Genomic DNA, 55,681 nt, shown 5'->3' on the forward strand with positions numbered 1-55,681 from the left:
GTCCAGAGCCGGCCGTCCAGACCAGCGTCGCGGGGTCGGTGTCCTTGTAGCCGGAGTACTTCCAGCGGGGTTTGCCGGTGGCGGGGTCGAGGGCCCAGACGACCGCGTCGCGGCCGATCCGGTAGAGGGTGTCGTCGGCGTAGAGCAGGTCGGCGCCGTATCTGCCGGTGCCGGTGCCGGTGCCGTCGGGTGGGAGGGGGGTCTTCCAGCGCGGGGTGCCGCTTTTCAGGTCGAGGGCGCCGATGGAGAAGTCGCCGTCGCTGTCGGTCCATTGGCAGTACAGCAGGCTGTCGTCGGGTCCGTGTGCGAGGGCGCTGCCGTGCAGGCGGGGGATGGTGATGCCGGGGGCGTTCCAGGTGGGTTTGCCGGTGGCGGGGTCGAGGGCGGTGAGGGCGCCGTCCTTGTCGGGGGTGAGGAACCAGCCGCCGCCGGCGGCGATGCCGAAGGATTGGATGCCGGCCTGCCAGGTGACGGTGCCCGAGCCGTCGATGGCCTTGAGGCGGTCGGCGCTGGAGACCAGGATCCGGTCGCTCCCGGGCAGCAGGGCGGCTTCCACCAGCAGTGCGCCCTCGCCGTGGAACCAGGCGGTGCGCCGCCCGGCCAGGTCGATCGCCCACACGTTGCTGCCGTCCTGGCGCTGGCCCTGGCCCAGGCCGATCACGTACGCGGTGCCGCCGCGGATCCCGGCGAAGCGGAGCACCCCGGCCGCGTGCGGCTGGTCGAGCGTCACCTTCCCGTCGGTTTTGCCGTTGGTCGGGTCGATGGCGAGCAGGACGGTCGTCATGCCGCCGGGGACACTCGTGCCGCCCGTGCCGGCCATGCCGCCGATGCCGGCCAGTTGGATGCGGTGGCCGTCGAACCCGGCGACGGGGCTGGACTGGGACGGGTCGAGGGCGAAGGTGACGCCCGTCGTGGCGGCGTCCAGCGTCCACGTGGGCTTGCCGTCGTCGCCGACCGCCCAGGCCTGCCGGGTCGTGATGCCGACCACCGCGCCGTCCAGCGACAGCAGTTGGGCGCACGGCAGGGTGACCTGCCGGTTCTGCCAGAGCGGGACGGCTTCCTGGACGTCCGCGCTCGGCCGCACCGGCGGGGCGGCTTGTTTGCCGGACGCGCCGTCGTCGCGGCCGCGGTCGATCAGCGCGACCGCCGTGCCCGCCGCGCCGGCGAGGAGGACGGCGCCGCCGAGGCCGAGCAGCGTCCGGCGGCCGAGCCTGCGCGACGGCGCGAGGCCGGGCGGCACCTGGTCAACGGGTGCGGGCTCGGGGGCGTGCGGGGGCATCGGCGGTGGTGCGGGCGGCGCGGTGAGCACGGCGCGGACGGCGCGCACCTCGGTGGCGACGGCGGGTGGCAGCCAGCCGTCGGGGTCGGCGGGGTGGCCGGCCTGGGCGACGTGGGCGACGAGTTGGCGGGGTGTCGGCCGGTGCGCGGGGTTCTTGGCGAGGCAGGCGGCGACCAGGGCGCGCAGCTCCGCGGGCAGGTCGCCGAGGTCGGGTTCGGTGTTGACGATCCGGAACAGCACGGCCGCGCCGGCGCCCTCGCCGAACAGGTTCCGGCCGAGGGCGGCGTACGCCAGGGTGGAGCCGAGCGAGAACACGTCGGCGGCGGGGGTGAGCGGATCGCCGAGGGCCTGCTCGGGGGACATGTACGGCGCGGAGCCGATCACCGAGCCGGTGGTGGTCAGTCCGCTCTCGTCGGCGGCCCGGGAGATGCCGAAGTCGATGACGTGCGGCCCGTCGAGGGCGAGCAGGACGTTGCCGGGTTTCAGGTCGCGGTGGATCAGTCCGGCACGGTGCACCTCGCCGAGCGCCTCGGCGAGTCCGGCGGCCAGCGTGCGGACGGTGGCGACGGGCAGCGGGCCGTGCCGTTCGACGGCCTGCCGCAGCGACAGACCGGGGACGAAGGCGGTGGCCATCCACGGCAGGGCGCCCTCGGGGTCGGCGTCCACCACGGGCGCGGTGAACGCGCCGGAGACCCGCCGGGCGGCGGCCACCTCCTGCCGGAAACGCTGCCGGAACCCGGTGTCCTCGGCGAGCTCCGGCCGGACCACCTTGACCGCGACGGCCCGCCCGCCGGCCGACCGCCCCAGGTAGACCGCACCCATGCCGCCGGCGCCGAGCCGGCCCACCAGGGTGTACGGCCCGACCTGGCGCGGATCGGTCGCGTCGAGTGCTTGCACCTGCCTGTCCCTTCCCCGTCGGGTGCGCGGTTCCGAACCCTACGGTCTGTGGCGGGGGCGAGGCAGCCGATCACACCGAATCCTCACCCGGGCAGGTGTTTTGGCGTTGCCTCAGGTCGGTACGGCCCGGTGGACGAAGCGCGCGGCCCGGACACGGTTTCTCCAGCGCGAGGCGGGCGAGGATCGGGCCGACCCGGCTCTTCACATCCACTTCGCCCAGGCCGGGGGCGTCACCGGTCCGGGCGCGGACGGCCAGCACCAGCACCTGGGGTTCCCGCTCGGCGAGCAGCTCGACAGACGGACTTTTTACCAACGCATCGTCAAGTGTTGGCAGAAGGACGGGCCGCAACGCGGCGAGCGTGTCGATCAGACGGCGGGCGACGCCCGGGGCGCGCACCGACTCGGCGTCGGGCGGCGCGGTCGCGTGGCGCGTCTGCTGGATCAGCACGGCGGTGGCTCGCTCGCTCCAGGAGTTCGCGGAGTGCGGCGTCTTCCGGTGACCAACGCCGCCGGCCATCGCACGCGGCCCGGCCCTGCGGGGCTCCCGCACCGCCTGACCGCCCGTCGAACCGTGCGGTCTCGGGCCATTGCCGGGGCGCGCAGCGGACAGGCGGGTGGGAGGGCGCGCGCTAGCCTCGGCGGCTCGACCGGCCGTCGCGGATGGCGGCGGTGTGCGAGGAGCCGAGGGTCTGGTGACGATGAGACGCAGTGCGACCGAGGAGTCCGCCTGGGCGCCGCTCGGGGAGAAGGTGTTCCGGGCGCTCTGGGTGGCTCAGTTCGTGTCGAACGTGGGCGGCTGGATGCAGACCGTCGGCGCGCAGTGGCTGCTGGTCGGGCACGGGGCGGGGCTGGTGTCGCTGGTGCAGGTCGCGGCGGGGCTGCCGGTGCTGCTGCTCGCACTGCCGGCGGGCGCCCTCGCGGACCTGGTGGACCGGCGCCGGCTGCTGCTGGTGGTGCAGGCGGCGATGGCGGCCGTCGCCGCCGTCCTCGCGGTGCTGGCGCTGCTGGGGGTGCTCGGGCCGTGGCTGTTGCTGCTGCTCACCTTCCTGCTCGGCTGCCTGGCTGCGCTGAACGGCCCGGCCTGGCAGGCGGTGCAGCCGAGCCTGGTGCCGCGTGAGCAGTTGCGGCAGGCCTCGGCGCTGGGTGCGGTGAACATGAACGTGGCCCGCGCGGTGGGCCCCGCGCTGGGCGGCCTGCTGGTCGCGGCGGCCGGGGTGGGCTGGACGTTCGCCCTCAACGCGCTGTCGTTCCTGGGCATTCTGCTGGTCCTGCTGCGGCGCTTCCCCGATGGCCCGGCGCCCGTCCGGGAGCGGGAGCGCGAGCAGGTGCTGGCGGCGCTGCGGGCCGGCGGGCGGTACGTCCGCCGGGCGCCGGGGGTGCGGCGGATCCTGTTGCGCTGCGCGCTGTTCGTGCCCGGCGCGGCGGCGCTGTGGGCGTTGCTGCCGGTGGTGGCGGTGCGGCGGCTGGGCCTCGGCTCGTCCGGGTACGGCCTGCTGCTGGCCGCCGTCGGGGTGGGTGCGGTGGCGGGCGCGGGGGCGCTGCCGCGGCTGAGTGCCCGGCTGCGCGGCAACGGTGTGCTGGCGCTGGCGGGGCTGCTGACGGCGGGCGCGCTGCTGGTGGTGGCGCTGGCCGGGAACGCCGCGCTTGTGGGCGTGGCCCTGGTGGGCGCGGGCGCGGCCTGGATCTGGGGGCTGTCCACTCTGAACGCCGCCCTGCAACTGGAGTTGCCGAACTGGGTGCGGGCCCGCGCGGTCGCCTTCTACCTGCTGGTCTTCCAGGGCGGCAACGCGCTGGGCGCCCTGGTCTGGGGCCAGTTGGCGCAGCACGCGGGCCTGGTCCTCGCGCTGACCGTCCCGGCCGCCCTGCTGCTCCTCGGCGTCCTCTCGCTGCGTCAACTCCCTTTGCTGGACGGCCAGGTGGACCCGTCGCTGTCCGACAGCTGGCCGGAGCCGCGGCTGATGGTCGAGCCCGCGGCGGCCGACGGCCCGGTGCTGGTCACCGTCGAGTACCGGGTGACGGAGGACCGCGCGGGCGCCTTCGTGCGGGCGATGGACGAGATCGAGGCGTCCCGGCGGCGGACCGGCGCGGTCAGCTGGGGCCTGTACCGGGACGCGGCCGAACCGGCCCGGTTCGTCGAGACGTTCACGGTGGCCTCCTGGGCCGAGCACCGGGCGCAGCACCACGAACGGTGGACCGGCATCGACCACACCTTCGAGCGCACCGCCCGGGCGCTGGTGACGGGCGAGCCGGTGGTGACCCACGCGGTCACCGCCCGGACGGCGGGGTGAGGCACCGTCGGCCGGTGGCCCCAGCGACCCGACACGGCGTCAACTTCCCTGCCCGGCCGGGCGCCGGTGGGCGCCGAGGTAGGTGAGGACGGCAAGGACACGCCGGTCGCCGTGGCGACGGCCACGCTGCTCGGCACCGTGATCGCCACCGTCCGCCTGTCCACCGGCTCGGTCTGGGCGGCCATCGCGGCGCACCTCTCGCTCAACGAGTTCGCACTGCCGCTGACCCGCGAGGTCTCGGACCGGCTCGTCGATCCGCTGCTCGCCGGCCCCCTGAGCATCTCGACCTGGCCCGCAACGACCCAGGCGGTGCTGGGAGCCTGGCTGACCCACCGCCGCCGCACGGCGAGGGCGGCAGCGGCGTAGGCCGGAGCGCGACGAGACCCCACTGCTCGGACGGGCAGTGGGGTCTCGGGCTCAGACTTCGCCGAAGCGCCCGGCGGCTGCGGCGGTCACGAAGGCGCCCCACGCTTCGCTGGGGAAGCCCAGGACCGGACCGCTCGTGTCCTTGCTGTCTCGGACAAGCAGCACACCGTGCGAATCGGAGTAGCCAATGCTCCACTCCACACAGTCACCGTTACCCGCCGCGTCGCTGTACGACGACTTCCGGAACTCCACCTTCGCGGGGTCTACTCCAACAGGCAGACGATTCGGGGTGGTCATGTTCGGATCTCCTTCATGGCGCATCGAAGCCACTGCCGCGACTCCTCCGGCGGCAGTGCAGCCGCCTGCAAGAGATCGTAGGTGAGGGCGATCTCATGCACCCGGTCCGGGGACTCCAACAGCTGGCCGGAGACGGAACCTTCGACATACGCAGCGCGGGGCGCGTCCAGGAAATCCAGCAACGTCACCGAGCCGCCCATCGCACCGTGACCACCTGCGGAGAACGGCAGTACCTGGACAACCGCGTTGAGGCCGTCACCGAGATTGAGGACGTGCTCGATCTGACGGCGCATGACCGAGCCGTCTCCGATCTGCCGCCGGACCACAGCTTCGTCCAGCACCACCCACACGTGCGGCGGAAGGTCCCTGGCCAGAATGTCCTGCCGCGACTCTCGCGCCGCCCAGACTCGTTCGACCTCCTCCACTCCTGCGCGTGGTCGGCCAAGTCGGAGCGCGGCCTTCCCGTACTCCGCTGTCTGCCACAGGCCTGGGAACAAGCCGGCCGAGTACTTCCGCATGTACGACGCCAGCTGCTCCAACTCCATGAACCGGCGCGACCAGGCCGGGAAGCTCTCCAGATGCACCAGCCGATACAGCCGACCAAAGAGAGCCCACCGGCCCCAAGTGCCGTGTCCAGCTTGGCCGGTAGGTCCGGCGGAATCGCGCGGTCGGCCGTCTCGATGTTGCCCAGGTGGGTCTTGCTGTAGTCGACGACCTTGGCCAGCGCAGCCAGCGACAGACCGAGACGCCTCCGGGCCTCCCGAAGCTCGAACCCGAACAAGTCGGCCACCGACCGGTCGGGTTGGAGCGCACGTTCCTGGAACACCACCGCTGACACCGCCTGTCCTCAGACGCTTTGCGGACGCGCCGCAGCTTCCAAGGGTAGCGCCGGGGCGCCACGCTGGAACTACTCACAGTGAAGACAAGCGGAGCCGAACGTCCGTACGGAGCTTGCGTCATGACGGCACATCGACCCAACGCGGCGCACTCTCTCCACGGGTCGCCACCGGCCAACCCGTACGAGCCGTCGGTATTCGGGGAGCTGGTCACCGACGCCCGAACCGGACAGCCCGTGCGGCGTCCCGAATCGACTTCCGAACCGACTACGAGAGCTTGACGTACAAGGTGTGCGGCGTGCCCGAAGTGGTCGCCGACGGCGTGCGGTCGTTGATGGCCGTGTTCGGACTCCGGTACGCGGCACTGGACTTCCTCGTTGACAACGACGGGACGTGGTACCTCGTGGACCTCAACCCCAACGGTCAATTCGGCTTCGTCCCGGACCTCCGCGAACCGATCACCACCGCTCTTGCGAACCTCCTCGAAGGAGTCCCCCGATGACCCTCCCGACGGCACCGGCCGACCTTCGTCTCCAACTGGCCGACCACCTTCGGAACACCGGTGCCATCAAGTCCGACTGCTGGCACGAGGCGTTCGCCGCCGTTCCGCGCGAGGCATTCGTTCTGGCCTTCGCCGTCGGTACGCCACATGGCCCCGTCCACCTGACACCCGACGACCCCCGGTGGTTGAGCACGGTCTACAGCGACGACTCCCTGTTGACCCAGTTCGACACGGCCGGAGTTCCGACCAGCTCGTCAACGCTGCCAACTCTCATGGCGTTGATGCTCGAAGCCCTGGACGTGGCCGACGGCGACAAGGTGCTCGAAGTGGCCACCGGAACCGGGTACAACGCCGCTCTCCTGAGCCACCGTGTCGGCGACGGGAACGTGACCACGGTCGAAGTTGACCCGGACCTGGCCCGCGACGCCGAACAACGCCTCGGCCGGGCCGGATACCGCCCCACGGTCCTCGCCGGCGACGGACGGATCGGCCACCCCGACGGAGGTCCGTACGACCGGCTGATCGCCACCTGCGGCTTCTCCAGCGTTCCCCCGATTTGGCTCACGCAGCTGCGCCCCGGCGGCGTCATCGTGTGCCCGGTCGGCGGCGGCATTGTGCGGCTCGTGGTCCGGGGCAACGGGACCGCCACGGGGGCGTTTCTCCCGGACGCGGCCTTCTTCATGCCCGTTCGCGGGATCGGCTGCACCGGGACGACGCCCGTTCCGCCGCCCCTGCCGAACAGTTGCAGCTCCCGTCCGTGCTCCGTGAAGCCCGCGGACCTGCTGGACGACGGAATCCACTTTCTTCTGACCCTCGCCGTGCCCCGGGCGATGCACCGCTACACGTGTGACGACGCCGGCGAGATCACCGCTGTGCACATCTGGCAGCCGGACGGGGCGTGGGCCGAGCTGCGAGGTGGCATCGCACGGCAGTCCGGGCCCCGAAGGATTCTGGACACGGTGGAAAGCGCCATCACGGCCCACCAGGCCGCCGGGCGTCCGGCCCGTGACCGGTACCGGCTCACCGTCCACGCGGAGCGGCAGTGGGCATCTGTAGCGGACACCGAAGGCCCCCGGTGGGAACTGGGCTGATCCGAGCGGTGGGGACCTGCCGGGCCACGCCGCCCGCACCCGCGCGAGCGGTCCGCCCCGCCCGAGCCGACGTCTCAGCGGTGCGCCGCGTTGGCCGAACAGGCTTGGTTCACTGGGCTGTTGAGGATCCCTCATGAGCTGGCGGTTGCGCTGCCGGGCAATTCCCGGTGCACGATCGCACCAGTGCGCCGCGTCCCGCCGCTCTAGCGTGAGGAGCAGCCCGGGGCCGCACCGTGCGGCCCCGGCGACTGGCCGGAGATCCGCTTTCGCACGAGGAGAACTGCGTTGACACAGACTGTACTTGACGACGAGGCGCACACCGCGGTCGAGCTGGCCGAGCGGGTGCTGGAGGGCGAGCTGCTCGCCGAGCCGGGCACCCGGCCGTGTGCGGAGCAGCAGCTCATCGCCGTGATGGGCGACGGGCAGTACAACTTCTGCTGATCGCGCCCGGCGGCCCGCCCGTCCCGGTCGACCGGCCGGGGAGGGGCGGGGCGCCGACGGATCCGACCCCCAGGGACGTTCGTCATGAGCCTCACCCGCACCGCCACCGAGACCCCTCCCCCCGAGACGCTGACCGTGCCCGCCGAGTGGTTCGCGACCGTCGAGACCGAGACCGCCTCGATCCTGACGGGCCTGCGCGCCTCCCGTCCGGGGCAGGCGGACGCGGTCGCCGAGCTGCTGGCCGCCGACGGCGGGGCGGGCAGTCCGTTCCGCCTGCTCGCGATGGCCGTCCTCGGGGCCCTGACCGGAGAGCCCAGGCCCGCCGCTGTGGTGTGCGCGATCTCCCGGCTGTGGTGGGCGGCGGCCGAGGCGCTGGACGACCTCGCCGACGCACCGACACCGGAAGGGCCGGGAGCGTCCACGGCGCGCACCACCCTGGCCGCGCTGGCCTGCGGGAGCGTCCTGCCGCACTGGGTGGTCGACCGGCAGCCGGTGGCCCCGGACGTCCGGCTGGACTGGGAGCGTGATCTGCTGCGCGGAGCGCTGGACGCGCTGGACGGTCAACTGGCCGACCTCGCCGCGCCGGTGGACGCCCCGCCGACCTGGCGGCCGGTCATGGCCTGCTACCGGGGCAAGAGCGGCGCGGCCTACGGGCGCGACGCGGTGATGGCGGCGCGGCTGGCCACCGACCGGCCGGACCTGCTGCACTCCTGCCGGGTGTTCGGTGAGCTCTTCGGTGTCCTGCGGCAGGTGGCCAACGACGCCGCGCCGGACTCGGAGGACCTGGCCAACGGCACCCATACGCTGCTGCTGGCCCACGCGTTCGACACCGCCGGGGCCGGCCACCGCCTCCGGCTGACCCGGCTGCGCGCCGAGGCCCGCCACGATCCGGACGCCCGGGCGCGGTTGCGGGCCGCACTGCACGACCCGCAGGTCGCCGCCGGGTACGGGCGGCGGGTCGAGTCGCTGCGCCGGCACTGCTGCGGCCTGCTCGACCGGATCGCCCCGCCCGGCCCGTACCGGGACGTGCTGCACGCCCTCGTGCACACCTCCGCCCGCGCCGCCGTGGCCCGCCCGGACGGAGGCGCGCCGTGGACCGGCTGATCGACCGCCCGGACCTGCTGCGGTCGATGGCCGCCCGGTCGGCGGGCACCGCCCCCGTCACCGCGGGTCTGCTGGTCAGGATGGCCGACGACATCGAGGGCGGCGGGCCGGTGGCCGCGCTGATCGGCCGTCATCCCGAGGCGGGCGCCCCGCTGTTCGCGGTCCGGGCGATGGCCGGGGTCCAGGGCCTGCTGATGGCCGGCCGGCTGCCGGAACTTGCCCTGCACCTTGCGGAGTTGAGCGCCTCGAACGGCTTCGGACCGCAGGACGCCGACCGGTCGTGGGACCTCTTTGTCACCGCGGTCGCCGACCACCCCGCCGAGCTCGCCGACGCGCTGGACACCCCGGTGCAGCAGCACGAACCCGTCCGGGCCGGGATGCTGCTGCACGGGCTCGCCCTGCTGCGGGCCCCACGGATCCGGCTGCTCGAACTCGGCGCCTGCGCCGGGCTCAACCTGCGGCTCGACCGCTACCGGTGGTTCGGGCCCGACTGGGAGTGGGGCGACCCGGCCTCCCCGGTCCGGCTGCCCGCCCGTAGCCCGGCTCCGGGGCCGCTGGAGATCGTCGCCCGGGCCGGCTGCGACCTGCGCCCCCGCGACCCCGCCGACCCGGCCGACGCCCGGGCCGTCCGGAGCTACCTGCCGTTCGAGCACACCTTCCTGCACGCCGCCCTCGACGACGCCCTCGACCTCGCCGCCCGCACCCCGGTCCGGGTGGACCGGGCGGACGCGGTCGCGTGGCTGCGGGACGAGCTGGCGGCGCCGGCCGGCCCTTCGGTCCGTACCGTGGTCTGGCACAGCCTGTTCCTCCCGTTCCTCACGCCCCGTCAGCACCATGCACTGGAACAGGTCCTGACCGAGGCCGCCGCCACCACACCGCTCAGCCGGATCGCCTTCGAGCCGCACGACTGGACGACGCCGCCGCGGCTCCAGCTGACCCAGTACTCCTGATCCCGCCGCCCTGATCCGCCGGGCCGCTCCCGACCCGGGACGGCGCGGCCCCCTTCGACCGGGAGGTCCCCGTGAAACTGCCCCGTCTGTTCCGCAGGCTGGTTCCGCTGGTGGCGGCGCTCGCCGCACTGAGCGCGATTCCCGCCGCCGCCACCACGCCGGACGGCCAACAGGCCGACGCGCGACGGTCGTTCGCCGTCGGCCCGCAGTACGACAGCACGCACGTGTACGTCGCCCTGGGCACGGAGCAGGCGTTCGTGGCGAGCTGGGTGGCCACCTTCGGCGGTTCGACGATCGGACCGGTCGCCACCCAGGTGACGCCGACGCCCAGTCGGACGCTGTCCGAGCTGGTGATCTCGCCGGTCGGCACGCTGTCGGTGTTCGACTACACCACGCCGATCCCGTACCCGTTCGGCGCCGAGCGCACCGGCTGGCTGGTCACCGACCTGGACCGCGCGGTGCGGGCCGCCCGGGCCGACGGCGCGTCGGTGCTGGTGGCGCCGTTCGCCGACCCGATCGGCCGGGACGCGGTGGTCCAGTTCCCCGGCGGGATCAACGCCCAGCTGTACGTGCACACCACCGCGCCGAACTATCCGGCGCCGGCCAGTGTGCCGGAGAACCGGGTGTACCTGTCCCCCGACGCGGCGGACGCGTTCCTGCGCAGCTACCGGTCCTTCACCGGCGGCCGGACCGTCTCCGACGACCGGCACGCCGACGGCGCGGCGATCGGCCTGCCCGGCACCCGGTACCGGCTGGTCCGCCTCACCTCCGGGTTCGGCGACACCGCCGTCGTGGTGACGGACGGCCACCTGCCCCACCCGTTCGGCCGGGAGCTCACCGGCTACGCGGTGCCGGACCTCGGCGCGACCCTGGACCGGGCCCGGTCCGCCGGCGCGACGGTGCTGTGGGGGCCCGTCACGGCCGGCGGCCGGACCAGCGCCATGGTGGAGTTCCCGGGCGGCTACATCGCCGAGCTGCACGCGTCCTGACGCCGCGTCACCGCATTCCGGCCTGCTGCCATTCGCGCGGGGACACCCCGTAGGCGGCCCGGAACGAGCGGCTGAAGTGGCTGGCGCTGACGAAGCCCCAGCGGCCCGCCACCGCCGCCACGGTGGTCCGGGCCGCGGCCGGGCCGGCCAGGGCCCGGCGGCACACCTCCAGGCGCCGGCGCTGGATCCAGCGCGTCACCGTCTCGCCCTCGGAGTGAAACAGCTTGTGCAGGTGGCGCACCGAGATGTGGTGCGCGGCGGCGATCCGCTCCGGCGTCAGGTCCGGGTCGCCCAGGTGGCGCAGGATGTGGTCCTTCACCCGGGCCAGCGTGGCGAGCGCCGTCCCGGTCGCGTCCGGGCCGCGCTGTCCGCGCCGCTCCTGGCCGAGCGCCGCGAGCAGGTCCAGGGTCGTGGCGGCCAGCCGGGCGGCGACGGCCGGCTCCAGCGTTCCGGCCGCCCGGGCGAGGCGCTCCAGGTGCCCGGCCACCAGTCGGGCGGTGCCCGCTCCCGGGTCGAAGGCCGTCGCGGTGAGCACCCGCAGGTCGTCCTCGGCGAGGCCGCCCGCCGCGCGCGGCCAGTGGAACGCGGTGAAGGCGAACGGCCCGTCGAAGTCCTTGACGAACGGCCGCCCGGCGTCCGAGAGCGCGAACGCACCCGGTCGCAGCAGGACTTGACGGCCGTCCTGGTCCAGTCGGGCGGTGCCCCGGTGCTGGAGCGCCACGGTGAGGCGCTCCGCCCCGCCTCGGGCGATCAGGCCCGCGCTGCGGACGGCCCGCTGCGGCCCGGCCTGCACCAGGGAGACCCGCAGGGCACCCAGCCGATGGGTGACGATGGCGGCCGGTGCGGGCTTCTCCTCCCGCAGCCGCATGTCCAGCGGGACGAAGGTACGGGTCACCGCCTCGTGCCAGTACGCGGCGCGGTCGGCCGTCGGGACGGCTGCGGTGTCGAGGACGACGGACATCAGCGCTCCTCAGGTGGGCGGGCGGGCACCTCGGTGACCGGTCCGGTGGATGGGCCGGACGCGCCCCGGGTCCGCGGCTCAGGCGACGGCGCGCCGTCCGCGCCACTCGCGCGGCGAGACGCCGTAGGCGGCCCGGAAGGCCCGGCTGAAGTGCGTCGGGCTGGCGAACCCCCAGCGCTGCGCGACGGCCGACACCGACGGGCCGGACGGGCCGCGCCGGGACAGCTCCTGGGCGCACGCGTCCAGCCGGGCCCGCAGGATCAGCCGGCTCACCGTCACCTCCTCGCCCTCGAACAATCGGTGCAGGTACCGCACCGAGATGTGGTGGGCCCGGGCGATCGTCTCCGGTGACAGGTCGGGGTCGGCGAGGTGCCGCTCGATGTGGCCGCGGACCCGCCGGACCAGGTGGTCGTTCGGGGTGTCGTAGGCCTCGGTGCGGCACGCCGCGGCCAGTTCCGCGACCAGCGTGCCGACCAGGTCCGCGACACTGCCGGCCAACCGGTCCGCGACCGGCCCGGAGTAGCAGTGCGCGGACCCGGCCAGCGTCTCCAGGAACGGCAGCAGCACCGACCCGAACCCGTCGGCCGCCGTCACCGCCACTCCCGTCACCTGCTGCCACTCGCCCGCCGGCACGGCGAGCAGCCGGCGCGGCAGGTGGAACAGGTGCGCGCGGAACGGCTCCGGGTACTCGACGGTGTACGGCCGCCCAGTGTCGAACAGGACGAGTTCGCCCGGGCCCAGCACCGTCCGCCGGCCGTCCTGCGTCAGCACCGCCGACCCGGACACCTGCACCCCGATGCCCGCCATCGGCTCCGGCGCACCCCGGGCCGGCCGGCCGGCGATCCGGGCGGGCTGCGCCTCCTGCGCCTCCAGGGTCGCGATCCGCAGGTACCCGACCCGTGACCGGACGACCCGTTCCCCGGGCCGTTCCTCGCCGGCCGGGTCCGCCCCGGCCGGCGGCCTCGGCCCCGCCGCGCCGGGCCCGCACCCCGCCGCTGTCCGCACACTCATCCGGCTCTCTCCCCTCCGATGCCCTGCTGCGAGCGTGGGGCACCGTCCGGACGGCGGGTTAGGTCATTTGACTGCCCCGTCGCGCCGGTGCGCTGCCGGTCGGACCGGTGTGCACGGACAGCACATGCGGGCCCGCCGGAGAGCGGATCAACGCTGGTCGAGCGCGTGTGCGAGGGCGGCCCGGGAGGCGATGCCGAGCTTCGGGAAGATCTTGTACAGGTGTGCCCCGACGGTGCGCGGCGACAGTTGGAGGCGGCGGCCGATCTCCTTGTTGGTCAGGCCGGTGGCGGCCAGCCGGGCGATCCGCAGTTCCTGCCCGGTCAGTTCGGTCGACTCCCCGCTCTGGCCGCCCGCGGGCGCCGTCACCGCCTCGCCGGCGGCCCGCAGTTCCTCCTCGCACCACTGCCTCCACGGCAGCGCCCGCAGGCGGCCGAAGTCGTGGTGCGCGGCGCGCAGCGCCTCCCGCGCGCCGGGCCGGTGGCGCCGGCGCAGCCACGACCCGTGGGCGAGCCGCAGCCGGGCCAGGTCGAACACCCACTGCTCGGCGCCGGGGACGGCGTACGCCGCCCGGTAGGCGTCCTCGGCGCTCTCGTCGTCGGCGGCCAGCGCGGTGGCGGCCGCGAACAGGAAGGCGTGCCGGTCGGAGATCGCCGCGGAGCCGGCCGCCCGCGCCGCTGCCAGGTGTGCCAGTGCCTCGTCCCGGCGGCCGGTGTGCACGGCGGCGGCGACCAGGTCGAGGATCAGCGCGTGCCGCCAGGGCGGCCCGCCGACGGGCCGGCCTGGCGGGGAGAGCGCGCACAGGTGTGCGTACGCCTCGTCGTGGCGGCGGTGGGCGGACGCGGCCAGCGCCCGTAGGTGGGTCAGCCGGTCCAGCACGTACCGCATCCGGGCCCGGGTGGCGATCGGGCGGATCGCGTCGTCGATCTCCCGCAGTCCGGCCTCGTCGCCGCGGCCGGCCAGGAAGTGCGCGTAGGACTGGCGGAAGATCAGGGCGTTGGTGCGGTAGCCGAGTTCGTCGGCGATCTCGGCCTCGCGCAGGCAGACCGGCGCCTGGTCCCAGCGGCCGAGCAGGAAGTCCTGGTGGGCCTTGGCCTTGGCGACCGAGCCCTGGGTGGCGTAGCCGTGCTGCCCGGCGTAGCGCTGCCACACCTCGCCCTCAGCGGAGTCGAGCGCGGAGGCCGTCCACAGCAGCAGCCAGGACGCGCCGGCCTCCTGGTCGGCCGGCAGGTCGCGGGCCAGTGCGAGCAGGGCGTCGGCGGTGCCGGGGCCGGGGCCGGTCCAGGCCTTCAGGCAGAGCCGGCCGGCCTCGGAGACCTGGTCGCGGTGCCGCTCCAGGGCCCGCCAGGTCCACGGGTCGTCGGTGTAGGCGGCGGCCAGCAGCAGCTTGAAGAAGGCCTGTTCGACCAGTCCGCCGAAGGTGTCGGCGCCCGGCGCGGTCAGCGCGTCGAGGGCGGCGGGCAGCAGCGCGGTGGAGGACTCGAAGTCGATGTGGTGGCTCTGGTCGGCGTAGACCACCGCGTACGCGAACAGCGGGGCGATGTCCGGCGGCACCGAACCGGCCGTCAACTCCTCGACCAGCGCGGCGGCGTGCCGCAGCTGCCCGCCCCGGGCCGCCATCACGGCCGCCCAGGTGAGCCGGCGGGCGCGGTTGCAGGAGCTGGTGCTGAGCACCGCGGCACGCTCCAGCAGCAGCGCGCCCTCCGCGTCGCCGCCGCGTGCGGCGAGGTCGCGGCCGGCCTCCTGGAGGCGGTCCGCGAGGGCGTCGTCGGGCAGCAGCGCGGCGGCGGCCTCGTGGGCGAGCCGGCGCGGGTCGTCGGGGGCGAGCGCCTCGGCCAGGTCGCGGTGGGCACGGCGGCGGTCGGCGTCGGAGGCGGCGGAGACCACGGCGGTGCGGGCCAGCGGGTGACGGAACACCAGCTGCCCGGTGTCGTCGAGCCGAGCGATGCCGTCCGCGTCGAGCCGGGCCAGGGCGTCCCCGAGGGCCCGACCGCCGCCCGCCCACAGCCAGCCGCCGCGGCCGAACCCGGAGCCGGTGGCGAGCGCCGCCATCAACAGCAACCGGCCTGCCTCGGGCGGCAGTTCGCCGAGCCGTTCGGCGAATATCCGCTCCAGCTTCCGGCCCAGCGGCAGCCGTTCCGGCAGGGGCGCGAGGCCGCGCTGCTGGGCGGCGGCCAGCTGCCCGGGCAGTTCGACCAGCGCCAGCGGGTTGCCGGCGGCCTCGGCGAGCACCCGGTCGCGGGTGGTGGCGGCGAGGTCGGGCCGGCGGCTGTCCAGCAGCGCCGCCGCGTCGGCCTCGGGCAGCGCGCCGACGTCCACCGCCTCGGCCGACCAGATCTGCCCGGACCGGCCGCCGGGGCGTCCGGCGGTGACCATCACCACCGGCAGGCAGCTGGCGCGGCGGTGCAGGAAGGCGAAGACCGTGGCGCTGGACGAGTCCAGCCAGTGCAGGTCGTCGAGGACCAGCAGCACGGGCGCGGTGCGGGCCGCCTCGTCCAGCAGGGTCAGCGCGGCCGCGCCGACGGCGAATCCGCTCGGCGTGCCGGAGCGGACGCCGAACGCGCTCTCCAGCGCCTCGCGCTGATGCTCCGTCAGCACGGTGGAGTGCTGGAGCAGCGCCCAGAACACCTGGTGCAGGGCACCGAACGCGAAGTCGGTCTCCGCCTCCGCGCCGACGGCACGCAGCACGGTGAACCCGCGTTCGCGGGCCTTGCGTTCGGCCCAGGCCAGCAGGGTGCTCTTGCCGACCCCGGCCTCGCCGCGCAGCAGCACGGTGGAGCCGCTGCCGTCCTCCTCGGCCTGCACCAGTGCCGTGGTCAGCAGTTCGGTCTCGCGCTGCCGTCCGACCAGGCCAGGAACGCTCCCGCCGTCCACCGTGCCTCATTCCCTCGGACGGCCCGGCCGGTCCGTGCCCCGGGGCCTCAGGGTATCGCCCGGCCCCGGGGTTTCGGCAGTACCTCCCTGAGCTGCGGTTTCACTCCCGGTGGAGCAGCGCCGTGACGCCGGAGCCGCGCCGTCAGCCCGCGGTGCGCCGCGCCCGCCACTGGCTCGGCGGGACGCCGTACGCGGCGCGGAAGGCCCGGCTGAAGTGCGCCGGGCTCACGAACCCCCAGCGCTGTGCGACCGCCGAGACCGGCGGACCGGCGGGGCCGCGCCGGGCGAGGTCCTGGGCGGACGCGTCCAGCCGGGCCCGCAGGATCAGCCGGCCGACCGTCACTCCCTCGCCCTCGAACAGCCGGTGCAGGTAGCGCACCGAGATGTGGTGGGCCCGGGCGATCGTCTCCGGCGACAGGTCCGGGTCGCCGAGGTTGCGCTCGATGTGCTCCCGGATCCGCCGGATCAGCGGGCCGTTGGGGGCGCGGGAGTCGTCGGCGGTCCGCGCCGCGGACAGTTGGGCGACCATCGTGCCCACCAGGTCGGCGACGCTGCCGGCCAGCCGGTCGGCGACCGGTGCGGCGTAGGAGGGCGCGGAGTCGGCCAGGGTCCGCAGGAACGGCAGCAGCACCGCCCCGAACCCGTCGGCCGCCGTCACCGGGGTGCCCGTCACCTGCTGCAACTCGCGCTCCGGGACGCCCAGCAGCCGGCGCGGCAGGTGGAACAGGTGCGCGCGGGACGGCCTCGGGTACTCGATGACGTACGCCCGTGCGGTGTCGTACAGGACGAACTCGCCCTGGCCCAGCACCGTCCGCTGCCCGTCCTGGGTGATCATGCACTCCCCGGCCAGCTGGAGCCCGATGCCGACCATCGGCTCCTGCCCTGCCCAGGCGTACCGGCCCGCGAGGCGGGGCGGCAGCGCCACGGCCGTCTCCAGCGTGGCGACCCGCAGGTACCCGAGCCGGGACAGCATCGCCCGCTCGCCCGGCGAAGCTCCCGCGAACGCCGGGTCCGGCGCGGCCGGCGGCCACGGCCACGCCGCGCCGGGCACGCACCCGTTCGCCATCCACACGCTCATCCGACTGCCTTCCGGGGTGTTGCCGAGCTTCGGGAGCACCTTGCGCAGCTGTGCCCCCGCCCGCGCGGAGCCCCAGGCTATCCCCCGCCGGTCCGGCCCGGCACCGCGCCCCTGAGCTGCGCCGATCACCCCGGTGAAGCAGGCCGGTTCACTCCCGGTAGAGCAGCGCGGTGAGGCCGGCCAGCGCCGCGCCCGCCACCAGCGCCCAGGCGAGCTGGCCGTGCAGGACCAGGACGGCGCCGGGGATCGCACCGGCCAGCATGGTGGCGACGGACAGGATGCGGCGGCGCTGGCGGGGTGCGGCGCCGCCGGCCAGGCGGGAGTCGGCGGCCAGGCCGGTCAGGGTGAGGGTGAGCACGGTGGTGGTGAGGTCGGGCACGCCGAGGGCGCGCACGGTGCCGTTGCGGATGCCCATCGCGACCGCGCCGAGCGTGATCACCGCGTACCGGGCGGCGGACCCCTCGACGCTCCAGGCGAACGCCACGGCGGCGGCCGCGCCGTGCAGCGCGACCTCCAGGGCCAGCGCGGCGCGCAGCCGGCCGGTGGGCCGCCCGGTGGTGAACCGGCCGGCCAGCACGGCGCCGAGCAGGAACGCGCCGAGCGAGGTCACCGAGGCGGCGACGGAGAAGCCGGGTGCGCCGGCCAGCGCGAACGCGATGACGACCACGTTGCCGGTCATGTTGGCGGTGAAGACGTGCCCGAGGCCGAGGTAGCTGACGGCGTCGATCAGTCCGCTGGCCATGGTGAGCCCGAACAGGGCCAGCGCCAGCGGGTGGCGGTCGGTGATCTGCGAGGTGGACGGGGCGGGGGGTGCGGGGGTGGACACGGCGGCGCCTCCGGAGTGCGGGATGCGGGCGGGGGCACCGCCGTTGGCACACACGGCGATGCCCCTGGACGAGGTGTGCGTCAGAGGAAGCAGGGGTCCTGCGGCGCCGCCGACTGCCCGGGAACGGCGTGCCCCCTGGCCAGTCGCCAGGCGTACTGCTCGTCGGAGGCGGCGGCGGCCTCCAGCACCCGGTCGGCCTGCCGGGCGCCGGCCAGGCCGGGTGCGGCGCCGGCCAGGCCGGGTGCGGGGCTGGCCTGGTACCCGCCGAAGCGGGCGACGGGGCTCCACTCGGGGCTGATGGCGGGCAGGTCGGCGGCCAGTCCCTCGTGCTCGGCGACGGCGTGCACGATCCGGCCGCCGACCACGGTGAGGACGGACTCGATGTGCGCGATGTCGGCCTCCTCGACCGTGAAGTAGTCGGCGCTGAGCACCGCCAGGTCGGCGTAACTGCCCACCACCAGACGGCCCTTGACGTCCTGCTCGCCGGTGAGGCGGGCGCCGCCGAGGGTGAACAGTTCGAGTGCCTGGGCGCGGTCGAGGCGGTTGTGCTCGGCGGCGAGGCGCCGCCCGCTGACGGCCCGGCCGGAGACCAGCCAGTGCAGGGCGACCCACGGGTTGTAGGAGGAGACCCGGGTGGCGTCGGTGCCGCCGGCGACGGTCAGGCCGCGGTCGAGCATGGCGCGCAGCGGCGGGGCCTCGGCAGCGGCGGCGGCGCCGTAGCGGCTGACGAACGCCTCGCCCTGGAAGGAGAGCCGGTTCTGCACGGAGACCGCGCCGCCGAGCGCGGCGATCCGGTCCAGGCTCTCGCCGCCGACGGTCTCGGCGTGGTCGAACAGCCAGCGGTTGCCCTGCGGGAAGAGTCCTTCGGCGGCGAGCTTCTCGAAGACGGCGAGGTCGCGCCGGATGGTCTCCTCGTAGGTGGCGTGCAGCCGAAAGCCCCAGCCGTTTTCCATCAGCAGCCGGACGGCCTTCTCGAACTCACTTTCGTAGGCGCCGAGTTGGGGGCGCGGTTCGGTGAAGTTCTCGAAGTCGGCGGCGGCCCAGGTGAGGTTCTCGCCGGCGCCGTTCAGCCGCAGCCACTCGTCGCCCTCGCCGGGGCGGACGGTGTCGATCCAGCGCTTGAGGTCGTCGAGTTCCTGTCCGGCGGTCTGCGGGAACAGGTGGTAGGCGATGCGCAGCGTCAGTTCGCCGCGGCGGGCGAGTTCCATGACGGTGCCGTAGTTCTCGGGGAACGCCTGGAAGCCGCCGGCGGCGTCGATCGCGGAGGTCAGTCCGAAGCGGTTGAGTTCGCGCAGGAAGTGCCGGGTGGAGTCGAGCTTGTCGGCCTCGTCGAGCGTCGGCGCCTTGGCGAGGGTGGAGTACAGCAGCAGGGCGCCGGGGGCGGCGATCAGCAGGCCGGTGGGTTCGCCGTCGTGGCCGCGGACGATCTGGCCGCCGGCCGGGTCGGGGGTGTCGCGGGTGAAGCCGGCGGCGCGCAGCGCGGCCTTGTTGAGCAGCGCCGACTGGTACAGGTGCAGCACGAAGACGGGGGTGTCGGGGGCGGCGGCGTTCAGCTCCGCGAGGGTGGGCAGCCGCCGTTCGGCGAACTGGTCGGCGGACCAGCCGCCGACCACCCGCACCCACTGGCCGGGCGGGGTGCGCTCGGCCTGCTCGCGCAGCATGGCGAGGGCCTGGCGGAGCGAGCGGACGCCGTCCCAGCGCAGTTCCATGACGTAGTTGAGGCCGCCGCGGATGACGTGCAGGTGCGCGTCGTTGAGCCCGGGGACGACGCGGCGGCCGAGGGCGTCGACCACCCGGGTGTGGGGGCCGACCAGCGCGGCGATGTCGGCGTCCTCGCCGACCGCCCGGATCACCCCGTCGCGGATCGCGACCGCGGTGGCCTGCGGGCGACCCGGGTCGTTGGTGTGCACCTTGGCGTTGCGGACGACCAGGTCGGCGGGCTGTTCGGGGGTGCCGGGGCGGATTCCGGCGACGGGCATGGTGGACAAGGCGGGTCCCCTTCGGGCGGTGCGGGTGGTGGTCAGTGGAAGCCGAGGACGGGGGCGGTCGGTCCGGACTGCGGCTGCTGGTCGGCGGCGGCGGCCTCCAGGGTCAGCGCGGCGAGTTCCCGCCCGGCGCGTTCGATCCGGGTGGGCAGGGTGTCGGTGTGCGAGTCGCCGGTGCCGCCCCAGTCCTCGGAGGCCGCGAACACGGCGGTCGGGGCGACCAGGGCGCGCTGGTAGGCGAACAGCGGGCGCAGCGCGTGGTCGAGGGCGAGGCTGTGCCGGGCGGTGCCGCCGGTCGCGCCGATCAGCACCGGTTTTCCGGCCAGCGCGCCGGGGTCGAGCAGGTCGAAGAAGGACTTGAACAGGCCGCTGAAGGACGCCGAGAAGATCGGCGAGACGGCGATCAGCGCGTCGGCGCCGCTCACCTCCTCCAGCGCGGTGCCGAGCGCGGGCGCCGGCCAGCCGGTCACCAGGTGGTTGGAGATCGGGCCGGCCAGCGGGCGCAACTCGTGCAGCTGGACGCGGACTTCGCGTCCGGTGGCGGCGAGCGCGGCGGTGGTGGCCTCGGTGAGGCGGTCGGCCAGCAGGCGGGTGGAGGAGGGGACGCTGAGGCCTCCGGAGACCACGGCGAGGGTGATCGCGCTCACTTGGCGCCCTCCGTCCGCTGCCCGGCCGCCACCAGCGAGGCGTGGGTGGGGGCGTCCGGCACCCCGGCGGGGCGCAGCTTCGCGAACTCCTCGCGCAGCACGGGGACGACCTCCTCGCCGAGGATGTCGAGCTGCTCCAGGACGGTCTTCAGCGGCAGGCCGGCGTGGTCCATCAGGAACAGCTGGCGCTGGTAGTCGCCGACCGCGTCGCGGAAGCCGAGGGTGCGTTCGATGACCTGCTGCGGGCTGCCGACGGTCAGCGGGGTCGCCTCGGTGAACTCCTCCAGCGAGGGGCCGTGGCCGTAGACGGGGGCGTTGTCGAAGTAGGGGCGGAACTCGCGCACCGCGTCCTGCGAGTTCTTCCGCATGAACACCTGCCCGCCGAGGCCGACGATCGCCTGCTCGGGGGTGCCGTGGCCGTGGTGGGCGAACCGGGTGCGGTACAACTCGACCATCCGCCGGGTGTGTTCCTGCGGCCAGAAGATGTTGTTGTGGAAGAAGCCGTCGCCCCAGTAGGCGGCCTGTTCGGCGATCTCGGGGCTGCGGATGGAGCCGTGCCAGACGAACGGCGGGTTGTCGTCGAGCGGGCGCGGGGTGGCGGTGAAGCCCTGCAGCGGGGTGCGGAAGCGGCCCTCCCAGTCGACCACGTCCTCGCGCCAGAGCCGGCGCAGCAGCGCGTAGTTCTCGGTGGCGAGCGCGATGCCCTGCCGGATGTCCTGGCCGAACCACGGGTAGACCGGGCCGGTGTTGCCGCGGCCGAGCATCAGATCGACCCGGCCGTCGGCGACGTGCTGGAGCATCGCGTAGTCCTCGGCGATCTTCACCGGGTCGTTGGTGGTGATCAGCGTGGTCGCGGTGGACAGCACGATCCGCTCGGTCTTCGCCGCGATCCAGCCGAGCATGGTGGTCGGCGAGGACGGCACGAACGGCGGGTTGTGGTGCTCGCCGGTGGCGAAGACGTCGAGGCCGACCTCCTCCGCCTTGAGCGCGATCGCCAGGATCGCCTTGATCCGCTCCCCCTCGCTGGGCGCCCGCCCGGTGGTCGGATCGACCGTCACGTCGCCGACGCTGAATATCCCGAACTGCACGGGGTGGTACCGCCCTTTCACTGGCTGCGCACGACCCGATCGGGCCGCGCCTCGACCGTACGCAGCGGGCGGGGGGCCGAACGCCGTTCCAGCGCATGGCCAATTGCCCTGGAGTGCACTGAAGTTGCCGCCCCCGGACGGTGTGCGTTGTGAGAACAGCGCCGGGCGCGCAGCGGGCAGAACCGGCCGCCGATCGCGGATTAGCTTGGTGGACGTGGCACCCCGGCAGAACCGGCTGAGTGCCCGACGCCCCGTCAATTCCCCCCGATTTCCCACGAAGAAGGAACCGTCATGGTCGACTTCGCCAACGTCAAGGCTGCCCCGAGCCCGGACCTGCTCACCCCCGACAACTCGATGATGCTGTTCGTCGACCACCAGCCGCAGATGTTCTTCGGCACCGGCTCCGGCGACCGCACCTCGATCATCAACTCGACCGTGGGCCTGGCCAAGGCCGCGAAGATCTTCGACGTGCCGGTGGTCCTGTCGACCGTCGCCGCCGAGTCCTTCTCCGGCCCGATCCTGCCGCAGCTGAAGGCGGTCTTCCCCGACCACCGGATCATCGACCGCACCTCGATGAACGCCTGGGAGGACGAGGCGCTGGTCGAGGCCGTCAAGGCCACCGGCCGTAAGAAGATCATCCTGTCGGGTCTGTGGACCGAGGTCTGCCTGGTCCTGCCGGCGCTCTCGGCGCTCGGCCAGGGCTACGAGGTGTACGTCGTGGCGGACGCCTCCGGTGGCGTCAGCCCGCTGGCCCACGAGCACGCCCTGCAGCGGATGACCGCCGCCGGCGCCGTGCCCGTCACCTGGGTGCAGGTCCTGCTGGAGCTCCAGCGCGACTGGGCCCGCTCGGAGACCTACGTCGCCGTCACCGACCTGGTCAAGGAGCACGGCGGCGCCTACGGCATGGGCGTGTTCTACGCCCAGTCGATGATCAACCCGCACGCCGCGGGCTGACCGACATGAACACCGGTCTCCTCCTGCTCCGCCTGGTCGTCGGCCTGCTGATCGCCGGACACGGCGTCCAGAAGGTCAGTTACCACCTGGGCGGCAGCGGACTGGCGGGCGGCACCGCCGAATTCCGGGGTGACGGCTTCCGGGGCGGGATGCTCACCGCCCTGGCGGCCGGCGGTACCCAGATCGGCGCCGGGCTGATGCTCGCCGCCGGCCTGCTCACCCCGCTGGCGGGCGCGGGCGTCATGGGCGTCATGACCGTCGCCCTGACGGTCAAGTGGCCGCACGGCCTGTGGGTCCAGCACGACGGCTACGAGTTTCCGTTCGTCCTGATCGTGGTCGCCGCCGCACTCACCGCCACCGGCCCCGGCCAGTGGTCGGTGGACGGCGCGCTCGGCCTGGCCGACTGGCCCCTGTGGTGCCTCGCCCCGGCGCTGGTCGCCGGTGTCGGTGGTGGTCTGGCCACCCGGTTCGCCCTGCACCGCAAGTAAGGGCAGCACCGCAGACGGGCTCGGGCCCCTGGAGCGAGCGATCGCCCAGGGGCCCGAGCCCGTCTGCGCTCCATCAACTCCCCCATTCCCCAGCGCAAGGAGCAGAACAGATGACGGCAGCGACGACGGAAGAGCACCGGCAGGCCGCCCCCGCACCCCGGCCCGAGCTGCACACCATGACCAGGATCAGCCTGCGGCCGATCGCCTCCCCGATGCCGCTCGGCTTCTTCGCGGTGGCGATCGCCTCGGCCGTCACCAGCAGTCTTCAGCTCGGCCTGATCGACGGCGCGTACCGGCAGGCCGTGTCGCTCACCGTGTTCTCCGCCTTCGTCCTCCAACTGCTCGTCGGCATCCTGGCGTTCGGCGCCCGGGACGTGATCGCGGCGACCCTGATGGCCGGGTTCGCCGGGGCCTGGCTGTCCTTCGGCCTGGTCACCGCGACGGACGCGCCCGGCGGCGCCCGGGTGCTGGGCGTGCTGAACCTGACGTTCACGGTCTTCGCCGCCCTGATGGCCTCGGTGGCCCGGCCGAAGAAGGCCCTGTGGGCGGTCCTGCTGGTCGCCACCCCGCGCTACCTGGTGGCCGGCCTGGCGGGCGTCACCGGCGTCGAATGGCTGGGCCGCGCCGCCGGCGGGCTCGGCATGCTCCTCACCCTGGTCGCGATGTACACGGCGTACGCCCTGATGCTGGAGGAGCTGCGCGGCCGCGACGTCCTGCCGATCGGCCGCAGCGGCCCCGTCGAGCACGCCATGCACGCCGAACTCGCCGAGCAGTTGCACCGTTTGGAGCGCCAGGCGGGTGTCCGCCGCACCCTCTGACCCGGACAGCGGAGAAGGGGCCGTCGAAAGACGGCCCCTTCTCGGTGTGTGCACCGGCGCGTGTCTACAGCTCCGGGGTCTCGACCAGGTGCTCGGCGAGGAACCACACCTGGGTCTCGCCGCCGCGGATGATCTGCGAGACCAGCAGGTCCTGGGTGCCGTCGTCGCCGAGCTCGGCGGTGCGGGTGGCGGCGTCCCGGGCGTCGGTGAGGATGCGCTCGTGCGCGTCCAGCAGCCGGGAGAGCATCGAACGCACGTCGTCGATGCCGTCCGGGGGCCGCGGCACCCCGGTGATCTCGGCGGCGTGCCGCAGGTCGCCGACCGCGACGCCGCCGAGGGTCTGCACCCGCTCGGCGAGCGCGTCGATCAGCTCCAGCTGCTCCTGGGCGTGCTTGTCGAAGAGCAGGTGCAGCTGGTAGGCCGTCGGGCCGCGCATGCCCCAGTGGTACTTCTTGTACAGCCCGTACAGGAACTGGGTGTCCGCGAGGACGCGGTTGAGGCGCTGCGTCGAGTACAGGCGGGCGTCGTGCGACAGCGCGATCGGCAGCTGCGTGACGGTGCCGAACTCCTGGACGGCGGGCCCGCGCTGGTGCAGGCGAGGCTGGCTGGACATGGTGCTCCTGGGGAATCGTCTCGGGGTCGGAAGGGCATCAGCGTAGGAACCCCGCGGCCCGCGGCCTGTCCTGACCGCGCACCGGTCGCAGCCGCTGAGCGCACCCGCCGGGGCAGTTGACGGCCGGTCGGCGTGGAAGGCGCTCTGGGACGACCGGATGTGCTCTCCTGGACGAGCCACCGCCTCCCGGCACTCCTAGCGTGTGACTCGTCAACAGCCCGCCAGCCGGGCCGACTTCCCCCGAACGAGAGTGAACTGCCATGCCGTACATCACCGTTGGCCAGGAGAACACCACCTCCATCGACGTCTACTACGAGGACCACGGCACCGGCCAGCCGGTCGTCCTGATCCACGGCTTCCCGCTCAACGGCCACTCCTGGGAGCGCCAGGAGGCCGCGCTGCTGGAGGCCGGCTACCGGGTCATCACGTACGACCGCCGCGGCTTCGGCCAGTCCTCGCAGACCACCACCGGCTACGACTACGACACCTTCGCCGCCGACCTGAACACCGTGCTGGAGACCCTCGACGTCCGGGACGCCGTCCTGGTCGGCTTCTCGATGGGCACCGGCGAGGTCGCCCGCTACGTGTCGACCTACGGTTCGGCCCGGATCGCCAAGGTCGCCTTCCTGGCCTCGCTGGAGCCGTTCCTGCTGCTGACCGACGACAACCCGGAGGGCGCGGCCCCGAAGGAGTTCTTCGACGGCGTCATCGCCGCGGTGAAGGCCGACCGCTACGCCTACTACCGCGACTTCTTCGAGAACTTCTACAACCTGGACGAGAACCTCGGCTCCCGGATCAGCGAGGAGGCCGTCCGCAACAGCTGGAACGTCGCGGCCGGCGGCGGCGCCTTCGCGGCCTCGGCCGCGCCCGCCACCTGGTACACGGACTTCCGCGCCGACCTGCCCAAGATCGACGTCCCGGCGCTGATCCTGCACGGCACCGGTGACCGCATCCTGCCGGTCGAGAACACCGCCCGCCCGTTCCACCGCGCGCTGCCCGCCGCCGACTACGTCGAGATCGAGGGCGCGCCGCACGGCCTGCTCTGGACCCACGCCGAGGAGGTCAACACCGCGCTGCTGGCCTTCCTGGCCAAGTAATCCGGCCCGACCGCGCCAGACCCGCGCCCGGCATCCGCATCCCGCGGACGCCGGGCGCGAACCATTTCCCGACAGCCCGCCACCAGCCGCCAGCCACTTCGCGGATCGGCTCGCCAACGGCGCCCGGCCACGAGACTCGCCACGGCGTGCGAGACGACGGCGAGTTCCAACACCCGGGCGCCCGCCGGAGGGGGCCGGTCAGGCGGGGTGGATGCCGTCGGCGCGGGCGGCGGCGTAGGCCTGCCACTGCCGGGGGGAGACGCCGTAGGTCTCGCGGAACGCGCGGGAGAAGTGCGAGTGGCTGACGAAGCCCCAGCGGTGCGCGACGGCAGAGACGCTGGTCTGCCGGCGCGAGGGGCGTTCCAGTTCGCGGCGGCAGGCGTCCAGGCGCCGCTGTCGCACCCACTGGCCGACCGTCGTGCCGTCCTGCTGGAACAGCTTGTGCAGGTAGCGCACCGAGATGTGCTGCGAGCGGGCGATCGACTCGGGCGACAGCTCCGGGTCGGCGAGGTTCTCCTCGATGTGCTCGCGCAGCCGCGCGAGCATCTCGCCCGCGCCGGACGGCTGTTCGGCGCTCTCGCGCTCCAGCAGTTCGGTCACCAGGATCGCGATGATGTCGGAGACGCTGCGCGCCAGGTGGTTGCCGGGCCGCGCCCGGTGGGCCCGGGACTGGCCGGCCAGGGTGCGCAGGAACTGCGAGGCGAGCGCGCCGACGCCCGCGTCGCCGCGCGCCAGCAGTCCGCCGGTGCGCCGTACGTCGGCCTGCCGGACGCCCAGGTAGAAGCACGGGACGCGGAACCGGAGCATCCGGCACTCGGCGTCGCGCAGCAGGCCCGCCGGGTGCGGGGTGGTGCCGATCAGCAGGTCGCCGGGCGCCAGCACGGTGCAGACTTCGCCCTTCCGCAGCGAGGCCGTGCCCTGGACGTGCAGGGCGAGGTACAGGCAGTCCTCGGGGTCGCTGCCGGGCGGCGGGGCGAGGATGTCTGTGACGCCGCCGAGGAGGGCCTGGTCGAGCAGCGAGCAGTCTTTTTCGGGCATGGGTGAGGAACCCGAGGGGATCACGGGAGTCTCCGACCGGTCGATGGTGGTGCGAATTGCCGGGCCGGGCAGGCCCGGGGAGAGGAACTTCTCCACGGCGGCGTTGACCTCGTCGGGGTTCTCCGGAAACGGGAAGTCGCCGGAGTACCGGCTGGTGCGGATCAGCCGCACCAGCGGGTCGTCCGGGACGACGGAGCGGCCCGGTTCCTCGGCCGGCCCGTCCAGCGGGGCCCCGAGTGCCTCGCCGCCAGGACGAGCGCGATGGATCAACCTCGTCATGATCAAGCCTCCCGCCGCATTCATACAAGAAGCCAAACTCGATGGCCAAACGTTCAACAAACCGAGAAAACCACCCCGCCGACCGCCCCCGACACCCTTCCGCAGCCCGCAGCGAAAGCGCGAAGTCCACTTCGCCCCAAGTGAGTTGACGATCGCCTCCGCTCTCGCGTGCCGCTGCCGCGCCGGGCGGTCCCGCCCCCGGCGGCGGGCGAACGGTGCACGGATCGTCACGTCGCCGTGCATCTCCGGAACATCCGCGCGACCGGCCCGCGCGTAACCTGCCGGAAGGCTCCACCCCCCTCTGACTCCCCGCAGGCAGCTCCAGGACCAGGGGGCGAGAGCACCTCGCTGCCGCCGACCGGCCGCACCTTCGCCCGCGCGCAGCCCGGACGGCCCCGCCCGTCCCCCGCGCCGGGCCCGTCCCGACACCGATCCAGGAGAACCCCATGCCCGCCCCCCACCCGCTGTCCGACCCGCAGCCGGAGGCCATCAGCACCGACCTCGCGCTCGACGCCCGGATCGTCCTCGGCGAGCAGCAGTCCATCGACGTCCCCGTCCGCCTCGGCTACTGCGCCGACGACCCGTACGCCGTCGCCCTGGAATTCCTCGGCCAGGCCGCCGAGGCGGGCGTCTGGCAGTTCTCCCGCGACCTGCTCTGGGACGGCCTGCAGAAGCCCGCCGGACTCGGCGACGTGCGCATCTGGCCGCCCTGCCCCTGCCACGGCCGCACCGAGCTGCGGATCATGCTCCAGGGCGAGGACGGCAGCGTGCTGCTCGACCTGCCGGCCCGCCAGATCCGCCGCTGGCTGCGCCGCGACACCTTCACCCTCGTCCCGCCCGGCACCGAGGACACCCGGATCGACTGGGACGCCGAACTGCACAGCCTGACCGGCTGACGCTCAGCCCTCCGACCGGCCGAGCAGCTGCCACTCCCGCGGTGTCATCCCGAAGGACTCCCGGAACGCCCGGCTGAAATGGCTGGAGTTGACGAAGCCCCAGCGCCGGGCGATCGCCGCCACGCCGAACTGCCCGGCCGTCGGCCGGCGCAGATCCCGGCCGCACCGCTCCAGGCGCTGCGCGCGGATCCATGCCCCGACCGTGGTCCCCTCCTGCTGGAACAGCTTGTGCAGGAACCGCACCGAGACCTGGGTGGCCTCCGCGATGGCGGACGGCGACAGGTCCGGGTCCGGGAGGTTGCGCAGGATGTGGTCCTTGATCCGCTCCAGCGAGGCGGCGCTGTGCGCCTGCTTCGGCCGCCGGCGCCCGCACCGGTCCTCGACCAGCAGCGCCAGCAGGTCGAGCGCGGTCGCCGCGGCCCGCCGCCCGACCGCCTCGTCCAACGCCGGCGCCTCGCGGGCCATTCCCGCCAGGTAGGTCGCCACCAGTGCGGCACTGCCCTCGGCGGGGTTGAAGGCGGTCGCGGTCAGCGCGCGCAGATCCCGTTCCTGGACGTCGAGTTCGGCGCGCGGGAACTGGAACGACGTGAACACGAAGTCCTCGTCCACCCGCTTGCGGAAGGTCCGGGACGCGTCGGTGATCGAGAACGCCCCGGGCCGGATCAGCGACTCCCGGCCGTCCTGCTCCTTGAGCGCGGTGCCGCGCTGCTGGAGCGTCAGGATCAGCGCGGCGGAGTCGTCTTCCGCGATCATGCGCCGGGTGCGGGTCACCGTCTGCGGCCCGGCCTGCACCTGGAGGATCCGCACCGGACCGAGCCGGTGGCAGACGATCGTCCCCGGCGACGGCTCCGCCTCCAGGAACTCCACGGCCATCGGTACGAACGCGGTGGACACCGCCTCGTGCCAGCTCTCCGCACGCTCGGCGGCGGACAGCGGTCCGGTGGAGAGTTCGGCGGGCACGGGGAATTCCTCTCGTTTCGGCGCCGGCCCGTCGGGAGCCGGCGTCGAAATCACACCATCTCCGCACGCCCCGGCCCAATTCGGGGCCCCTGCACGCCAGGGCGCCGGCGGGAGCAGTGCCTCCCGCCGGCGCCCGGCTCACACCTGTCGGCCGGTCAGAGTGCGGACACCCAGTACCGGTCGAAGGTCATCGTCCCGTTGCCCGAGGCGCCGGTGCGGGTACCGGTCGTGGTGGTGGCCAGGGTGTACCAGGAGTCGACGTAGTCCGGGTCATCGGTCCACCAGGAGGACGGCATCGCGTCGATGACCGCGTTGACCAGCGGGATGTACGCGCCCTGGTCGGTGATGGTCAGCAACACGGCCGCGAGCGCCTTGGCCAGCGAGGAGTAGTTGGTGTCGCCGTCGTCCTCCATCATTACGACGTCGGCCAGGTTGTACTTGTACAGCGACCAGTTCACCAGGATCTGGTTCGGGTAGTACGTCTTGTTGGCGTCGTCCAGGTACGGCATGGTCACGGTGTCGACCCGCACCTTGCCGTCCAGGCCGAAGCCGGTGACCAGGTCGAAGATCTCCGCGGAACCCTTGAACCAGGGCTCCTTGACGTCCTTGACCGTGACGGCGGTGACCCGGCTGGTCCAGAAGCCGGTGGCGGCCGCGGCGCTGTTCACCGGCGCGCTCACCGGCGCTCGGAGACCGGCGGCGGCGAGCTCCTGCTGGAGCACCTTCATGCCGGCCTCGGTGGCCTTGTCGGTGTCCACGTCCACCAGGATGACCGGGCGGTCGGGGGCGTGGTCGGCGGCCAGGTTGTACGCCTTGCCGGTGCTGTCGTACGCGAGGACCACGGCGGCGTTGTCGTCCGAGGGCGAGGAGGCCACCAGCGGCTCCATGCCCTCGACGGCGGCGCCGACCAGACGGGCCTGGAGCAGCGGGCCGACCTCCGCGCCGAGCCCCTTGGCGTCGGCGACCTGACGGTCCGCCTTCGCGAGGTGCGCACCGAGACCGGCCGCGGCGGCGGTCGCCGACCCGGCGGTGAGGCCGCGCAGGCCGACCGCCTTGCCCTCGGCGAGAGCACCGGAGACCTGGCGCTGCCAGGCCTTGTCGCCGAGCGACAGCGCGAGGGAACGCGCGGTGCCGTCCTCGATGGCGTCCACGGCCGAGACGCGCGCCACGTGCCGCTGGGGGGCGGGAACGGGGGCCGCGGCCGCCAGGCCCGGTGCGGCGGTGACGGCGAGGCCGGTCAGCGTGAGACCGGTCAGCACCGCACGGAACCGCTGTGCAGAGTGCAGGGAGAACATGGGGGAGCCTCCACCTGTGGTGGCCGCCCGGTTCCGGGCAGGCCATGAACGCCGGCCCCGGGTCGGGTCCGGCGTGATGGTTCCAGGAGCGGCACCATGGTGGGGTATCGGACGTCTACGCGAATAGACCCCGCGCGACCGTCCAGTACGACCGGTCACGAAGTGTCCGGAATGTCTGTGCCAAATCGTGACCGTGTCTGCTCAAAATCTCCCGCGGGGCCGCGAACGGAGCGGACGCGAAACCAAGGAGAGCACCACCAGAGGCACGGGAACCGCGCGACAAGGCACACCCGTCCGCAAGGGTCGCGATCACGTGCGAGCGCCCCTGTTTTCGCGCCCGATCTGCGTTTCGCACCCGCCGGGACAGCTTCTGCACGGATGATGGGGGCCGCCCGTGCGCCCGTCGATACCAGGAGACCGTCCCGTGCCCGAAGAGCCCCTCCCCGAGGCCGAGTTGTGGCTGCTGCTCGGCCCCGCCGTGCTGGAATCCCCGGTGGCGAAGCGGCTGGCCCGGGATTTCGCCGCGGCGTTCGGCCCGCGGTTCGCGGTCGTGCCGACCGATCGCCTGCTGCTCGGCGTGACGGGCGGGAAGCTGACCTTGTACGACTTGACCGGGCGTCCGGTCACCCCGCCCCGGGTGGCCGTGGTGCGCCTGGCGATGACCTCGCTGAGCAGCGACCGGGAGATCACCCTGCTGCGTCAACTCCAGGCGATGGGCACCGAGTTGATCAACCCGGCGGAGTCGATCCTGACCTGCGTCAACAAGTTCTGGCAGCTCCAGCGGCTCGCCGGGGCCGGCCTGCCCGTCCCCGACACCCGCACCTACACCGACACCCGGCCGGACCGGGCGCTGGTCGGGATCCCCGAGCCGTGCGTGGTGAAGGCCGTGCGCGGCAGTGGCGGCCACCAGGTCTTCCTGGCGCGGGACGCCGCGACGGTGGCCGACGTCCAAGGTTGCCTGCGCCCCGATGTGCCGTTCCTGTTCCAGCGCTACGTCGCACATTCGCACGGCCGCGACCTGCGGGTGATCGTGGTGGACGGCCGCCCGGTGGCCGTCGGGCTGCGCAGCTCCGCCAACGGCCTGATGCAGTCGAACGTTTCACTCGGCGGCACCGTCGAGCCGTGCCCGGGCCGCTACCCGGCGGCGGAGCAACTGGCGGTGCGGGCCGCCGAAGAAGTCGGCCTGGTGCTGGCCGGCATCGACCTGCTCTTCGAGGAGGACGGCACCTTCACCGTGTGCGAAGTGAACGCCAACGTCCGCTGGGGCGAGCGGGTCACGCAGGTGACCGACGCCCTGATCGCCGCGTGCGCGGGCAGGCTGACCTGACGTCCGCCGCGAGCAGACCGACCTGGTGCCAGACCCGGGGCGAGCGGGTCACACAGGTGACCGACGCTCTGATCGCGGCGTGCGCAGCCACATTGAGGCTGCGTCAGATCCGGAAGGCGGCGACGTACCGGGCCGGGTCGCCGCGCAGGTCGCCGTCCCAGCGGGTCAGGGTCTGTTCGGCGAAGGTGCGGCCGGTGGCGAGGATCTCGTCCAGCGGGTCGAGGTAGCCGGGCACGTGCGGGGGTTCGAGTCCGGCGGCGACCCGGGCGTCCAGGCCGGCCCGGGCCAGGCGCAGCAGTTCGGCGGCGAGCGGGCGGACGGGGGTGTCGCCGAGGCGGGTGGCCAGGCCGTGGACGGGGAGTTGGGTGCGGGCCGCGCGGTGTTCGGCGGCGCTGTGCCGGCCGGTCAACTCCCAGGCGGCATCGCAGGATTCGCGGTGGTAGCCGAGGCCGGTCCAGAGCGCGGGCAGGGCGGTGAGGTGGGGGTGGGGCGGGCCGTCGGCGCCGCGCAGTTCCAGGGTGCGGCGTACCCGGGTGTCGGTCCACAGCTGGTCGAGGTGGGCGGCCCAGCGCCGGGGGGCGTCGTCGAGGCCGTGGCGCAGCAGTTCGGCGAAGCTGCCGTCGGGGGCGCTGTGGTGGCGGCCGTCGCGGGTGCGGTAGTGGATGAGGGGGATGCCGAGCGCCCAGTCGACGATGTCCTCGGCGGCGACGTCGGGCCGCAGCGCGGGCGGCAGCAGGCCGGTGCGGCGCGGGTCCATCCGCAGCCAGGCCCAGGAGCGGTGGGACAGCAGGCCGCACGGGCGGCCTTCGTGCAGCGGCGAGTTGACGAGCAGGGCGGAGATCACGGGGGCGACGGCGGTCTGCATCCGCAGTTTGCGGGTGAAGTCCTCGGGGCCGAGGAAGTCGAGGGTGGCCTGGGTGGACAGCGACAGGCCCATCACGTGCGGGGCGCGGGCCCCGCCGGGGCCGAGGTCGGCGAAGTACTGGCGCATCAGGGCGCCGCGGGACATCGGCACCCATTCGACGTCGGCGAGCCGTCCGAAGGGCAGGTTGCCGCCGGGGACGAGGGCCAGGCCGTGGCCGGCGGCCAGGTCGGCGAGCCGGGCCAGCGCGGCCCGGACTTCGTCCATGGTCTTGCCGACGCCGGGCCCGGGGGTGGAGGAGTACTCGATCTGCCCGCCGTGTTCGAGCGTGACGGTGGCGCCGTCGGGCAGCCGGACGCCCGTCAGGCAGTCGGCGTCCCACTCGGGTTCGCCGCCCCAGTGGTGGAGCACCGTCTCCAGGACGGCCCGGACGCCGTGCGGGCCCGAGTAGCGGGCGCCGATGCCGGTGGCGGGGTCGAGCAGGCCGCACTCGACCTCGACGCCGACCTGCTCGGTGGTGCCCGGGGCGGGCGTCAGCGGGGCGAGCAGCTGCGCCCGGTCCATCACGGGGCGCTCACCGGGGCGGCCGCACATGCCTGTCGGGCGTGGTCGAGCAGCGCGCCGACGGCGCCGAGCGCGGACTGGGCGGCGCCCTGGCACCAGGCGTGCGCGCCGGACAGGTGCTCACCGGCGAAGAAGATCCGCGGCCGGTGCGCGGGGTGCGGCGCGCCGAGCACCGACAGGTAGCGGGTGTGTTCGCCGGGGGTGAGGTGGGCGAAGGCGCCGCCGCCCATGCCGGTCTGCACGTCCCAGTTGCAGTGCACGATGTCGTCGACGTCGCCGGTGATGCCGGGGTGCAGCTGCTCCAGGCATTCCAGTACCAGCGCCTCCCGGTCGGCCTGCTCCAGCGCGGCGAACCGGCGCGCGTTGGCCCCCCACAGGTAGGCGCCGAGCAGCGCGGCGGGTTCGGCGGAGCGCAGCCGGTCGAGGGCGTCCCAGCGGGGGGTGCCGGAGCCGTTGACGCCGCCGTCGGTGCGCACCGCGTTGTCGGACGGGTACCAGCACTGCTGGATCGGCAGGTCGGTGAAGCTGCCGCCGCCGTGGATGCCGTCCTCGATCTCCCAGCGGCGGCGGGTCACGTGCAGCACGGTCTTGGCGCTGGACGCGTAGCTGATGCCGCGCACCGCGTGGCGCTGCGCGTGCGGCAGGCCGGGGGTGAGGGTGATCTGGTCGAGCGCGGGGGCGGGGACGCAGCAGACCACGAAGTCGGCGTGCTCGTCGAGCCGGCCGCCGATCCGCCGGCCGCCCACCCGCACGCCGTCGGGGCGCAGCGCGAGTTCGTCGATCCGGGTGGACAGCCGCAGGGTGCCGGGGCGCAGCGCCCGGACGAAGGCGTGCACCAGGGAGTCCATGCCGCCGGTGAGTTCGACCTGGCCGCGGTGGAACAGCCCGAAGTAGTCGACGAGTACTTCCAGCAGGGAGGACTGTTCGTAGTGGGCGAGGCCGCTGGCGTGGCCGAACAGGTCCCAGGCGTCCTGGGAGAGGTGCTCGTGGACGAACTGCCACAGCGACACCGAGGCGGCACGTTCCAGGGCCGGGTCGTCCCACCGGCCGTCCAGCGCGCGGCGCTGCTGTTCGACGGTCAGGGCCCGCCAGACGGGGGCGAGGATCCGCTCCAGCAGGGCGGACGGTGCGTGGCGTTCCTCGGGGCGGAGGGCGAAGGCGGGGAACAGCGAGGCGACCTCGCGGACCCGGACCCGGCTGCCGCGCAGGTGGTAGTAGGCCTGCGGGTTGGTGTTGACGAAGGGCCGGGTGGCCAGCCGGAAGCTGGTCACGTAGTGCAGCACGCAGTGGTGGTTGGCCGGGATCCGCATCGCGCCGAGGTCGGCGTGGGTGCCGTCCCAGAACCGGTGGGTGCGGATCCGTCCGCCGGGCCGGTTGCCGCGTTCGTACACCGTCACGTCGAAGCCTCGCCGCTGCAGCTCGTACGCGCACACCAGGCCGGCGATGCCGGACCCGATCACGGCCACCCGGCCGCCCGGGCCGGCCGTCGGCGTCAGCAGGGCGCGGGGGAACGCAAAACTGGTGTCGAACATCGGGACCCCTTCGGTGCGCGAGCCGCACGGCGCCCCCGCCCTGCCCTGCTCGCACCTTCCCCCGACCAGGCGTTGCCGCGTCTTCGGAACACGCTGCCACCGGCCCGCCCGGTTCGCATCCGCACCGTCGGCCGGCCCCCCCCCACCGGCCGCGCTGCGGGTCCTCAGTTCGAGGACGGTGCCTGCCGGTGCTGGAGCCACCGGTCGGCCAGGGACACGGCCACGGTGAGGGCCAGTGCCAGCAGGGCGTCCACGCGGGAGTCGGCGAGTGCGATCAGCACGCCCGGGCCGGCCTGCTGGATGCTCACGCCGGAGCCGACGAACAGCCCGGCGCCGACCGCGCCGCCGATGCTGATCATGGTCATGTGGCGGCTGAGCAGGCTCCGCGACAGCTGGGCCCCGCCGGCCGCGACGGCCGTGTCGTGGGCGTCCTCCAGCAGCTGGGTCCCGGTGTTTCCTCTTGCGTCGCTCACGACCGCAGCTCCACTCCGTGCCGGGCCTCGACCTGGTTCAGCAGCGCGCGGAACAGCGGCAGGCGCAGCTCCTCCACGGGCTCCAGCGCCTCGGGGTGCCACTGGACGCCGACCGTCCAGGCGGCGTCCGCGAGCAGCTCGACGGCCTCCACGCAGCCGTCGTCGGCGCGGGCGGTGACCTTCAGGCCCTCGCCCACCCGGTCCACGGCCTGGTGGTGCCCGGACGCCACCGCGATCCGGCCCTGGCCGAACGCCTGGGCGACCGCGCTGTCGGCCGACAGCGCGACCTCGTGGGTGGCCCACTCGATCCCGGGCTCCGGGTTGTGCGGGACGCCGGTCGGCGCCAGGTCCACGTGCAGGGTGCCGCCCCGGACGATGTTGAGCAGCTGCATGCCCCGGCAGATGCCGAGCATCGGGCGGCCGTGGTCGAGCGCGTACCGCACCACGGCCTCGTCGAGCCGGTCCTGCACGGGGTTGACGTCGTACAGCGACGGGTGGTGGGCGTCCGCGCCGTACCGGGCCGGGTCGACGTCACCGCCGCCGGGCACCACGAAGCCGGCGCAGTCGGCCAGTTCGGCGTCCGACGGGTTGCCCTCGGCGTCCGGCCGGAGCAGGACGGGGCGGGCGCCGGCGGCCCGGATCAGGTCCACGACCTGGTCGAAGATCCGGTTGGCCTCGCCGATGCGCACGTCGGCGCCCGGAGCGTCGCCGTCGCTGAGGCGGACGGGTATCCCGATGAGGGGTTCCGGGTGATCGGTGACGCTCATAAGCTCTCTCCCTGCTCGGCTTGCGGATGAGATGCGAAATCTAGAAGATAGATTTCATGGATGGCAAGGGGTGGACCCAACACATCGAGCCGGTGCGTGCGGCGGGAGCCGCCGAGGCGATCGCACGCCGGCTCGGCGAACTGATCGGCGCCCGGATCCTGGTCGGGGGTGACCGCCTGCCGCCGGAGAAGACCCTGGCCGAACTGTTCGGCGTCGCCGTGATGACGGTCCGGCACTCGATGGCGGTGCTCCGCGAGGACGGCCTGATCGAGACCCGGCGCGGCCGCGGCGCGGGCACCTTCGTGATCCCCGGCATCCTCACCCGGATCGGCGAACTGACCGCCCTGCACCCGTACACCCGGGCCGACATCGAGGAGTTGACGGCCTGGCGGATCGCGATCTCCGGCGAGGCCTCCGCCCGCGCCGCCCTGCGCGCCTCCGAGGCGGGCCTGGCCCGGATGCGCGGACTCGAGGCCGCCGCCGACGCGGTCGTCGCCGACGCCGAGGCCTACCGCACCGCGGACGCCGGCCTGCACCTGTACATCGCCGAACTCTCCGGCTCCAGGCGCCTGTTGGAGGCCGAACAGGGCATCCAGCACGAACTGACCCGGCTGCTCGCCGGCCACCCCGGCGGCACCGAATCCCGCAGCACCCCCTCCCAGCGCCACCGCGCCCTCGCCGGCGCCATCGAGGCCCGCGACCCGGCCCGCGCCCGCAAACAGTTCACCATCCACGCACAGGCCACCGCAGACCTCTGCCTCCCCTTCGCCCAGGAGCCGACCGAGTCCTGAACTCCCCACCGCTTCAGGGGACTTCGGACCTCCCGGGCGCGCCCGGCCGGGCGCCCGCGGCCCGCGGCGGTCGCGGCCCCTACGGCTCCAGCCGGGGGTCGTCGATGCCGACGGTGACGACCCCGGGCGGATAGAGCTCCGGACAGGCCGTCAGGATCAGGTGCTGCTGCGGGCGCACCGGGGTGGGCAGACTCGCGGCGATCGCGTGCGCCAGGCCCTGGCTCCCGTATCCGTCACGGACCATCGTCGCCACCACCACGGCGGTACTCGCATCGAGTGGCTCGAACTCCAGTGAGGGCAGCGCCAGGACCGCGCGAGCGGCACCCTCGTCCTTGATCTCGGCCTCGACCAGGCACAGCACCGGCACCAGCAGGTGCTGGAACGGGCTGTGCAGCGCGGCATCCACGACCCGGTGCAGACGCGGGTGGCCCGCGGCCAGCGCGGCCAGGGCGCTGGAATCCAGGATGATCACGCGCTGCGCCTGGGGGCGACCTTGGCGCGCGCGTCCTGCGCGGCGATGCCGTAGACCCGCTGCAACAGGTCCGGCCCCTGGTCCAGCTCCGTGTCGGTGAGGGCCATCCCGAAGTGCTCCCGCAGCAGCCGGCGGCCCTCGGCAACCCGCTCGGCGATCTGCTCCGCGGTGGGCTGCCGCTCCACCAGCAGCGCCACCTGGGCGCCGATCGTGGTGCCGCCGGCCGCCGCGAGAGCGGCCAGCCGGTCACGCGTCTCGGCGGAGACCTTGATCGTCGCATCAGCCATACCACGAGCGTACACCGGCGGTGTACCGCCGGTGTACGACGAGGGGCCCAAGGGCGGGGCCTAGAAGCCGAGCGGGGTGTACGTGGACATCGTCTGCGCGAACTGCTGCCCGTTGGTGGGTGCGGCGGCGACCGGGAAGACCGGTACCGCGCTGCCATTGGCGATCGAGAGGCCCAGGTATTCGCCGAGCATGCGGCCGTGGCTGGTGTCGGGCATGGCGGTCAGTGCCATCCCCTCCGCGAGCGGGGTGGTCCGCTTCTTCCAGGTCAGGCCGCCGTCGGTGGAGGAGAGGTAGTTGACCGAGACGGTGCCGTTCCACAGCTCGTTGTAGACGATCGCGAAGCGCCCGGGGTTGAACGGGTCGGCCGTGATCGACGGGGCGAACTGGTTGGTGGCGGCACACAGTGCCTGGTCCGGGCAGGTGTCGATCTCGGTGACCGTCCAGTTCTGCCCGTCGGTCGAGGTGGCCTTGACGAGGTTGTTCCAGGCGCAGCCGGTCGCGGCCCGGCAGCCGTGCCAGACGGCGTTGATGCGGCCGGTGCTGTCCACGTCGGCGGAGACCACGGAGACGTCGCGCAGGCCCGGAACGTCGTACTGGCTGCCGTTGTTGACCGTCACCGGCGCGGTCGAGCCGGTGCCGCCGCCGGTGAGGGTGAAGGCGCCGACGGTGCCGGCCGCCCCGTACAGGACGACCACGCTGCCGTCGGGCCGGACCACCGGGTGGCTCCCGGTGTCGGCCGGCCAGGAGCCGTTGAGACGCGCCCAACTCAGGCCGCCGTCCGTGGACTTGGCAATGTCGATCCGGCCGGTGTCGAACCTGGTGACGGTCAGGTAGCAGGTGCCGTAGTACGGGCTGGAGGTCCAGTTGTCGCAGGTCATCCACTCCTTGTCCCACTCGACGCCGTCGTTGCCGATCGCCCAGGTGGGGGCGGACCAGTGCGCGGCGGCGTCGGTGGAGCGGTTGATCATGATGCCGGCACCGGCGCCCGCGTCGACCGGCAGGCTGGCCACCATCCAGGTGTCGTGCCGGGCGCTGTACGCCACCACCGGGTCGCTGGCGCGTCCGTGGGTGCCGCCGGCCGCGACGGTGATGCCCGGCAGGGTGCCGGACGTCCAGGTGAGCCCGCCGTCCCGGGAGGCCGCGAAGCCGGTGTTGGTCGAGCCGCCGCTGAAGCTCCGGCCGACCTGGTAGGCGCTGACGACCGTACTGCCCCAGCCGAAGCTGTCCGCCTCGACGGCGGTCGAGTGCTGGGTGTCGGCGGTGGTGTACGGGTCCGCGCCGACCGTCTGGAGGCCGCCGGTGAAGGTGCGGCACCCCAGGTTGGTCTCGGCCGACCGGTGCGGCGAGCCGCCGTAGACGTTGACGGCGGCCAGGCAGATCGTCTGCGGGCCCGCCGGGACGGACGTCAGCGTCTGCCAGAAGCCGTGGGCGCCGACGTCGGAGCGGTAGAGACTCGCGGCGAACTGCTGGACCACCGTGCCGTTGCGGCGGACTCTGACCTGCACCGAGCCGCCCGTGTCCGGGTCCGTGGCCCAACCCGACACCACCACGCCGCCGTTGGCGCCGATCATCGCGTCGAACGCGCCTTCGGCGGGCCGGTCGGGATCGGGGTCCGGATCCTGGGAGCAGATCGGCGGCGGATCCGGCTGGTCGCAGAGCGGGGACGCCTGCGCGTGGCCCGGTGCGACGAGGACGGACGCGACGGCGGCGACGCCGGCCAGCAGCAGCGCCACCGACCGGCCGACGCGCGGAAAAACGGAACGTGTGGACAAGGTGGCCCCCCTTGTTGTCGGTTGCGATACCCCAGAGAGTGGCAAGCGCGAGTAAACAGTCCATCAACACCCAATCGGCGTCGCGCACCGAGCCTGTGGGAAGATCCGCAGGTGAGTGCCATATCGTCGCCCCCCAAGCCCGTCCAGTTGTGCGCGGCCCCAGGCTGTTCGCAGCCCACCGCCTACCGCACGCGTTCACGCGACGCCTGGTGCGACGAGCACATCACCGAAATCCTGCGCACCGGTGGCCTGGAGCCGCTGGAGCCGTTCCAGAAGCCGACGGCTTGGCGGCTGACCAGGTGTCTGAACTGCGGCTGCGAGGCGCACTACCGCCTCGAGTACACGCTCGACCAGAACGCGGCGGGCCAGGCCACCTGCCGGGCCTGCTACTGGCGGCAGTGGGCGCTGGACGCACGCCGGAACCAGGGCCCGTACGCGGACCTGACGCCCGTCCCGGTGGAGCAGGCGCGCGCCCACGCGGAGCAGCACGGCTACGACTACCTCGCCCCACTCACCGATCCGTCGCTCGCGGACGACCCGCACCACGTCCGCTGCCGGTACTGCGGGCGGCAGAGCGCCGAACGGCTGGGCGACATCGCGTTCGGCTGCCGGTGCGGAACCAACCCGAGCCGGGCCCGGCAGACCTCCAACGCCCCGGGCGAGAAGAACCGGGAACTGCTCAAGGACTCGGGGCTGCCGGTCCTCGCCTGGTGGGACCACGAGGCCAACGAGGCCGCGCAGTGGGAGACCGTCACCGTCACCGCCCTGCGCGAGGTGGCCTGGCGCTGCCCCGACTGCGCGCTGCGCTTCACCGCCCGGGTCAGCCACATGCTGCACAACCAGCAGTGCCCGGCGTGCGAACCCCGGCGCCGCGCCGAACGGGAGGCCGAGCTGGCGCGGCTGGAGGTGACGCCGGTCGCCGACGTCCCCGAACTCCTCGAAGCCTGGGCCGACGAGGAGGACCCGCACACGGTGTTCGTCGCCGCCGACCTGACGCTGCGCCGCTTCCGCTGCCCGCAGGGCCACCACCCGCGGGTGTCCCCGCTGCGGTACCTGCGTTCGGGCTGCCCGTCCTGCCGGAGCCTGAAGACCTCGGCGGCCCGGCAGGAGATCGAGGCCGTCGAAGCGGCCCCGTTCCGGCTGAGCCCGGAAATAGGTGCCCAGTGGCACCCGACCCGCAACGGCCGGATCAGCCTGGCCAAGATCTCGCCCAAGTCGCGCCGCACCGTCTGGTGGCAGGACCCGGTCTGCGGCCACGAATGGCAGGACACCCCCGAACAGCGCGACAAGGGGCAGCGGCTGCGCTGCCCCGAGTGCCGCACCATCCTCGACTCGCTGGCCTTCCACTTCCCGGACCTCGCCGCCGAATGGTCCCCCGCCAACCCGCTCTCCCCCTGGCAGGTGCGGCCGACCGCGCAGACCGCGTTCGTCCCCGCCTGGGCATGCCCCAGCGGGCACACCTGGCAGGCGCCGCTCGCCTCCCGCACCAATGGCAGCGGCTGCCCCGAGTGCCGCGAACACGGCAAGTCGCAGGTGGAACTGAGCCACCATCGGGCCGCCGAACGCGTCTTCGGCACCGCCGCGTCCGGCCAGTCCGTGCGGCACAGCGCCTTCGCCCGCCGCGCCCAGTGGTCCATCGACATCACCACCGTCCTGCCCGACGGCCGCAAGCTCGCCATCGAGTACGACGGCGCCTACTGGCACGCCGACAAGACCGCCCTGGACGCCGACAAGTCCCGCGACCTCCTCGCAGCCGGCTACCTGGTCGCCCGCCTCCGCGAACACCCCCTCCCCCCGCTGCCCGTCGAGCACCCCGACTACGCCGAGTTCACCGTCCACTCGACCGCTCCCCGGCCCGAGGAGGTCATCGAGCGGGTGAAGAACTGGGCGACGGGCCAACGGAGTTGAGACGGTTCACGGCGGGAGGGCCGGGTCGCGCTCCGGGCGCCCGTACAATGCGACACCGACAGTGCTTGCGACAGCGAACGGTCGCGGGCCCGGTGGGCCCCGGCCGGTGACGACACGGACGGAGGGAGCGCCGATGCCCAGCCAACGGTCCATCAACGAGGCGGAGCGGCTCGTCGGGGCGAAGCTCGGCGGCATCCCCGTCCGTACGGAGCGGATGGCGGCGGTGGCCAACATCTACCGGGCCGCCTCCGCGGTGCGGCAGCACCTGGAGAACTCGGTGCTGCGCGGCTCGGACCTGACCTGGACCGCGTTCGTGGTGCTGTGGGTGGTGTGGGTGTGGGGCGAGTCGGAGACGCGGCGGGTCGCCGAGGAGGCGGGCATCTCCAAGGGGACGCTGACCGGGGTGTCGCGCACCCTGGAGTCGCGCGGCCTGCTGCGGCGCGTCGACCACCCGACCGACGGCAGGCTGGTGCTGCTCGCGCTCACCGCGGAGGGCGAGGAGTTCATGCGCCGGGTGTTCCCCGCGTTCAACGAGGAAGAGTCGTTCGTCACCGCGCAGTTGAGCGACGAGGAGTGCCACAGCCTGGCCGACGGGCTGCGCCGGGTGGTGCTCCAGGTCGAGGAGCACGGCGAGGACCGGCGCCGGTCGCTGCTGAACGGCGAGGAGCCGGCCCCGCGCCGCAGCGGCCGGCGTCCTCGCGGCTGATCACCCGGCGGCCTCCCGCACCAGCGCGTCGAAGATGCCCTGCTGGACGGGGTCCTGGTCCGCGGTGTCCTCCGGGTGCCACTGCACGGCCACCAACCAGCCGTCGTGGCCCGCGAGTTCGAGGGCCTCGGCGGTTCCGTCGGCGGCCCGGGCGGTGACGGTCAGGCCCTCCCCCGGCCGGTCCACGTGCTGGTGGTGGTAGCAGGACGCCTCCACCACGGCCGCACCGCCGGCGGCCTTCGCGAGCGCGGAGCCGGGCGCGAGCGAGACCGGGTGGCGCAGGTGGCGGTGCTCGCGGCCGGGCCCGCCCATGTCCTGGTGGAGGGTGCCGCCCAGCACGGTGTTGACCACCTGGAGGCCGCGGCAGATCGCCAGTACCGGCAGCCCGCCGCCGATCGCGGCCCGGGCGAGCTCAAGGTCGAAGGCGTCCTGCTCCTCGTCCACGTCGTACACGGCCTCGTGCACCTCGGCCGACCCGTACCGGTGCGGAGCCAGATCCCCGCCGCCGGGCAGCAGCAGCCCGTCGAAGCGCGCCAGCCGCTCCCGCACCCCGGCCGGGTCGGCGACCCCGCCGGGCGCATGCGGGTGCAGGCCGACGGGCTCGCCGCCGGCCCGCCAGACGGCCTCGATCAGGGCGCGGGCGTTGACCTCGGCGGCGTACCGCAGCGCGGAGGTGCTGGCGGCGAAGCGGGCGGGTATCGCGATCAGCGGGCGGTGGCTCACAGCTGGATCCAAGTGGTCTTGAGTTCGGTGTACTTCTCCAGCGCGTGCGCGGACTTGTCGCGCCCGTTGCCGGACTGCTTCATGCCGCCGAAGGGCACCGAAAGGTCGCCCTCCTCGTAGCAGTTGACCCAGACGGTGCCGGCCTTGAGGCTGCGGGAGACCAGGTGGGCGGTGGAGAGGTCGGAGGTCCACAGGCCGGCCGCGAGGCCGTATTCGGTGGCGTTGGCGAGGGCCACGGCCTCGTCGAGTTCGTCGAAGGCGAGGACGGACAGGACGGGGCCGAAGACCTCCTCGCGGGCGAGGCGGCTGTCGGGGGCGACCTGGTCGAAGACGGTCGGCTCCAGGTAGGAGCCGCCGGTGTCGGCAAGCACGCGGGCGCCGCCGGTGCACAGCCGGGCGCCGTCGGCGAGGGCGGTGCCGACGTGGCCGAGGACGCGGTTCAGGTGGCTCTCGCCGACCAGAGCGCCCATTTCGGTGGCGGGGTCGAGCGGGTCGCCGACCCGCAGCGCGCGGGCGCGGGCCACCACGGCCTCGGTGACCTGTTCGGCGATCGAGCGGTGCACCAGCAGCCGGGAGGGCGCGGTGCACATCTCGCCCTGGTTGAAGAAGATGCCCCAGGCGGCGGTGGCGGCGGCCCGGTCCAGGTCGGGGGCGTCGGGGAGGATGATGTTGGGCGACTTGCCGCCGAGCTCCAGCCAGACCCGCTTGAGGTTGGAGTCGGCGGAGTAGTGCAGGAATTGGCGGCCGACGGCGGTGGACCCGGTGAAGGCGAGGACGTCCACGTCGGGGTGCAGGCCGAGGGCCCGCCCGGCCACCGGGCCGTTGCCGGCCACGATGTTGAGCACGCCCGGCGGCAGCCCGGCCTCCAGGCCGATCCGGCCGAGCAGCAGCGCGGACAGCGGCGAGTTCTCGGAGGGCTTGAGCACCACCGTGCAGCCGGCGGCCAGCGCCGGGGCGATCTTCCAACCGGCCAGCGTGAGCGGGAAGTTCCAGGGGACGACGGCGCCGACCACGCCCGCGGGCTCGCGGGTGACGAGCGCCAGGGCGTCGGACGCGGTGTGCGGGGCCTCGTCGGTGAGCTTGTCGGCGAGGCCGCCGTACCAGCGGAAGGTGTTGATGACGGCGCGCAGTTCGATGTCGTGCGCGTCGGTGACGGGCTTGCCCATCTCCAGGCTGACGGTGAGCGCGAGTTCGGCCCGGTGCTGTTCCAGCAGGTCGGCGAGGCGCAGCAGTACCCGGCCGCGTTCGGTCGGGGACAGCCGGGGCCAGGGGCCGCGGTCGAAAGCCCGGCGGGCGGCGGCGACGGCGGCGTCCACCTCGGCCTCACCGGCGTCGGCGACCTGGGCCAGCACCCGGCCGTCGCGGGGTGACACCACGGCGAACGTCCCGCCGCCGCCGGCCTCGTCGGCGCCGTCGATCAGGTGCGTGGTGACGGGGCGCAGCGCCTCGGCCCGGCGCAGCCAGTCCTCGTGGGTCATGCGGTCCTCCTGGAGCGGGAGCGCGCGCCCAACTGGCGGGCGCGCGCCTCGATGTGACGGTGTATCAGTGCGAACGCCGTTGCCGGATCCGCTGGTTGGCCACGCCGAGGGCCAGCACGACGGGCACCGACAGGACCAGCCAGAGGGCGGTGCTCAGTTGTCCGCCGATCAGGGTGGTGAAGTTGGCCAGGATCAGCCAGATGGCGCCCGCGATGCCGAGCGCGCCCAGTACGGGGGCGAGCACGGTGTTCCACAGCCGGGTGTCCACCCGGTTGCGGCGGAAGAACACCACCACGGAGACCGAGGTCAGCAGGTAGAGCAGCATCATGGCGAGCACGGCGAGTCCGCTGAACCAGGAGAACAGGGTGAGCACCGGGTCCTGGCCGGCCACCGCGAACGGCACCACCAGCAGTACGGCAATGCCGGTCTGTACCCGCCCGGCCATGGCCGGGGCGTGCTTGCCGTTCAACCGGCAGAGTGCGGCGGGGAGTTGGCCGTCCCGGCCGAGGCAGAACAGGTAGCGGCTGGCGGAGTTGTGGAAGGTGAGGACGCCGGCGAACAGCGAGGTGGCGAGCAGCACCGGCAGCACGCTGTTCACCCAGCCGCCGAACAGGTCGGCGATGGGCGCGAACACGAACCCGGCGGAGTCGCCGCCGGCCAACGCCTGGTTGGCCGCCTCCGGGGCCTTGGAGGCGCCGTGCGCGGAGATCAGCGACCAGGAGGTGAGTGCGAAGAATCCGGTGACCACCAGTACCGAGAGGTAGGTGGCCCGCGGCACGGTCTTCTTGGGCTCGCGGGCCTCCTCGCCGTAGATGGCGGTGGCCTCGAAGCCGAACATGGACGCCAGGGCGAACATCACGGCGATGCCGGGCGCGCCCTGGAGCGCGGCCGACGGGGAGAAGCTGTCGGCCAGGCCGAGCCCTTCGGGGCCGCCGCCCTTGAACAGCGTGACCAGGCTGAACACCAGCAGGATGCTGAACTCGGCGAGGACGAACGCGGCGAGCACCTTGGCGCCCATCTCGATGCCCGCGGCGCCGAGTGCCTGCACCACCGCCATGGTGACCAGGGTGTAGACCCACCACGGCAGATCGACCGACGTATTGTCGGCGACCAGGGAGCTGACGATGGAGCCGTACAGGCCGTACATGCCGGCCTGGATGACGCAGTAGGCGAACAGCGCGACGCTCGCGCCGCCCGCGCCGGCGGCCCGGCCGAGGCCGGTGCCGATATAGGTGTAGAAGGCGCCGGCGTCCACGACGTGCCGTCCCATCGCGATGAAGCCGACGGAGAACAGCAGGATCACGGCGCCGGCCACCACGTAGGCGGCGGGGGTGCCGGAGCCGTTGCCGATGGCGACCGAGATCGGGGCGGCGCCGGCGATGCCGGTCAGTGGCGCCTGGCCGGAGAGGACGAAGAAGAGGATGCCCAGTACGCCGAGGGCGTTGGGCTTGAGGGTGGCACTGGTGGGGGCGTGCCGCACGGTCCGTTCACGGGAAGCCGTCTGACTGTCCACACGGATCACCTGCCAGATCAAAGTGGGGGAATCGTTTCAGGTCAAACGAGTTGCCTCATCGTGGAGGCAGGCAGTCCGTTTGGCAAGGGTTCGGGGCCGCTCCCGCGATAACGGTTTCGAAGCGGCCTTCGAGGCGGCCCTGGGGTGGCCTTCGACGCGGCCTTTGGGGCGGCCGCGCAGGTCAGCGGTCCGACAAGCCGTCGAGGAGCGCGCGGAGTTCGGCCAGCGCGTCCTCGGTGGCCGCCCGCTCGCCGAACACCAGCTGGTGCAGCACCAGGCCCTCCAGCGCGGCGAACACCAGCCGGGACAGGCCGGGGCTCACCGCCCCGGGCAGCAGACGGTCCAGCTCGCGCCGGCTGGCCTCGAAGTACTCCTCGTACAGCCCGCGCAGGTGCGCCAGCAGCTCGGGGCGGCGGCGCGCCTCCAGCAGCAACTCGTACTGGAACACCTGGAGTTCGGGCCCGGCCTCGACCATGTCGGCCAGGCCGGTGGCGAACTCCTCCGGCCTCTGCGCGCCGGCCTCCAGCGCGCTGCTGCTGATCGAGGAGCGCACCGCGTGCGCGACGGCCTCCTCGATCAGCGCGTCGCGCGAGCCGAAGTGGTGCACGACCAGGCCGTGCGTCACCCCGGCCTCCTCCGCCACGGCCCGGTAGGTGAGGTTGCGCAAGCCCCCCCGGGCCACCACCCGCACCGCCGCCTCCAGCAGCGCGGTACGCCCCGTCCCGTAGTTCGTCACGCGCTTGCGGGTGGCGCGCTTGGCTGCGGGCGCGTCGGGCCGGTCGGGGTCGGTCATGGCCGTGACCCTACCGGGAGGCACCGGTTCAGCGCTTCGGCGGCCGGATGCCGCGGAACTCCCAGTCCCCGCCCAGCGCGGTGGACAGCACCTCCTCCGACTCGGTGGGCTGCGCGCCCACGTCGGTGCGGATCGCCGTCGGGCCGGTGACGATGCGGTTGGTCAGCCGGCCGAGGCCCTCGACCTCCACCTCGACGACGTCGCCCGGCTGCACCGGACGGGAGTTGGCGGGCGTGCCGGAGAGCAGCACGTCGCCGGGGTACAGGGTGATGGTGCGGGCGATGTCGGCGACCAGGTAGTGCATGTCCCAGGTCATCTCGTCGGTGGAGCCGTCCTGCACCACCTCGCCGTTGACGTAGGTGCGCAGCTGCTTGCCGCGGAAGTCCCAGTCGGTGACCAGGCCGGGGCCGAGCGGGCACAGCGTGTCGGCGCCCTTGACGCGGAGCATCGAGCCGGCGTCGGTGTCCCGGAAGTCGTGCAGACCGTAGTCGTTGGCGACGGTGTAACCGGCGATGTAGTCACCGGCCTCCTCGGGAGAGATGTTGCGCGCGGTCTTCCCGATGACGATCGCCACCTCGCCCTCGTAGTTGAGCCACTTGCAGCCCTCGGGGCGGACGATCGCGCCGCCGTGCGAGTTCAGCGAGGAGGTGGGCTTGTGGAAGTAGGTGGGGGTGTCGGGCAGGCCGATCTGGAACTCCTCCACCCGGCTGCGGTGGTTGAGGTGGACGGCGATCACCTTGGAGGGCACCACGGGCGGCAGGTGGTGGGCGTCGGCGATGGCGACCCGGCGGCCGTCACCGGCGACCAGCTCCTCGCCGTCGCGGACGGTCTCGACGACCGCGCCGTCGAGGAGGATGCGGCGGTACTCGGGCATGGCGGGGGCCTTTCTCAGGTGAGGCTGTGGGGGTTGCGGGGGGCGGGTTCGGCGGGCAGGCCGGTGCCGGTCCAGCCGTCGGCCGGGCGGTCGAACCAGAGATGGACCTGGCCGGTGCCGATCGAGTTCTCGTACTCGCCGTACTGGCGGGCCTTCGCGGTGCACTCCCGCTCGCCGAGCGCGCCGGCCATCATCAGGTAGTGGGCGAACCTGGCCTCGGGCTTGAATGTCCCGAACTCGTCCATGGTGTCCAGGACCTGGTCGTGGCGGCCGTCCTTGAACCACTCGATCCGCTGCTCGTCGGCGGCCCGCGCCTCGGGGGTGAAGATGTGCGAGGGGTCGCTGGACTCGTGGGCGCGCAGCTCGCGCAGCGGCCAGAAGGTGTGCGAGAGCGCGCCGGAGGCGATCAGCAGCACCCGGCGGCCGGGGGTGGCGGCGATGCCGTCGGCCAGCGCGCGGCCGAGCCGCAGGTGGTCCTCCGCGTCGCCGGTCTGGCAGACGCCGATGGTCACCCAGCGCTTGTCGGGCAGGCCCTCGCCGAGGTACTTCCACAGGTTGACGGTGGCGTAGAAGATCGGCAGGTACGGGTCGTCGATCGGGGTGATCCAGGTGCCGTGCTTGTCCGCGAACTTGCCGATGTTGTGGGCGAGTTCGGGGTCACCGGGGAAGTCGTAGGGCATCCGGCACATGCCGCGCGGCAGTTCCTCGGAGGTGAACAGCCCGGCCCGGCGCTGCTGCGCGGTGACCACGAACTCGACGGTGGTCGCCCAGTGCGAGTCCAGCACCACCACGGTGTCGTAGTCGTCCCGCCCGAACACCTCCTCGCGCAGCTGGCGCAGGCCGGTGACGAGGGTGATCTCCTTGCCCTCGTTCAGCTCCCGCCGGATCTCCTCGGGGAGTACGACGGTGGGGACGTGGGCCAGCAGGCCGGCCCCGACGATCTCACCCATGGTCCTTCCACCCCTTCGGCGCGGTGACGGTGTTCTTGACGTCGCAGTAGAAGTCGAAGCTCCAGGTGCCGCCCTCGCGGCCGACGCCGGAGTGCCGGGAGCCGCCGAACGGGGCCTGCAGGTCGCGGACGAAGAAGCAGTTGACCCAGACGGTGCCCGCGACCAGCTGCTCGGTGACGCGTTCGGCGCGCTCGCGCGAGCCGGTGGCGAGGGTGGCGGCCAGGCCGAAGCGGGTGTCGTTGGCGAGCCGGACGGCCTCCGCCTCGTCGCGGAAGGTCTGGAGGGTCAGGACGGGGCCGAACACCTCCTCCTGGACGATCTCCGAGTCCTGTGCCACGCCGGTGAGCAGGGTCGGCGCGTAGAACTGGCCCGCCCGGCGCTCGCCGCCGATCACGGCGCGGGCGCCGGATGCGATCGCCCGCTGCACGAAGCCGTCGATCTTCTCCAGCTGGCGGGGGTGGATGTTCGGGCCGATGTCGGTGGGCAGTTCGCGCGGGTCGCCCTGCTGCAGCCGGGCGGCCTTCTCGGTGAACCGGCGGGTGAACTCCTCGGCGACGGACTCCTCGACCAGCAGCCGGGTGGCGGCCAGGCAGACCTGCCCGGCGTTGTCGTACTGCTCGACGGCGAGCTCGACGGCCAGGTCGAGGTCGGCGTCGGCGAACACCAGCAGCGGGGACTTGCCGCCGAGTTCGAGGCTGAGCGGGGTGAGGTTGGGCGCGGCCGAGGCGGCGATGTGCTTGGCGGTCGGCACCGAGCCGGTGAAGCTGATCCGGCGCACGTCGGGGTGCGAGGTCAGCGCGTCGCCGATCTCCGAGCCGAGGCCCTGCACCACGTTGAACACGCCGGCCGGCAGCCCGGCCTCGGCGGCGATGTCGGCGAGCAGCGAGGCCGTCATCGGCGTCCACTCGGCGGGCTTGAGGACGACCGTGTTGCCGGCCGCCAGCGCCGGGGCGATCTTCCAGGTGGCCAGCATCAGCGGCGCGTTCCACGGGGTGATCAGCACGCACGGGCCGGCCGGGTCCCAGCTGACGTGGTTGCTGTGGCCGCGGGTGTCGAAGTCCTCGTGGTCGAGCGTCAGCAGCCAGTCGGCGAAGAACCGGAAGTTGTGCGCGACCCGGGGCATGACGCCGCGTCGGTGCGAGCGCAGCAGCGCGCCGTTGTCGGCGGTCTCGACGACGGCCAGGTCCTCCAGCCGCCGCTCGACGCCGTCGGCGATGGCGTGCAGCAGGCGGGCGCGGTCCGCGCGAGGGGTGGCGGCCCAGGCGGGGAAGGCGGCCTTGGCGGCGGCGACGGCCGCCCGGGCCTCGGCGGCGGTGCCGCGGGCGATCTCGCCGAGGACGCTGCCGTCGATCGGCGAGTGGTCGGTGAAGGTCGCGGCGGAGGCGACGCGTTCGCCGCCGATCCAGTGCCGGGTGTCGACGGCGACCCCGGCGACGGTGGTGAGGTGTCCGCTCATGGCGTCAATTTCCTTGCTGAGCACGGGAGTTCACTGATCGACGATGGTGGTGCCGGAGGCCAGCAGCCGGCCGCCGTCCCAGACCACGCCGACCTGGCGGTAGTAGGCGGCGATGGGCTCGCGGATCTCCAGCCGGGCGAGTTCCTCGGTGGGCGACTCGAACAGCTCCAGGTCCGCGTCGCCGACCCAGGCCGGTCCGGCTTCGAAGGAGGCGGCGCCGGAGGCGACCAGCTCGTCCAGGGCGAGTCCCTGGCCCTTCTCGATCGAGGGCAGCCAGCGGTGGTGGGCCATCGGGTGGCCGTTGACGAACCCGTTGGTCTCGGACGGCTCGCGCAGCGTCACGACGGCCTGGGCCAGCCGCCGGTCGGCGGCGGCGAGGGTGGCGCCGAACCGGGCGCCGGCCTCGATCCGCGGCGCGGGGCCGTAGGGGTGCGGGCGGGTCTGGTGGATCGAGCCGAGCTTCTTCGGGTAGCCCTGGTGCAGGCCGCGGGCGATCGCGAAGTCCTTGTCGACCCAGATGTACACGCAGCGCGAGTACGTCTGACCCTGGAACTTGCAGCGCACCACGGCGAACGCCTCCTTGTACTGGGCGAGCACCGGGTCGAGCAGTTCCTGGCCGGAGGCGGAGCAGGACTGCCAGTCGGCCCAGATCAGCGCGACCGCGCCGGGGTCCTCATCGGCGAGTTCCAGCGGCTCGGGCAGCAGTTCGCGCACCCGCTCCGGGTCGGTGCGGTACTCGATGGTGAGCAGGTCGCCGGAGTAGCGCCACGGCGGCGAGGGGATCAGCGACGAGGAACCCGTCGCGGTCTTGGGGTGGAAGTACCCACGGACACTGGCCACTTGGATTCCTTACGCGGTGGGGGCGGGCTGCTGGAGCAGCTCGGCGCGGTAGCGGGCGGCGGCGGCCGCGGCACGCTGGCCGCCGAGGGCGACGACGCCGATCAGGCGCTCGCCGTGGTGGTAGCCGACCAGGACGTCCCCGTCCGGGTCGCCGTCCAGGACGCGCACGTCGGCGCGGCCGAGGGCGGGGGAGCCGAAGGACTGGAGGCGGAAGTCGTGCTGGTCGCTCCAGAAGGTCGGCAGCGGGGCGAACGGCGCGAGGCCGTGCTCGGTGCCGGTGAGGTGGGCGAGCAGCACCTTGGCGGCGTGCTTGGCACTGTCGGTGGGGATCGACCAGTGCTCGACGCGGCGCGGGACGCCGTCGTAGCGGGCGTTGGGGAAGCGGGCGACGTCGCCGACGGCGACCACCTCGGGCCGGCCGCCGACCCGCAGGTGCTGGTCGGTGAGGACGCCGTCGGTGAGGTCGAGGCCGTTGCCGTCGAGCCACTCGGTGTTGGCCACCGAGCCGACCGACTCCACCACCACGTCGGCGGGCAGGACGCGGCCGTCGGCGAGCGCCACGCCGGTGACGTGGTCCTCGCCCTCGAAGCCGGTCACTCCGCAGCCGAGCGCGAAGCGGACGCCGCGCTCTTCGTGACGGCGCTTGAGCGCGCCGCCGAGCAGTTCGCCGAGCGGTCCGGCCATCGGCAGCGGCAGCGGGTCGACCACGGTGACCTCGGCGGCGCCGAGGGCCACGGCGGTGGCGGCGACCTCGCAGCCGATGAAGCCGGCGCCGACCACCACCACGCGCACGCCGGGCGCGGTCAGTGCGGAGCGCAGGCCCTGGGCGTCGTCCAGGGTGCGGACGGTGTGCCGCCCGGCGGTGGGGCCGGGGCAGCGCAGGCGGCGCGAGCGCATGCCGGTGGCGGCGACCAGCGCGGCGTACGGCAGGCTCTCGCCGTCGGAGAGTTCGACGCTCCGCTGTGCGAGGTCGGCGCGGACCACCGCGGTCCCGAGGCGCCACTGCACGTCGGCGACGGCGGCCCGGGGGCGGAAGGCGAGCGAGTCGAAGCCGGCCTTTCCGGCCAGGACTTCCTTGGACAGCGGGGGCCGGTTGTACGGCGCGTGGGGCTCGTCGCCGACGAGGGTGATCGGGCCGGTCCAGCCGGCGGCGCGCAGCTGTTCGGCGGTGCGCAGGCCGGCCATGGAGGCGCCGGCGATCACGACGGGTGCGGCGTTCACCGGCTCAGCCTTCGATCCGGATGGCCTGCAGCGGGCACACGTCGGCGGCTTCCTCGACGTCGGCGCGCAGGGCCTCGTCGGGGTCGGCGACGTACGCGAGTCGGCCGGTTTCGTCGAAGGAGAAGACGTCGGGGGCGGCGAAGACGCACTGGCCGTGGTCCTGGCACTTGTTCATGTCGACGACGACCTGCATGGCCGGTCCTCCTGGGGGTGGGTGGGGCTGAGGGGGCGCCGGAAAGTCATTTGGCGTCAAACAACATAGGAACCGGTCGGCCCGGGGTCAATAGCTATACGGATGGATAAATTTATGCGCCAGACCCCTTGCGGGACGGTGACCTGCGTCCCTACGGTTGGCCACCAACAGCGAGCGGTTCCTGCGCCTGGCCGCAGTCCGAAGCCGCCGCTCCCCCTCCCCCCAGGGCCGTGAACTCCGGTTCTTCTCCGTCGGCACAGCCCAGCGCCGCGAGCTCCCGCACCCCCGCGCGCCCTGGGCGGCGCCCCACACTTCCCCACAGGAGACACCGGTGAGCGCATCCGACACCCCGCCCGTCCGCCACCACCAGGAGCGGCTGGCCACCCAGGGCATCGACGTGGTCCGGGTGACCTATCCCGACCTGATCGGCACCGAACGGGCCCGGGACGTGCTGCTGGACCACCTGCCCTCGGCCTGCGACCACGGCCTCGCGTTCTGCCGCGCCGTCTACCACACCAGCCCGCAGGGCGACGTCGTCCCCGTCCCCGGCGGCCTGGACGCGGGCCTGCCCGACATCTGCGTGCGCCCCGACCTCGACACCCTCACCCCGCTGCCGTGGGAGCCCGGCGTCGCCACCTGCCTCGGCGACGTCACCGACCCGGCCACCGGACACCCCGCCCCCGAGTCGCCCCGCGACCTGTTGCGCGCCGTCGTCGAACGGGCCCGCGAGGCGGGCCTGCACCCGATCGTCGGACCGGAACTCGAGTACTTCCTGTGCGACCCGGCCCCCGACACCGCCCGCGGCTGGCGCCGCTACAGCGAGGCCGCCGGCGTCGTCTACACCGCGGGCCTGCGCGCCGACGGCGACAACCACCTGCTGCGCACCCTGCGCCTGCTGCGCGAGCTGAACATCGGCGTCACCAGCGGCAACCACGAGTTCGACGGCGGGCAGTTCGAGATCAACCTGACCCACTCCGACGCCATGTCGGCCGCCGACCGGGCCTTCCGCTTCAAGTCCGCCGTCAAGGAACTGGCCCGCCAGGAAGGCCGGCTGGCCACCTTCATGGCCAAGCCCTTCATGGGCGCCGGCGGCTCCGGCTTCCACCTGCACCTGTCCTGCACGGACCAGGACGGCGGCAACCTGTTCGCGGACCCGTCCGCGCCGTACGGCCTGAGCACCACCGCCCGGCACGCCGTGGCCGGCATCCTCGCCCACGCCCCCGCGCTCGCCGCGCTGTCCAACCCGACGATCAACTCCTACAAGCGCTTCGGCCCCGACACCCTCGCCCCGTGGCTGATCGACTGGGGCCTGGACAACCGCAGCGCCATGGTCCGCATCCCCCCGGAGCGCGGCGCCGGCTCCCGCTTCGAACTGCGCCTGGGCGACGCCAGTGCCAACCCCTACCTCCTGATCGCCGGCACCGTCGCGGCCGCGCTGCTGGGCGTGCTGGCCGGCGAGGAGCCGCCCGCCCCGCTGGAGGGCTACGGCTACGACCCCGCCAAGTCCCCCGTCCTGCCGCAGTCGCTGCCCGACGCGCTCGACGCGCTGGAGGCCGACACCGCGCTGACCGAGGTGCTCGGCAAGGACTTCACCGCCGCCTACCTCTCGTACAAGCGCGACGAGGTCGCCCGCTTCCATCGGCACGTCACCGACTGGGAGTTCACCGAGTACGCCTACCACCTGTAAGCCGAGGAGCGAACCCATGACCACCGCACCCGACCGGTCCGCCGCCGCGTCCGAGCCGATGCCGCTGGACCAGGTGAACCTGGCCGATCTCGACAACTTCACCGACGGCGTCACCCCGTGGCGGATGTTCCACACCCTGCGCCACCAGGACCCGGTGCACTGGCAGGAGGAGGAAGCGCCCAACTCCGGCTTCTGGGCGCTCACCAAGCACGCCGACATCGCCCGCGTCGACCGCGACGCCGAGACCTTCACCTCCGCCCGGTTCGTCAACCTGGAGGAGGTCGACGACGACCAGATCAAGAAGCGCGCCTCCATCCTGGAACTCGACGGCGTCCGCCACCGCGCCCTGCGCAGCCTGCTCCAGCGCCAGTTCGGCGCGAGCGTCATCAACAGCTACGCCGACTTCCTGCGCGGCCTGACCGCCACCACGCTGGACGCCGCCCTCGCCAAGGGCACCTTCGACTTCGTCAAGGAGGTCTCCGCCGACTTCCCGATCAACGTCCTGGCCCGGCTGCTGGACGTCCCGCCGGAGGACAACCAGCAGCTCATCGACTGGGGCAACCGGATCATCGGCAACACCGACCCCGACTACGCCGACGTCCTGCTGCACAGCGCGGAGAGCGAGAAGTACCGCGACCTGCCGTTCCGCTCCCCCGCCTCGCTGGAGGTGTTCGCCTACGGCCGCGAACTCGCCGCCCAGCGCCGCGGCGGCACCGGCACCGACCTGATCTCCCGCCTGGTCAACGAAACCCCCAAGGACGGCGTGCCGCTGACCGCGCAGGACTTCGACAACTACTTCCTGCTGCTGGTCGTGGCCGGCAACGAGACCACCCGCCACACCATCAGCCACTCCATGCTGGCCCTGCTCCAGCACCCCGAGCAGCTCGCCCGCCTCCAGCAGGACCCCTCGCTGATCCCCGCCGCGGTCGAGGAGTTCCTGCGCTGGTCCTCCCCCGTCTACCACTTCCGCCGCACCGCCACCCGCGACGTCGAACTCGGCGGCAAGCGGATCAAGGAGGGCGACAAGGTCGTCATGTGGTTCGCCTCCGGCAACCGCGACGAGGAAGTCTTCGGCAACCCCTACGACTTCGACGTCACCCGCCAGGACAACGACCACATCACCTTCGGCAAGGGCAGCCCCCACCTCTGCCTGGGCAACCTGCTCGCCCGCACCGAGATCCGCATCATGTTCGAGGAGCTCATCCCCCGCCTCGCCTCCATCGAACTGGCCGGCGACGTCCCCCGCGTCCGCTCCAACTTCGTCAACGGCATCAAGAAGCTCCCGGTCTCGGTCACCCTCGCCTGACAGCGGACCGCCGGCCGACCCTGAGCCGCTCCCCCGGACCGGGGGGAGCGGCTCGGGGCGCTGCACCTTGACGGTCGTCCAGGGCCTGCAAGGAGACCCTCTGGCCGGTCCTGATGTCCGAACCGCAGCGCTCGGTCTTCGAGGAGCACGCCTGGGCCGCCTACCGCACTGTCAACGCCCGCTTCGCCGACCACATCACCGCCCGGGCCGCCCCCGGCGCGACCGTCTGGCTGCACGACTACAACCTCTGGCTGGTCCCAGGCCTCCTCCGGGCCGACCGCCGCACCCGCATGGCCACCCTCTCCACCCTCCTCGGCCACGACCGCCCGGCGGACTGGGCCACCCGCGTCCTCGACGCCATCCGCCGTTCCCCGCAGGGCAGTTGAGGCCGTCAGCCGGTGGTGAGGACCATCCGGAAGCGGGCCCGGCCGTCGAGCATCTTCTGGTAGGCCTGCTCGGCGTGGTCGAGGGGGACGGTCTCGATCATCGGGCGGATGCCGTGCAGGAGGCTGAACTCCATGGTGTCCTGCACGTCCTGGGAGGTGCCGGAGGGGTGGCCGCGGATGATCCGGCCGGCCATCAGGAGCTGGGCCGGGGTGATGCCGAGGGGTGCGGTGTCGGCTCCGATGACGACGAGTTCTCCGCGTGGGGCGAGGCCGTCCGCAGTGGCGGTCATGGCGTCGGCGTTGGCGGCGGTGGCCAGGACGACCCTGGCTCCGCCGAGGGCCTGGAGCGCGGCGGCGAGGGGGGTGTCGGAGGTGCTGTCCAGGTAGTGGTGGGCGCCCAGTTGCTCGGCGAAGGCGGCCTTCTCCCGGCCGCGGGCGATCGCCACCGTCTCGAAGCCCATCGCGGCGGCGTACTGCACGCCGAGGTGTCCGAGGCCGCCGAGGCCGAGTACCGCGACCAGGTCGCCGGGGCGGGCGGAGCTGCGCCGCATGCCGTTGAAGACCGTCACGCCCGCGCAGGCCATGGGTCCGGCATCGGCCGCCGCCAGCCCCTCGGGGATGCGGGCCAGGGCGTCCACGGGTGCGATCACCTTCTCGGCGAAGCCGCCGTCGTACGCCCAGCCGGGGACCTTGAGGTTGGGGCAGACGATGAAGTCCCCTTCCCGGCAGGGCCGGCAGTGCCCGCAGCTGCCGCCGAACCAGCCGACCGCCACCCGGTCCCCGGGCTGCCAGCCGGCGATGTCGGCGCCCGCGCCCAACTCCTCGATCCGGCCCGCGATTTCGTGCCCGGGCAC

Annotated in this window: 53 protein-coding genes and 2 pseudogenes (2 of these 55 only partly in view); 20 read left to right on the plus strand and 35 right to left on the minus strand. The window is 73.4% G+C overall.

Going from position 1 to position 55,681, the window contains the following annotated elements; all coding sequences use genetic code 11:
• On the minus strand, positions 1 to 2,176 hold the 5' portion of the coding sequence (locus tag ACFV18_RS01090) for a protein kinase (protein WP_380478064.1). 62 nt of this gene lie to the left of the window's left edge; the window shows 2,176 of its 2,238 coding nt (coding positions 1-2,176); the start codon lies at positions 2,174 to 2,176; its stop codon lies off the left edge, out of view.
• 70 nt (positions 2,177 to 2,246) lie between these two features.
• Positions 2,247 to 2,624, minus strand: a complete 378-nt coding sequence (locus ACFV18_RS01095) for a hypothetical protein (protein WP_380478065.1) — start codon at positions 2,622 to 2,624, stop codon at positions 2,247 to 2,249.
• A 250-nt stretch (positions 2,625 to 2,874) separates the two neighbouring features.
• On the opposite strand from ACFV18_RS01095, the gene ACFV18_RS01100 reads away from it, so the two are divergent.
• Both ACFV18_RS01100 and ACFV18_RS01105 read left to right on the plus strand, forming a co-directional pair.
• Entirely contained in the window at positions 2,875 to 4,464 is a 1,590-nt protein-coding gene (locus tag ACFV18_RS01100) for an MFS transporter (protein WP_380478066.1), read from the plus strand.
• Between the two features lie 66 nt (positions 4,465 to 4,530).
• On the plus strand, positions 4,531 to 4,830 hold the full coding sequence (locus ACFV18_RS01105; protein ID WP_380478067.1) for a type II CAAX prenyl endopeptidase Rce1 family protein: 300 nt from the start codon (positions 4,531 to 4,533) through the stop codon (positions 4,828 to 4,830).
• Positions 4,831 to 4,881: 51 nt separating this feature from the next.
• Here the strand turns inward: ACFV18_RS01105 and ACFV18_RS01110 are convergent, their stop codons facing one another.
• The 3 genes and pseudogenes from ACFV18_RS01110 to ACFV18_RS01120 all read right to left on the minus strand — a co-directional run.
• Positions 4,882 to 5,127: a DUF397 domain-containing protein gene (locus ACFV18_RS01110; protein ID WP_380478068.1), complete on the minus strand. Its 246-nt coding sequence runs from the start codon at positions 5,125 to 5,127 to the stop codon at positions 4,882 to 4,884.
• Complete coding sequence (locus ACFV18_RS01115; protein ID WP_380478069.1) at positions 5,124 to 5,711, minus strand: DUF5753 domain-containing protein; 588 nt, start codon at positions 5,709 to 5,711, stop codon at positions 5,124 to 5,126. Before ACFV18_RS01115 ends, ACFV18_RS01110 begins: the two co-directional genes overlap by 4 nt.
• 86 nt (positions 5,712 to 5,797) lie before the next feature.
• Positions 5,798 to 5,965, minus strand: a pseudogene (locus ACFV18_RS01120) (helix-turn-helix domain-containing protein); the annotation flags it as partial.
• Between the two features lie 296 nt (positions 5,966 to 6,261).
• Here ACFV18_RS01120 and ACFV18_RS01125 point away from each other — a divergent pair.
• From ACFV18_RS01125 to ACFV18_RS01150, 6 genes are all read left to right on the plus strand, one after another.
• Positions 6,262 to 6,465 (plus strand): hypothetical protein, encoded by a 204-nt coding sequence (locus ACFV18_RS01125; RefSeq protein WP_380478070.1) that lies wholly within the window; start codon positions 6,262 to 6,264, stop codon positions 6,463 to 6,465.
• Positions 6,462 to 7,556 carry a methyltransferase domain-containing protein gene (locus tag ACFV18_RS01130; protein ID WP_380478071.1) on the plus strand — a complete coding sequence of 365 codons (1,095 nt, stop codon included), beginning with the start codon at positions 6,462 to 6,464 and terminating at the stop codon, positions 7,554 to 7,556. The genes ACFV18_RS01125 and ACFV18_RS01130 overlap by 4 nt, the downstream gene beginning before the upstream one ends.
• 285 nt (positions 7,557 to 7,841) lie before the next feature.
• A complete protein-coding gene (locus tag ACFV18_RS01135) occupies positions 7,842 to 7,997 on the plus strand; it encodes a hypothetical protein (protein WP_380478072.1) in 156 nt (51 codons plus the stop codon).
• A gap of 84 nt (positions 7,998 to 8,081) precedes the next feature.
• Positions 8,082 to 9,101, plus strand: a complete 1,020-nt coding sequence (locus tag ACFV18_RS01140; protein ID WP_380478073.1) for a polyprenyl synthase — start codon at positions 8,082 to 8,084, stop codon at positions 9,099 to 9,101.
• The gene (locus ACFV18_RS01145) at positions 9,089 to 10,051 is read left to right on the plus strand and encodes a DUF2332 domain-containing protein (protein ID WP_380478074.1); all 963 of its coding nucleotides are present in this window, start codon (positions 9,089 to 9,091) and stop codon (positions 10,049 to 10,051) included. The genes ACFV18_RS01140 and ACFV18_RS01145 overlap by 13 nt, the downstream gene beginning before the upstream one ends.
• Before the next feature lie 71 nt (positions 10,052 to 10,122).
• A complete protein-coding gene (locus tag ACFV18_RS01150) occupies positions 10,123 to 11,040 on the plus strand; it encodes a VOC family protein (protein WP_380478075.1) in 918 nt (305 codons plus the stop codon).
• Positions 11,041 to 11,047: 7 nt separating this feature from the next.
• On the opposite strand, the gene ACFV18_RS01155 is transcribed toward ACFV18_RS01150, so the two are convergent.
• From ACFV18_RS01155 to ACFV18_RS01190, 8 genes are all read right to left on the minus strand, one after another.
• Entirely contained in the window at positions 11,048 to 12,001 is a 954-nt protein-coding gene (locus ACFV18_RS01155; protein WP_380478076.1) for a helix-turn-helix domain-containing protein, read from the minus strand.
• A 78-nt stretch (positions 12,002 to 12,079) separates the two neighbouring features.
• Complete coding sequence (locus tag ACFV18_RS01160; RefSeq protein ID WP_380478077.1) at positions 12,080 to 13,012, minus strand: helix-turn-helix domain-containing protein; 933 nt, start codon at positions 13,010 to 13,012, stop codon at positions 12,080 to 12,082.
• Between the two features lie 147 nt (positions 13,013 to 13,159).
• Complete coding sequence (locus tag ACFV18_RS01165; protein WP_380478078.1) at positions 13,160 to 15,883, minus strand: ATP-binding protein; 2,724 nt, start codon at positions 15,881 to 15,883, stop codon at positions 13,160 to 13,162.
• Between the two features lie 142 nt (positions 15,884 to 16,025).
• Positions 16,026 to 16,961, minus strand: a complete 936-nt coding sequence (locus tag ACFV18_RS01170) for a helix-turn-helix domain-containing protein (protein WP_380478079.1) — start codon at positions 16,959 to 16,961, stop codon at positions 16,026 to 16,028.
• 148 nt (positions 16,962 to 17,109) lie between these two features.
• Positions 17,110 to 17,787, minus strand: coding sequence for a YoaK family protein (locus ACFV18_RS01175; protein ID WP_380478080.1), 678 nt, complete (start codon positions 17,785 to 17,787; stop codon positions 17,110 to 17,112).
• An 80-nt stretch (positions 17,788 to 17,867) separates the two neighbouring features.
• Positions 17,868 to 19,766, minus strand: coding sequence for an amidohydrolase (locus ACFV18_RS01180; protein WP_380478306.1), 1,899 nt, complete (start codon positions 19,764 to 19,766; stop codon positions 17,868 to 17,870).
• A gap of 41 nt (positions 19,767 to 19,807) precedes the next feature.
• Entirely contained in the window at positions 19,808 to 20,419 is a 612-nt protein-coding gene (locus ACFV18_RS01185) for a CE1759 family FMN reductase (protein ID WP_380478081.1), read from the minus strand.
• The gene (locus ACFV18_RS01190) at positions 20,416 to 21,507 is read right to left on the minus strand and encodes an LLM class flavin-dependent oxidoreductase (protein ID WP_380478082.1); all 1,092 of its coding nucleotides are present in this window, start codon (positions 21,505 to 21,507) and stop codon (positions 20,416 to 20,418) included. Before ACFV18_RS01190 ends, ACFV18_RS01185 begins: the two co-directional genes overlap by 4 nt.
• 291 nt (positions 21,508 to 21,798) lie before the next feature.
• Between ACFV18_RS01190 and ACFV18_RS01195 the strand changes: the two genes are divergently transcribed.
• The 3 genes from ACFV18_RS01195 to ACFV18_RS01205 all read left to right on the plus strand — a co-directional run bounded on the left by ACFV18_RS01195 (position 21,799) and on the right by ACFV18_RS01205 (position 23,767).
• Entirely contained in the window at positions 21,799 to 22,461 is a 663-nt protein-coding gene (locus ACFV18_RS01195; RefSeq protein ID WP_380478083.1) for a hydrolase, read from the plus strand.
• A gap of 5 nt (positions 22,462 to 22,466) precedes the next feature.
• A complete protein-coding gene (locus ACFV18_RS01200; RefSeq protein ID WP_380478084.1) occupies positions 22,467 to 22,949 on the plus strand; it encodes a DoxX family protein in 483 nt (160 codons plus the stop codon).
• Positions 22,950 to 23,059: 110 nt separating this feature from the next.
• Positions 23,060 to 23,767 (plus strand): acetate uptake transporter family protein, encoded by a 708-nt coding sequence (locus tag ACFV18_RS01205; protein WP_380478085.1) that lies wholly within the window; start codon positions 23,060 to 23,062, stop codon positions 23,765 to 23,767.
• A 64-nt stretch (positions 23,768 to 23,831) separates the two neighbouring features.
• On the opposite strand, the gene ACFV18_RS01210 is transcribed toward ACFV18_RS01205, so the two are convergent.
• Positions 23,832 to 24,380, minus strand: a complete 549-nt coding sequence (locus tag ACFV18_RS01210) for a Dps family protein (RefSeq protein ID WP_380478086.1) — start codon at positions 24,378 to 24,380, stop codon at positions 23,832 to 23,834.
• A 260-nt stretch (positions 24,381 to 24,640) separates the two neighbouring features.
• Here ACFV18_RS01210 and ACFV18_RS01215 point away from each other — a divergent pair, with 260 nt between their 5' ends.
• The gene (locus ACFV18_RS01215; RefSeq protein WP_380478087.1) at positions 24,641 to 25,477 is read left to right on the plus strand and encodes an alpha/beta fold hydrolase; all 837 of its coding nucleotides are present in this window, start codon (positions 24,641 to 24,643) and stop codon (positions 25,475 to 25,477) included.
• Between the two features lie 198 nt (positions 25,478 to 25,675).
• Here the strand turns inward: ACFV18_RS01215 and ACFV18_RS01220 are convergent, their stop codons facing one another.
• Positions 25,676 to 26,794, minus strand: coding sequence for a helix-turn-helix domain-containing protein (locus ACFV18_RS01220; RefSeq protein ID WP_380478088.1), 1,119 nt, complete (start codon positions 26,792 to 26,794; stop codon positions 25,676 to 25,678).
• Between the two features lie 446 nt (positions 26,795 to 27,240).
• On the opposite strand from ACFV18_RS01220, the gene ACFV18_RS01225 reads away from it, so the two are divergent.
• Positions 27,241 to 27,690 (plus strand): SsgA family sporulation/cell division regulator, encoded by a 450-nt coding sequence (locus ACFV18_RS01225; RefSeq protein WP_380478089.1) that lies wholly within the window; start codon positions 27,241 to 27,243, stop codon positions 27,688 to 27,690.
• 3 nt (positions 27,691 to 27,693) lie between these two features.
• On the opposite strand, the gene ACFV18_RS01230 is transcribed toward ACFV18_RS01225, so the two are convergent.
• A complete protein-coding gene (locus ACFV18_RS01230; RefSeq protein ID WP_380478090.1) occupies positions 27,694 to 28,650 on the minus strand; it encodes a helix-turn-helix domain-containing protein in 957 nt (318 codons plus the stop codon).
• Positions 28,651 to 28,805: 155 nt separating this feature from the next.
• The gene (locus ACFV18_RS01235) at positions 28,806 to 29,945 is read right to left on the minus strand and encodes a DUF3103 family protein (protein WP_380478091.1); all 1,140 of its coding nucleotides are present in this window, start codon (positions 29,943 to 29,945) and stop codon (positions 28,806 to 28,808) included.
• Between the two features lie 424 nt (positions 29,946 to 30,369).
• Between ACFV18_RS01235 and ACFV18_RS01240 the strand changes: the two genes are divergently transcribed.
• Positions 30,370 to 31,272, plus strand: a complete 903-nt coding sequence (locus tag ACFV18_RS01240; RefSeq protein WP_380478092.1) for a RimK family alpha-L-glutamate ligase — start codon at positions 30,370 to 30,372, stop codon at positions 31,270 to 31,272.
• Between the two features lie 103 nt (positions 31,273 to 31,375).
• Here the strand turns inward: ACFV18_RS01240 and ACFV18_RS01245 are convergent, their stop codons facing one another.
• From ACFV18_RS01245 to ACFV18_RS01260, 4 genes are all read right to left on the minus strand, one after another.
• Entirely contained in the window at positions 31,376 to 32,698 is a 1,323-nt protein-coding gene (locus ACFV18_RS01245) for a glutamate-cysteine ligase family protein (RefSeq protein ID WP_380478093.1), read from the minus strand.
• Complete coding sequence (locus ACFV18_RS01250) at positions 32,698 to 34,230, minus strand: flavin monoamine oxidase family protein (RefSeq protein ID WP_380478094.1); 1,533 nt, start codon at positions 34,228 to 34,230, stop codon at positions 32,698 to 32,700. The genes ACFV18_RS01245 and ACFV18_RS01250 overlap by 1 nt, the downstream gene beginning before the upstream one ends.
• Before the next feature lie 164 nt (positions 34,231 to 34,394).
• A complete protein-coding gene (locus ACFV18_RS01255) occupies positions 34,395 to 34,703 on the minus strand; it encodes a hypothetical protein (RefSeq protein WP_380478095.1) in 309 nt (102 codons plus the stop codon).
• A complete protein-coding gene (locus ACFV18_RS01260; RefSeq protein ID WP_380478096.1) occupies positions 34,700 to 35,470 on the minus strand; it encodes a gamma-glutamyl-gamma-aminobutyrate hydrolase family protein in 771 nt (256 codons plus the stop codon). The genes ACFV18_RS01255 and ACFV18_RS01260 overlap by 4 nt, the downstream gene beginning before the upstream one ends.
• Positions 35,471 to 35,526: 56 nt before the next feature.
• Between ACFV18_RS01260 and ACFV18_RS01265 the strand changes: the two genes are divergently transcribed.
• On the plus strand, positions 35,527 to 36,261 hold the full coding sequence (locus ACFV18_RS01265) for a FadR/GntR family transcriptional regulator (protein ID WP_380478097.1): 735 nt from the start codon (positions 35,527 to 35,529) through the stop codon (positions 36,259 to 36,261).
• A 79-nt stretch (positions 36,262 to 36,340) separates the two neighbouring features.
• Here the strand turns inward: ACFV18_RS01265 and ACFV18_RS01270 are convergent, their stop codons facing one another.
• Genes ACFV18_RS01270 through ACFV18_RS01280 form a run of 3 tightly spaced genes read right to left on the minus strand, consistent with a single transcriptional unit; the run spans position 36,341 to position 38,793 of the window.
• Positions 36,341 to 36,733, minus strand: coding sequence for a hypothetical protein (locus ACFV18_RS01270; protein ID WP_380478098.1), 393 nt, complete (start codon positions 36,731 to 36,733; stop codon positions 36,341 to 36,343).
• Positions 36,730 to 37,020, minus strand: coding sequence for a hypothetical protein (locus ACFV18_RS01275; protein ID WP_380478099.1), 291 nt, complete (start codon positions 37,018 to 37,020; stop codon positions 36,730 to 36,732). Before ACFV18_RS01275 ends, ACFV18_RS01270 begins: the two co-directional genes overlap by 4 nt.
• Positions 37,021 to 37,080: 60 nt before the next feature.
• Positions 37,081 to 38,793 (minus strand): sialidase family protein, encoded by a 1,713-nt coding sequence (locus tag ACFV18_RS01280; RefSeq protein WP_380478100.1) that lies wholly within the window; start codon positions 38,791 to 38,793, stop codon positions 37,081 to 37,083.
• 111 nt (positions 38,794 to 38,904) lie between these two features.
• On the opposite strand from ACFV18_RS01280, the gene ACFV18_RS01285 reads away from it, so the two are divergent.
• Positions 38,905 to 40,701 (plus strand): zinc-ribbon domain-containing protein, encoded by a 1,797-nt coding sequence (locus ACFV18_RS01285; protein WP_380478101.1) that lies wholly within the window; start codon positions 38,905 to 38,907, stop codon positions 40,699 to 40,701.
• Between the two features lie 133 nt (positions 40,702 to 40,834).
• Positions 40,835 to 41,407, plus strand: coding sequence for a MarR family winged helix-turn-helix transcriptional regulator (locus ACFV18_RS01290; protein WP_380478102.1), 573 nt, complete (start codon positions 40,835 to 40,837; stop codon positions 41,405 to 41,407).
• Here the strand turns inward: ACFV18_RS01290 and ACFV18_RS01295 are convergent, their stop codons facing one another.
• From ACFV18_RS01295 to ACFV18_RS01340, 10 genes are all read right to left on the minus strand, one after another.
• The gene (locus ACFV18_RS01295) at positions 41,408 to 42,130 is read right to left on the minus strand and encodes a gamma-glutamyl-gamma-aminobutyrate hydrolase family protein (RefSeq protein WP_380478103.1); all 723 of its coding nucleotides are present in this window, start codon (positions 42,128 to 42,130) and stop codon (positions 41,408 to 41,410) included.
• Complete coding sequence (locus tag ACFV18_RS01300; RefSeq protein ID WP_380478104.1) at positions 42,127 to 43,608, minus strand: aldehyde dehydrogenase; 1,482 nt, start codon at positions 43,606 to 43,608, stop codon at positions 42,127 to 42,129. The genes ACFV18_RS01295 and ACFV18_RS01300 overlap by 4 nt, the downstream gene beginning before the upstream one ends.
• 64 nt (positions 43,609 to 43,672) lie before the next feature.
• Positions 43,673 to 45,121 carry an APC family permease gene (locus ACFV18_RS01305; RefSeq protein WP_380478105.1) on the minus strand — a complete coding sequence of 483 codons (1,449 nt, stop codon included), beginning with the start codon at positions 45,119 to 45,121 and terminating at the stop codon, positions 43,673 to 43,675.
• 181 nt (positions 45,122 to 45,302) lie between these two features.
• A complete protein-coding gene (locus ACFV18_RS01310; RefSeq protein ID WP_380478106.1) occupies positions 45,303 to 45,914 on the minus strand; it encodes a TetR/AcrR family transcriptional regulator in 612 nt (203 codons plus the stop codon).
• Between the two features lie 28 nt (positions 45,915 to 45,942).
• Complete coding sequence (locus ACFV18_RS01315; RefSeq protein ID WP_380478107.1) at positions 45,943 to 46,788, minus strand: fumarylacetoacetate hydrolase family protein; 846 nt, start codon at positions 46,786 to 46,788, stop codon at positions 45,943 to 45,945.
• A 14-nt stretch (positions 46,789 to 46,802) separates the two neighbouring features.
• Entirely contained in the window at positions 46,803 to 47,738 is a 936-nt protein-coding gene (locus tag ACFV18_RS01320; RefSeq protein ID WP_380478108.1) for a 3,4-dihydroxyphenylacetate 2,3-dioxygenase, read from the minus strand.
• Positions 47,731 to 49,194: an aldehyde dehydrogenase gene (locus tag ACFV18_RS01325; protein WP_380478109.1), complete on the minus strand. Its 1,464-nt coding sequence runs from the start codon at positions 49,192 to 49,194 to the stop codon at positions 47,731 to 47,733. Before ACFV18_RS01325 ends, ACFV18_RS01320 begins: the two co-directional genes overlap by 8 nt.
• Before the next feature lie 30 nt (positions 49,195 to 49,224).
• Entirely contained in the window at positions 49,225 to 50,034 is an 810-nt protein-coding gene (locus ACFV18_RS01330) for an acetoacetate decarboxylase family protein (protein ID WP_380478110.1), read from the minus strand.
• A 9-nt stretch (positions 50,035 to 50,043) separates the two neighbouring features.
• On the minus strand, positions 50,044 to 51,255 hold the full coding sequence (locus ACFV18_RS01335) for an NAD(P)/FAD-dependent oxidoreductase (RefSeq protein ID WP_380478111.1): 1,212 nt from the start codon (positions 51,253 to 51,255) through the stop codon (positions 50,044 to 50,046).
• Positions 51,256 to 51,259: 4 nt separating this feature from the next.
• A complete protein-coding gene (locus tag ACFV18_RS01340; RefSeq protein ID WP_043910603.1) occupies positions 51,260 to 51,448 on the minus strand; it encodes a ferredoxin in 189 nt (62 codons plus the stop codon).
• A 331-nt stretch (positions 51,449 to 51,779) separates the two neighbouring features.
• On the opposite strand from ACFV18_RS01340, the gene ACFV18_RS01345 reads away from it, so the two are divergent.
• The 3 genes and pseudogenes from ACFV18_RS01345 to ACFV18_RS01355 all read left to right on the plus strand — a co-directional run.
• Positions 51,780 to 53,135: a glutamine synthetase family protein gene (locus tag ACFV18_RS01345; protein ID WP_380478112.1), complete on the plus strand. Its 1,356-nt coding sequence runs from the start codon at positions 51,780 to 51,782 to the stop codon at positions 53,133 to 53,135.
• Positions 53,136 to 53,151: 16 nt separating this feature from the next.
• Entirely contained in the window at positions 53,152 to 54,441 is a 1,290-nt protein-coding gene (locus ACFV18_RS01350; protein ID WP_380478113.1) for a cytochrome P450, read from the plus strand.
• 92 nt (positions 54,442 to 54,533) lie between these two features.
• Positions 54,534 to 54,827, plus strand: a pseudogene (locus ACFV18_RS01355) (trehalose-6-phosphate synthase); the annotation flags it as partial.
• Positions 54,828 to 54,832: 5 nt separating this feature from the next.
• Here ACFV18_RS01355 and ACFV18_RS01360 read toward each other — a convergent pair.
• A protein-coding gene (locus ACFV18_RS01360) for an alcohol dehydrogenase catalytic domain-containing protein (RefSeq protein WP_380478114.1) crosses the window boundary here: on the minus strand, positions 54,833 to 55,681 show its 3' portion. It continues 177 nt past the right edge of the window; 849 of the gene's 1,026 nt are visible here — the last part of the coding sequence; the start codon falls outside the window, past its right edge — the gene reads right to left on this strand; it ends in the stop codon at positions 54,833 to 54,835.

Source organism: Kitasatospora sp. NPDC059673, assembly GCF_042734215.1.
GTDB lineage: Bacteria > Actinomycetota > Actinomycetes > Streptomycetales > Streptomycetaceae > Kitasatospora.

What these genes read in the sequence shown, in the direction of transcription:
- ACFV18_RS01260 (WP_380478096.1), bottom strand. Translation starts at nt 35,470, where the DNA reads ATGAGCGTCACCGATCACCCGGAACCCCTCATCGGGATACCCGTCCGC.
- ACFV18_RS01315 (WP_380478107.1), bottom strand. Translation starts at nt 46,788, where the DNA reads ATGCCCGAGTACCGCCGCATCCTCCTCGACGGCGCGGTCGTCGAGACC.
- ACFV18_RS01340 (WP_043910603.1), bottom strand. Translation starts at nt 51,448, where the DNA reads ATGCAGGTCGTCGTCGACATGAACAAGTGCCAGGACCACGGCCAGTGC.
- ACFV18_RS01275 (WP_380478099.1), bottom strand. Translation starts at nt 37,020, where the DNA reads ATGGCTGATGCGACGATCAAGGTCTCCGCCGAGACGCGTGACCGGCTG.
- ACFV18_RS01210 (WP_380478086.1), bottom strand. Translation starts at nt 24,380, where the DNA reads ATGTCCAGCCAGCCTCGCCTGCACCAGCGCGGGCCCGCCGTCCAGGAG.
- ACFV18_RS01235 (WP_380478091.1), bottom strand. Translation starts at nt 29,945, where the DNA reads ATGTTCTCCCTGCACTCTGCACAGCGGTTCCGTGCGGTGCTGACCGGT.
- ACFV18_RS01200 (WP_380478084.1), top strand. Translation starts at nt 22,467, where the DNA reads ATGAACACCGGTCTCCTCCTGCTCCGCCTGGTCGTCGGCCTGCTGATC.
- ACFV18_RS01350 (WP_380478113.1), top strand. Translation starts at nt 53,152, where the DNA reads ATGACCACCGCACCCGACCGGTCCGCCGCCGCGTCCGAGCCGATGCCG.
- ACFV18_RS01265 (WP_380478097.1), top strand. Translation starts at nt 35,527, where the DNA reads ATGGATGGCAAGGGGTGGACCCAACACATCGAGCCGGTGCGTGCGGCG.
- ACFV18_RS01205 (WP_380478085.1), top strand. Translation starts at nt 23,060, where the DNA reads ATGACGGCAGCGACGACGGAAGAGCACCGGCAGGCCGCCCCCGCACCC.
- ACFV18_RS01320 (WP_380478108.1), bottom strand. Translation starts at nt 47,738, where the DNA reads ATGGGTGAGATCGTCGGGGCCGGCCTGCTGGCCCACGTCCCCACCGTC.
- ACFV18_RS01195 (WP_380478083.1), top strand. Translation starts at nt 21,799, where the DNA reads ATGGTCGACTTCGCCAACGTCAAGGCTGCCCCGAGCCCGGACCTGCTC.
- ACFV18_RS01325 (WP_380478109.1), bottom strand. Translation starts at nt 49,194, where the DNA reads ATGAGCGGACACCTCACCACCGTCGCCGGGGTCGCCGTCGACACCCGG.
- ACFV18_RS01180 (WP_380478306.1), bottom strand. Translation starts at nt 19,766, where the DNA reads ATGCCCGTCGCCGGAATCCGCCCCGGCACCCCCGAACAGCCCGCCGAC.
- ACFV18_RS01100 (WP_380478066.1), top strand. Translation starts at nt 2,875, where the DNA reads ATGAGACGCAGTGCGACCGAGGAGTCCGCCTGGGCGCCGCTCGGGGAG.
- ACFV18_RS01110 (WP_380478068.1), bottom strand. Translation starts at nt 5,127, where the DNA reads ATGACCACCCCGAATCGTCTGCCTGTTGGAGTAGACCCCGCGAAGGTG.
- ACFV18_RS01250 (WP_380478094.1), bottom strand. Translation starts at nt 34,230, where the DNA reads ATGTTCGACACCAGTTTTGCGTTCCCCCGCGCCCTGCTGACGCCGACG.
- ACFV18_RS01290 (WP_380478102.1), top strand. Translation starts at nt 40,835, where the DNA reads ATGCCCAGCCAACGGTCCATCAACGAGGCGGAGCGGCTCGTCGGGGCG.
- ACFV18_RS01220 (WP_380478088.1), bottom strand. Translation starts at nt 26,794, where the DNA reads ATGACGAGGTTGATCCATCGCGCTCGTCCTGGCGGCGAGGCACTCGGG.
- ACFV18_RS01245 (WP_380478093.1), bottom strand. Translation starts at nt 32,698, where the DNA reads ATGGACCGGGCGCAGCTGCTCGCCCCGCTGACGCCCGCCCCGGGCACC.
- ACFV18_RS01300 (WP_380478104.1), bottom strand. Translation starts at nt 43,608, where the DNA reads ATGACCCACGAGGACTGGCTGCGCCGGGCCGAGGCGCTGCGCCCCGTC.
- ACFV18_RS01130 (WP_380478071.1), top strand. Translation starts at nt 6,462, where the DNA reads ATGACCCTCCCGACGGCACCGGCCGACCTTCGTCTCCAACTGGCCGAC.
- ACFV18_RS01310 (WP_380478106.1), bottom strand. Translation starts at nt 45,914, where the DNA reads ATGACCGACCCCGACCGGCCCGACGCGCCCGCAGCCAAGCGCGCCACC.
- ACFV18_RS01215 (WP_380478087.1), top strand. Translation starts at nt 24,641, where the DNA reads ATGCCGTACATCACCGTTGGCCAGGAGAACACCACCTCCATCGACGTC.
- ACFV18_RS01225 (WP_380478089.1), top strand. Translation starts at nt 27,241, where the DNA reads ATGCCCGCCCCCCACCCGCTGTCCGACCCGCAGCCGGAGGCCATCAGC.
- ACFV18_RS01140 (WP_380478073.1), top strand. Translation starts at nt 8,082, where the DNA reads ATGAGCCTCACCCGCACCGCCACCGAGACCCCTCCCCCCGAGACGCTG.
- ACFV18_RS01160 (WP_380478077.1), bottom strand. Translation starts at nt 13,012, where the DNA reads ATGAGTGTGCGGACAGCGGCGGGGTGCGGGCCCGGCGCGGCGGGGCCG.
- ACFV18_RS01155 (WP_380478076.1), bottom strand. Translation starts at nt 12,001, where the DNA reads ATGTCCGTCGTCCTCGACACCGCAGCCGTCCCGACGGCCGACCGCGCC.
- ACFV18_RS01170 (WP_380478079.1), bottom strand. Translation starts at nt 16,961, where the DNA reads ATGAGCGTGTGGATGGCGAACGGGTGCGTGCCCGGCGCGGCGTGGCCG.